Genomic DNA, 54,102 nt, shown 5'->3' with positions numbered 1-54,102 from the left:
GGTCATGTCCGGAGCGACGCGCCGAGCGTCCGTAAGCCTCCCGCCTTCGCGGCCGTCGGCGGGTCGCCGGGTAGTCGGGGCGACGGCGGCGCGGAGAGTAAGACACATCCCCGCGCCTCGGCAACGACGAGCGGAGATGATCGCGGGAGTCGCGCGCGACCTGCGCGCCGAGGCCGAGCGGGCGAACGAGCGGCGCGTCCTCGTGCTCGCGGGCGACCGGGACCGCGGGGTCGACGCGGCCTACGACGCGGTCGAGTCGCTCGGGGTCGACGACGGGGCGGTGACGATGGTCTCGACGCGCGAGGGGTTCCGGTTCGAGGAGACGCGCCCGCGGAACGCCGACGAGCTCCTCGGCCGCACCCGCGAGGCGGTCGTGCTCGACTGCCACGAGCGGTTCGTCCCGAACGCGCTCGGCCGGGCGGTCGGCGCGGTCGACGGCGGCGGCCTCCTTGTCCTCCTGACGCCTCCGCTCGACGACTGGCCCGGGATCCGCGACCGGTTCGACGACTCGCTGGCGGTGCCCCCGTTCGGGATCGGCGACGTGACGGGGCGGTTCCGCGAGCGCCTCGTCGCGACGCTCCGCGCGCACCCCGGGGTCGCGGTCGTCGCGCTCGGCGACTCCGCGGCCGACGACGCGGTGGAGCGCGACGGGCTGACGGGCGCCGACGGGAGCGGGGACGACGACGCGCCCGACGGCCCCGACGCCGTCGGCGGACCCGACGAGCGAAGCGCACCGCCGGGCGCGAGGTTTCCCGCGGCCGCGTACGAGGCGTGCCTCACGGCCGACCAGGCGCGGGCGCTGCGCGCGTTCGAGTCCCTCGCCGACCCAGGGGCCGCGGTCGTGGTCGAGTCGGACCGGGGGCGCGGGAAGTCGAGCGCGGCCGGGCTCGCGGCCGGCGCGCTCGCCACCGCGGGCCGCGACGTGCTCGTCACCGCGCCCGCGTTCCGGAACGCAGCCGAGGTGTTCGCGCGAGCCCGGGATCTGATCGGGGGCGAGGCCGACGGCGACGGCGACGAGGCCGACCCGGGGAGCCGCGAGGGCGGCGCGAACGAGCGCGAGATCCGAACGCCGGCCGGCGGTCGCGTCCGGTTCCTCCCGCCCGCGACCGCGGCAGACGTCGCCGGCGAGGCGGACGCGGCGGTCGTCGACGAGGCGGCCGCGCTCCCGGTGCGGCTGCTGGAAGGGCTCCTCGACGCGCCGGCGGTCGCGTTCTGTACGACGGTCCACGGGTACGAGGGCGCTGGCCGCGGGTTCGCGGTCCGGTTCCGCGAGCGGCTGCTCGACTCTCGGTTCGCGGTCCGCGACGTGCGGCTCGACGAGCCGATCCGGTACGCGCGGGACGACCCCGTCGAGGCGTGGGCGTCGCGCGCGCTCCTGCTCGACGCCCGGCCCGCGGTCGACGCGGCGGTCGGCGATGCGGCGGTCGGAGACGCGACCTATCGCGCGCTGGACCCGGACGACCTCTGCGCCGACGAGACGCTGCTCGGCGAGGCGTTCGGCCTGCTCGTCGCCGCCCACTACCGGACGGAGCCGAACGACCTCGCGCGGCTGCTCGACGCGCCGAACCTCGTCGCCCGGGCGCTCGTCGCGGACGGGCGCGTGGTCGCCGTCGCGCTGCTCGCGCGCGAGGGCGGGCTCGACGCCGCGACGCGCCGCGGGATGTACGAGGGCGAGCGCGTCCGCGGCAACATGGTGCCGGACGTGCTCACGAGCCAGCTACGCGACGAGGGCGCGGCCGCGCCGCGGGGCCTGCGGACGGTCCGGATCGCGACCCACCACGCGCTCCGGGACGCGGGGTTCGGGGCGCGGCTGCTCGACGAGGTCCACGCGGAGTTCGCGGGGGACCTCGACTACTTCTCGGTCGGCTACGGCGCGACGCCGCGGCTGCTTCGCTTCTGGCGCCGGGCGGGCTACCGGACCGTCCACCTCTCGACGAGCCGCAACGACGCATCGGGCGAGTACTCCGCGGTCATGCTGCGTCCGGAGACCGCGGCCGGCCGCGACCTGCTGGACCGGCACGCGGTCGCCTTCCGGGACCGGGAGCGCGACGGGCTCTCGGACGCGCACCGCGACGTGGACCCGGACGTGGTCCGCGGGGCGCTGCGGGCGTGTCCGGCCGCCGCGCCCGTCGATCTCACCGAAACCGAGTGGCGCTCCGTCGTCGGCGCCTCGGTCGGCCCGGGGATGTACGACACCGCGCCCGGCGCGTTCCGGGACCTCGCGCTCGCGGCGCTGATCGACGGGGAACCGGCGCTGGACGACCGAGAGGAGCGCCTGCTCGTCCGGAAGGTCCTCCAGGGCCGACCGTGGGAGGGGGTCGCCGACGAACTCGGCTACGTCTCCACGAGCGCGTGTATGCGCGCACTCGGCGACGCCTACGTCCCCGTCGTCGAGCGGTACGGGACCGAGTTCGCGCGGAAGGAGCGGGAGCGATTTACGAGCGAGTGAGCGGGCAGGGGCGGCTATTCATAGAGGGGTTTGCGGTGGCGCGTGCCGGCGAGCGGCCGGAGCGAAGCGACGACCGCGAGTCGCACGCGCGAGGTCGCCGGCGCGTAGCGCCGGCTGCCAGAGAATCTCCGATTCTCGCTGGAGTCGCGACCGAAGGGAGCGACGGGGCTGGGGAGGCGTGAGGTGCGGTCACGGTGCGGGGTGGGACTCAAAGGGGCAGCCGTGAGGCCGCCGTAGGCGTTCACGAGAGCAAAGCTCTCGTGAGCCAATCAGAACGCGAAGCGTTCTGATGACGACGCAAGCACTGAAACGAGGGAGCACGGAGTGAGCGACCGAGTGTAGCGCACAGCGAGCGTACGGCGGCCTCACGGCTGGGGCTTTGGCGGTGTTCGCCGTCGATCAGTATTCACCGACGTATGGCCGAGCGGCTGGGGCTTCGGCGGCGTTTGCCGTCGACCGGAGAGTAAGTGAGCGAGCGAGACGCGAGCAACTCACCGTGCCATCACCGCCGACACCGACCGATTAGATCCGGTTCTCGCGCCCGGGGTCGACGTCGATGGCGTCCACGGGACAGACGTCGACGCAGAGCATACAGTCGATACACTGGTCCTCGTCGGCGGGGTTCGCCTTCCGCTCGGACTCGGGGTGGCCGGGCGTGTCGACCCACTCGAACACGTCGACCGGGCAGTCCTCCAGACACGCGCCGTCCGCGAGACAGATGTCGAAGTCGACGGCGACGTGAGTGCCGCGGATCCCCTGCTTCTCCGGCGGTTCGACGGGGCCCCACACGGCGACGCCGTCCTCCTCGCCGACCCGCTCGCGGTTCACTTCGAAGTTCGAGTCGATGGCCATCGTTGCCCTCGCTTCGCCGCTCGCGGGTTTAAACTCCCCGACGAAGGGATTCGGGAGGCGGTCCCGCGGTCAGGGCTCCGCGACCTACGGGTGCGCGTAGTACGCCAGCGCGTCCTCGGTGCCGTCCGGGCCGTCGTCCTCGTCGGTCGCCGCGGGCTCGAACGCGTCGATCCGGGCGAAGCCGACGCGCACGAACTGGACGACTGTGTCGGGGTCGACGTCGGTGAGGGCGGGCTCTGCGACGCCTCGAACGTCGCCGTCGACCGTGCGGAGGAGCGTGTCGAGGCCCTCGTCGGCCGGCGCCCAGTGGATCACGTCCACGTCGCCCTCGCGGACGACGTCGATGTCGGCGTCGAGGAAGGCCAGTTCGTCGCCCTCGTAGCGGACGCAGCCGTACCCCTTCAGCCAGACGCGCTCGCCCTCGCTCGGGAGGTCCGGGGACTCGACGACGACCCGCCCGGCGGGCACCTCGCGGTCGCCGCGGTCCGGGTGGTCGGGGTGGAGCGGCGGGCGTCCGGCGTCGGGCGCGGGCGCGTCGCCGTCGACGACCGGGAGCTCGACCGCGGGCGCGTCCTCGCGGTCGCGGACGAAGAAGTAGCGGTTCGCCGCGTCGTCGACCAGGTCGCGGTTGTTCGCGTAGACGGAGGACATCGCGAGGTCGACGTCGGAGGTGGACATGCCGAGCTCCGTCATCGAGTCGACGAGCGCCTGGCCCTGGATCCCGCGGCGGCGCATCGACCGGATGGTCGGGGCGCGCGGGTCGTCCCAGCCCGTCAGTTCGCCGTCCGCGATGAGTTCTTTGATCGTCGACGTGGACAGCTTCACGTCGTACTCGTCGACCTGAACGTGGCCCCAGTGGAGCACCTCGGGGTACTCCCAGCCGAAGTAGTCGTAGACGAACCGCTGGCGCTTCGCGGAGTCTTGGAGGTCGATGCCGCGGATGATGTGGGTGACGCCCGTGAGGTGGTCGTCGACGCCGGACTGGAAGTCGAGCATGGGCCAGCAGCGGTACTCGCTGGCCGCCTCGCGCGGGTGCGGCGTGTCGATCATCCGGAAGGCGACCCAGTCGCGCAGGGCGGGGTTCTTGTGCTCGATGTCGGTCTTCACGCGGAGCACCATGTCGCCGGAGCCGTACTCGCCGTCGACCATGGCGTCGAACTCCTCGTGAACCGTCTCGGCGTCCTTCTCGCGGTGCGGACACGCCTCGCCGGCGTTCTTCAGTTCCGAGAAGTTGTCGCCGGAGCACGAGCAGGTGTAGGCGCCGCCGGCGTCGATCAGGTCGCGGGCGTGGTCGTAGTACGTCTTCAGCCGGTCGGACGCGCGGAGCACGCGGTCCGGCTCGAAGCCGAGGTACTCGATGTCGTCGAGGATGGCGTCGTACGCGTCGAGGTCGGGGCGCTTCGTCTCCGGGTCGGTGTCGTCGAACCGGCAGATGAAGTCGCCGTCGTAACGCTCCTTGTACGTCCCGATGACGGCGGGCATCCGCGCGTGACCGGCGTGCCACGGGCCGTTCGGGTTCGGCGCGGCGCGCATCACAACCTCGCCGTCCTCGGCGTTCGGGAGGTCGGGGAGGACGTGCTCGTCCTCCTCCTCGTCCGCCTCTAACTCCGCGAGCTTCTCGGGGGCGAGCTCGCCGAGCCGCTCCCGGCGCGCCGCCTCGTCCATCTCGCCGACCTCGTCGACGACCGGCGCGAGGACGCCCGGTATCTCGTCGCCGTGCGGGCGGAACTCGGGGTTCTCGCCCATGATCGGGCCCATGATCGCGCCCACGTCCGGGTCGCTGCCGTGCTTGAGCGCGTTGTAGAGCGCCGCGGCCTCGCCGGCCGCCGCGACGCGCTCGCGGAGTTCGTCGTCCATGGGCGTCGCTTGTCGGGGTCGGGTCAAAAACGCCGCGAAACGGCGGGGAGGGGCGGATCCCGAGTGACCGCCGGGGCGGCGGGCGCCGGTGGCGGCCCGGGAGCGGGTAGGGGCGCTCGACACCAGCGGTCGGACGGGCTTAAACGGTCCAGACCGTTCACGCCCGCGACGGTCCGCGACCGGCGTGAACGGTCGAGACGCTTTTTACCGATCGGGTCCGATCGGCGTGGTCGGTCGCCGCGTCGACCGGGCGTCGCGCCGACGGACCGAACGGGTTCGTCGCCTTGATAGTCGCCGGGAGCGTGGGTGGCGCATGAGCGTCGCGTCGGTCGCCGTCGGAACGCGGGGGGGATCGCGGTGGTAGGACCAATCTCCGAGGCGGAGCGAGACGCCGGCAACCGGAAGATCAGGCTCGTGCTGCTCGCGATCGTCACGGCCACGCCGCCGCTTATCGCCCTCCAGTTGGACCCGACGCCGGTCGAGCTGCTGGCGGCCGCCGGGGGCGGGTTCGGCCTCGGCCTCGTGGTCGTGTGGTACCTCGGGCGCCTCGCGGCGGAGTTCGCCGGCAGCGGGCGTCGGCGCCCGCGGCGCTGAGGTCGGGGAGTCGTCCGTTTCTGCCGCGTCGGCCTCTCGCCCGAGCGGCGCGACCGGTCAGTCGGCGCCCGTCTCGGCGCCCGGAGCGGGGTCGACGAGTTCTCCCGTCCGCTCGCCCGCGACGGACCGGGAGCTCGACAGCGGCGAGATGCTCACCTCGCCCTCGACGGCCGCGCGGCGGTCCGAACCGGGGTCGTCCGGGACGTTCCCCCGCAGGAACTCCCGCCAGAAGCGGTCGCGGAGCTCCATCCCCATCTCGCCGCGGCGCTCGCCGAACTCCCACCCTTCCGGGACGTCCTCCTCCTCGGGCCCCTCCTCGCCCGGACGGAACTCGATGACGTCGAAGCCGCGCGCGGGCTCGGTCAGCCGGTAGGTCGGGTTCTCCGCCGCCTCGTCGTCGGCGGCCGGGACGTTCACGTTCAGCACGTCGGCGCCGAACGGGAGTTCGAGACCCCCGTCGCTGCCGACCGCGGCGCGGTCGATCAGGTCGGCGACGACCGATCCGGCGACGGCGAAGTCGCCGTTGTCGAGCGTCGGCGGCACGGGGAGGTTGCCGCGGTCGTACAGCGAGACCGCGACGGCGGGCGTGCCGAGGAACGACGCCTCCATCGCGGCGCCGACCGTCCCGGACTGGCCGAGGATGTGCGCGCCGATGTTCGGCCCGTGGTTACAGCCGGAGACGACGACGTCGGGGTCGAGTTCGAGCGCCACGTCCGCGACCGCGACGCAGTCCGCGGGGGTCCCCTCGACCGCGTAGCCGCGGTCGGTCTCGGTGTAGTCGACCGTCGTGTCCCACCACGAGCGCGCGCCGCCGACGCCGGACTGGTTCGTCGCGGGCGCGACGACCGTCACGTCGTAGTCGCGGGAGAGCGCGTCCGCCAGCGCCCGGAGGCCGACGGCGTCGATCCCGTCGTCGTTGGTGAGCAGGATCTCGGTTGGCATACGACACCGTGCGCGGGCACGGGAGAAAACGTCGCCGGTCCGAGGCGAGGAGCGTGACGGGCGCGGGGCGTGGCGGGCGCGAGGAGCGTGACGGGCGCGAGGAGCGTGACGGGCGCGGAGGACGAGGCGAGAGGAAACGAGGAACGAGCGCGAGGGGAGAGCGGGCGCGAGGGGGACGAACGTCGCGGGCGTCGGCCGGGTGGTACTCCGTGTGGTCAGCGGAGGGCGTCGGGACCGCGGAGAACGGGGTCGGACCGCCGGGTCAGTCGGCCGCCACGCGACGCGACGAGGACGCGAGGTCCAGCACCTCGTCGAAGAAGCCGAGCGAGTCGTGCGGGCCGGGGTTCGCCTCGGGGTGGTACTGGCGGGTGATGACGTCGAGTTCCTCGCTGTCGAGCCCCTCGACGGTGTCGTCGTTGACGTTCACCTGCGTCACCTCCAGCGGGCCGGTGTCGTCGACCGTGTAGCCGTGGTTCTGCGTGGTCATCACGACCTTGTCGGTGCGGAGGTCCTTGACGGGCTGGTTGACGCCGCGGTGGCCGAACGCCATCTTCTCCGTCGAGCCGCCGAGCGCGCTCGTGATCACCTGCTGGCCGAGGCAGATGCCCGCGAGGGGGAGGTCGCCCGCGAACTCGTCGACCACGTCCTGCGCGGCGACGAAGTTCTCCGGGTCGCCCGGGCCGTTCGAGACGAAGAGCACGTCGGGCTCGACGGCGGCCACGTCCTCGGGGGTCGCGTCGTACGGGAGGACGTGGACGTCCGCGCCGCGGTCGGTGAGCGAGGAGATGATAGAGCCCTTCGCGCCGCAGTCGAGCATCGCGACGTCGACGTCGCCGCCGCCCTCGTGGACGGTCGGCTCGGTCACGGACACCTGCGCGCCGATGTCGACGTGATCGCTCATCGGCTCACACGCCTCCATCTCGTCGACCGCGTCCTCGGGGGTCGCGTCCGGGCCGGCGGCGATCCCGCAGGCCATCGCGCCCTCCTCGCGGACGGTGGTGACGACCTCGCGGGTGTCGACGTGGTCGACGGCCGGCACGCCCTCGTCGGCGAGCCAGTCGGCGACGTCGTCGGTCAGCTCGCGGGCGATCGCCGCGCGGGGCTGGACCGACTCGGACTCGAACCGCTCGGTTCGGACGCCGTAGTTGCCGATGAGGGGGTACGAGAAGGTGAGGATCTGTTCGGCGTAGGAGGGGTCGGTGAGCGACTCCTCGTAGCCGGTGTACGCGGTCGTGAACACCAGTTCGCCGCGAGTGCGCCCCGGCGCACGGGCGCGCGCTTCGAGCACGCGTCCGTCGGCCAGCGCGATGTAGGCGTCCGACATTACGAGAAACGTACGCGCAGTGGATAATAAATGCGTCGTTCGAAGGTTCGTTACGATATTCGTAACGGGTAAGGCGACGGGGAGAAAGGCAGTGGTATGGACGACCTCGACCGACGGATCCTCTCGATCCTGCGACGGGACGCGCGGACCCCGTACACGGAGATCGCGGACCGGGTGGGGACCTCCGAGGGCACCGTGCGAAACCGCGTCGACCGCATGACCGAGGAGGGCGTGATCGAGCGGTTCACCGTCACGACCCGCACCGGGAACGTGAAGGCGATGATCGAGATATCGGTGGAGATGAACGTCAACACCGACGCGATCGGCCAGCGGATGGTGGAGTGGGAGGAGGTCGACTTCGTCTGGCAGGTGTCGGGCGAGGAGGACGTCGTCCTCGTCGTCGACGCGGTCGACACGCGCGCGGTCAACGAACTGATCACGAAGGCCCGGGAGATGGACGAGGTCAAGTCGACGAAGACGCGGCTCATCCTCGACGAGCGGTTGGGGTAGGCGGGCGACGCGGCCGCGATTGATAGATGAATCCGCGGCGGCGCGCCTGCGAGCGGCCGCGAGCCCGCCCGCGAGGGAGTCGGTGGTCCGGAGCGGAGCGACGGACCACCGACGAGGCTGGGGAGGCCTGCGGTGCGGTGCTGTACAGGGTGGGACTCAAAGGGGCAGCCGGGAGGCGGGCGCAGGCGACGTAAGGACCGCAACGAGGGAGCACGCAGTGAGCGACCGAGTGAGGACCGCAGCGAGCGTGCGCCCGCCTCCCGGCTGGGGCTTTGGCGGTGTTCACCGTCGATCCATCGACAACAGTCGTTTATAAGTAAAGACGCCGCTCACGCTCGCGGGCAGAGAGAGATAGAAAACGGGAGTCGTCGGCCGCGAGGTCGACGACGCCGAACCGGCCTACGCCAGCTCGTCGATCTTGTCGACGACGGCGTCGGCGAACTCGCTGGTGGCGAGCTTCTCGCCGCCCTCGATCTGCCGGTGGAGGTCGTACGTGACCTTCCCGGAGGCGATGGTCTCCTCGACGGCGTCGCGGACGAGGTCGGCGGCGTCGGACCAGCCGAGGTAATCGAGCATCTCGCGGCCGGAGAGGATCATCGCGGTGGGGTTCACCTTGTCCTCGCCGGCGTACTTGGGCGCGGAGCCGTGGACGGGCTCGGCGAGACAGCGGCCGTGGCCGAAGTTGGCGCCGGGCGCGATGCCGAGGCCGCCGATCTGCGCGCCGGCGGCGTCGGACATGTAGTCGCCGTTGAGGTTCATCGTCGCGATGACCCCGTACTCCTCGGTGCGGGTCAGGAGCTGCTGGAGCATGTTGTCCGCGATGCGGTCCTTGACGACGAGGGTGCCCTCGGGCTGCTCGCCGTCGTGGTCCTCCCACAGCTCGTCCTCGGTGATCACGTCGTCGCCGTACTCCTCCTCGGCGACCTCGTAGCCCCAGTCGCGGAAGGCGCCCTCGGTGAACTTCATGATGTTCCCCTTGTGGACGAGGGTGACCGAGTCGCGGTCGTTGGCGAGCGCGTAGTCGATGGCCTCGCGGACGAGGCGCTTCGAGCCGAACTCGGAGATGGGCTTGACGCCGATGCCGACCGGGCCGTCGTGGATGACGTCCGCGATGTCCATGTCGTCTTCGAGGAAGTCGCGTACCTCCTCGACCTCGTCGGTGCCGGCCTCCCACTCGACGCCGGCGTACACGTCCTCGGTGTTCTCGCGGAACGTGACCATGTCCATCTTCTCGGGGCTCTTGACGGGCGACGGGACGCCTTCGAGGTGATAGGTGGGACGGACGTTCGCGTACAGGTCGAGCGTCTGGCGAAGCGCGACGTTCAGCGAGCGGAACCCGGCGCCGACGGGGGTCGTCAGCGGGCCCTTGATCGCGACGCGGTGGTCGCGGATGGCCGAGACGGTGTCCTCGGGGAGGTTCTCGTCGTACTTCTCGCGGGCGCTGGCGCCGGCGTAGACGCGCATCCAGGCGATGGAGCGGCCCGTCGCCTCGGCGGCGGCGTCGAGCACCTGCTGTGCGGCCGGCCCGACGTCGGTGCCGATCCCGTCACCGTGAATGATCGGGATGATCGGGTTCGAGGGAACGTTCAGCTCGCCGGTCTCCTCGTCGGCGAGCGTGATGGCTTCGCCGTCGTCGGGGACGTCGACCTTGTCGTAGCTCATGAACGTTCGAGGATTTTTGTGCCCCCCTAAAGTGCCTGCCGTTTTCGGCGTGAGCGTCGCGCTCGCAGCGTTTGCCGGTTTTCGCTCACGGCGCCGCGCGCGGCGTTCTGCCGGCGCCCCGCGGCCGTTCGGGGGTCAGACCGGCTCGACCTCGACGTCGAACAGCGACCGCCACCGGTAGCGGCGACCGCCCCATACGAAGGTCCGCCGGGCGAACGCGTACGCCATCAGCGGCAGCGCGATCAGCACGCCGGGCGCCGCGAGCAGGAACGTCGCGCGAGCGATTCCGAAGCGGGCGTACGCGGCCCCCGCGAGCGCGGTGACGACCCCTACCCCAATGAACGGCGCAAACAGGCAGAGCGCGGCCATCGCGACGCCGAAAGCCGCGTTGAACGCGGTCGCCCTCGGCGCGTGGTAGCGGGTGATCGTCAGGAAGCGGACGAACCGCTCCAGCGAGCCCCGGAGCGACCCGCCGGCGCGGACGTACCGCGTTCGGTCGACCGCCGACACGTCGAGGTGCGCCGTGAGCGTCCCGTCGTCGCTGACGGTCCGCCGGAGGTCTCGGAGGAACGCCGCCTCGCCGTCGCGAAGGTCGTCGCGCTCGAAGATCACCGCGCCGCCCCACGCGACGCCGGCCGCGAACACCGCGAGCGTTCCGCCGATGACGTACGCGGGCTCGAACAGCCGACCGAGCGGGTCATCGCCGACGAACACCGGCACCTCCGTGGTCGGTCCGCGCCGCTCGTAGTCGGCGTCGAGCGTCGCCAGCCAGTCCGGCGGGTGCCGGAAGTCGTCGTCGGTCCACGCGATCCGGTCGTTCGCCGCCGCCTCCATCCCGGCCGCGATGGCGTTCGCCTTCCCGGAGCACCCCTCCGGCTCGCCGGCGACGAGGGCCCGGACGCGGTCCGGGAGGTCGCCGCGGCGCGCCGCGACGGGGTCGTCCGGCGAGTCGCAGATCACGAGGAGCTCGTCGGCGGCGCAGTCGCCCCCGCGCCCGCCCCCGTCCCCGCCGGCGAACGCCGCCGGGCCGCGGAGCTGGTCCGCCACCTCGTCGCACGCCTCGGTCCAGCGGACGGTCGGGAGCAGGACCGACACCGGCGTCGGACGCTCCGGCCCCGCGGTCGGGTCCGAATCGGTCACGTCGGTCGCTTCGGGCGGCGGGGAGTAAACGCCGGCGGTCACGGGGTCGGGCGCGAGCGCGTCCCGCGCCCGTCGGCCTCGGCCTCCCGGTCCGCGGTGCGCGTGCGAACGCCCGAGCGGGCCGCCGCCTTCCGGGCGCTTATGTGGCCGCCGCGGGTGCCACCGGTATGCGAGTCATCGTTCACGGCGGCGCCGGCGGCGCCCCGGACGACCCGGAGCCCAGACAGGCGGTCCTCGACGAGGCGGCCGCGCGCGGCGCCGCGGGCGCGACGCCGCTCGACGCGGTCGAGTCGGCGGTCGGCGTCCTCGAATCGGACCCGCGGTTCAACGCCGGCGTCGGCGGCGCCGTCCAGTCCGACGGCGTCGTCCGCACCGACGCGGGCGTGATGACCGCGGACCGCGAGGTCGGCGCGGCCTGCTCGATGCCGGGCGTCGAGCACGCCGCGAGCGTCGCCCGCGTCGTCCACTCCGAGACGCCGCACGGCTTCGTCTCGGGCGAGCACGCCGTCGACCTCGCGGCCGACTTCGGGATCGAGACCGATGCCGACCTGCTCACCGACGAGACGCGCGAGCGGTACGAGGCCGAGGACCCGCCGCGGGGGTCGCCGCGCGACCACCTCGACTGGCTCGACTCGCGGTTCGGGTCGGGCGACGACCAGGCGGGCGGGGCGGGAGACGGCGAGGGCGACCGCGGGAAGGCGGCGGAGAGAGGCGGCGAGGAAGCGGGAGCGACCGAGTCGGGGCGCGCCCCCGATCACGACACCGTCGGCGCCGTCGCGACCGACGGCGAGCGCGTCGCCGCGGTCACCTCGACCGGCGGGCGGTCGTTCGCGCTCGCGGGGCGCGTCGGCGACGTGCCGCAGGTCGGCTCGGGCTTCTTCTGTACCGAGGCCGGCGGGGCGAGCGCGACCGGCGCCGGCGAGGACATCGCGCGCGTCACGCTCTCGCGGCACGCGGTCGACCTCCTCGACGAGGGGCTCGGCGCGCAGGCCGCCGCCGACCGCGCGATCGCGGAGTTCGAGGCGGTCACCGGCTCGGGCGCGGGCGTCATCGTCCTCGACCCGACGGCGACCGGCGCCGACGCCGCCGGGAGCGCGTTCAACACCGAAGGGATGCAGACGAGCGTCGCGCTCGGCGAGTGAGGCGGGCGGGTCGGTCGCCGCCCGGCGCGGCTCACCGGCTCGGCCCGCCGGCGCCTACCCGCGGAAGAGGTTCAGCACCTCGTCGACGACGGATGGCTCGACGGCGACGAGGTACGACTCCCCCGCGTGAAGCACCGTCTCCGGACCCGCGAGGGTGTCGCCGGCGGCGTCGGAGACGATCAGGCTCCCGCGGGGCAGCGCCACCTCGTCGAGCGAGCGCCCGGCGACGGGCGCGCCGTCGGCGACGTGGACCTCCAGGATGTCGAGCGTCCCGGTGACGTCTTCGAGCGTGCTCACGTCGGGTTCGATCGCGTTCACCGCGGCGCGCGCGCCGGCGCGCTCCGGGAATATCACCTCGTCGACGAACCGGTCGAACTCCGCGCCCGGCTCGCTCTCGGTGCGGACGACCGTCTGCGTGTCGGGGGCGAGTTCGCGGGTCAGCAGGCAGACCGCCAGGTTCGTCCCGGTCTGACTCGTCAGCGCGGCGACCACGTCGGCGCGCTCTAACCCCGCCTGTTCGAGGACGCCCGGGCGCGTGGCGTCGCCCTCGATCACCGTGGCGACGTAGTCGTCCGAGAGCGCCTCCGCCCGCTCTGGGTCCCGCTCGACGACGGTCACGTCGTGGCCCCTGTCGTCGAGGATGTGGGCGACCCGGTTCCCGACGCGGCCGCCGCCGGCGATCACGATCCGGAAGTTTCCGTCCATGGGTCAGCCGTCGCCGGCCTCCGCATTAGAACTGTCCGTGCTCGCCGGCGCCGCGCCCTCGCCGCGGCCGCGCAGGGCGTAGTACGCGGCGACGCCCGCGAGGATCCAGCCGACGCTCAGCGCCAGCGCGAGGGGGTCGGTCCGGACGAGGTACACCACGAGGACGCCGGTGAGCAGGAGGTTCAACGCGATCCCGAGCACCGCCGGGATGGGGTAGTACGGCATCTCGTACGGGCGGCGCATGTTCGGGCGGTCGCGGCGGAGCTTGATCACGGCCGCGTTGACGACGATGAACGAGAGCAGGAAGAAGAGGCTGGAGACGTTGCCGGCGCTCTCGGTCGGCAGGACGACGGACCCGAGCATCACGACCGCGCTGAGGAGGATCGCGAAGAACGGGGTTCCGTACCGGTGGTGGATGCGACCGATCCGCGGGAGCAGCTGCCCCTCCCGCCCCATCGAGAAGGCGACCCGCGAGGAGGCGATGACGACCGCGTTCAGCGCCGTCAGCGTCGAGAAGACCGCGCCGAAGACGATGAGCGCGCCGCCGTTCCGGATGATCGGGAGCCCCGTCGGCATGAACGAGGTGGCGGCCTGCGCGATCCCCGCCTCGCCGGCGTCGGCGAGCCCCTGTGCGCCGAGGGTGCCGATGGCGACGACGACCACCAGCGCGTAGACGAGCACGGTCGCCCCGAGGCTGTAGAAGATCGCTCGCGGGATGTTCTCGCGCGGGTTCTCGACCTCCTCGGTGACGGTCGTGATGAGGTCGTACCCCTCGAAGGCGATGAACGTCAGGCCCATCGCCGGGAGGATCGAGAACGCGGAGTTCCCGGCGGGGAACAGCGGGTCGAACTGCTGGAAGGTGAAGCTCGTCTCCCCGCCGCCGCCGGCCGAGAGGAATCCGAAGGCGACGAAGACCACGAGGATGGCGACCTTGACGGCCGTGAACAGCGTCTCCGCGCTGCCGCTCGCGGCCGTCGAGAGGGCGTTGACGGTCACGAGGAGCGCGACCGCGACGAGCGCGAGCCCGACCGCGGCCGGAACCGACACCGGGAGGAGCGGCACGGCGACCGCGCCGACCTGTCCCGGGGCGGCCGCGAACCCGTAGACGTGGAGCAGCTCCAGGAAGTTCGGCGCGAACCCGAGCGCGTAGAGTCCGCCCGCGATCATGTACGCGAACCAGAGCATCCACCCCATCAGGAACGAGGGGAGGTCGTCGAACGTCTCGCGGACGAAGGCGTACCCCCCGCCGGACTTCGGGATCGAGGCGGCGAGCTCGGCGTACGAGAGCCCCGTGAACGCCGTGACGATCCCGTTGAACACGAAGACGAGGATCGCGGCTGGCCCGGCGATCTCCGCCGCGAGCCCGGTCAACACGAATATCCCGGCGCCGATCATTGCCCCCATCCCGATCATCGTCGCGTCCAGCAGCCCGAGTTCGGCGGCTGGCGCGCGCTCACCGGCACTCATCGTCGTGTCCCACCGTCCCCACGCGAATAGTTGTTTGGCCGTCGGGGCCGCCGCGAGGCGAGGATACAAATCCGGGCGTCGCCTTGCGCCGGTATGGTAACCTTCCTCGCCGGGGGAACGGGCACGCCGAAGCTCCTCGACGGCGCGGCCCGGGTGTGGGAGCCCGCCGAGACGGCGGTCGTCGCCAACACCGGCGACGACGTCGAGCTGGGCGGCCACCTCGTCTGCCCGGACGTCGACACCGTGCTGTTCGCGGGCGGCGGCGTCCTCGACCGCGAGACGTGGTGGGGGATCGGCGGCGACACGACCGCGACCCACGCGGAGCTCGGCCGGCTCGCCGAGGCGGCCGGACTCGAAGCGGGCCCACGGTACCTCGACGCCGACGCGCAGACCGCGGGCCGGGAGATCGCCCGGTGGCGGCGGTTCTCGGCGGTCGCCGAGTTCATGGAGATCGGCGACCGCGACCGCGCGGTCCACCTCACGCGGACGGGCCTGCTCGACGAGGGGCACACGCTCACGGCCGCGGTCCGGACGCTCGCGGACGCCTTCGGCCTCGACGTCGACCTCCTCCCGATGTCCGACGACCCGGTCGCGACGCTGGTCCACACCGAGGCCGGCGAGACGCTCCACTTCCAGGAGTACTGGGTCGCGCGGCGCGGCGAGCCAGCGGTCGCCGACGTGGAGTTCCGGGGGGCGGACGACGCCGAGCCGACCGACGCCGTGCTGGCGGCGCTCGACGACCCGGTCGTGATCGGCCCATCGAACCCGGTGACGAGCATCGGGCCGATGCTGGCGCTGCCCGGGTTCGAGCGCGCGCTCCGGGAGACGCCCGTCGTCGCCGTCTCGCCGTTCGTCGGCGACGAGGTGTTCTCCGGGCCCGCGGCGGACCTGATGGCCGGCGTCGGCCGCGACCCCTCGACCGCGGGCGTGGCCGCTGCGTACCCGTTCGCGGACGCGTTCGTCCTCGACGACGCGGATCCGACCGAACTCGACCGGCATGTCGAGCGCACCGACACCGAAATCGACGACGCGGACGACGCCGAGCGCGTCGCCCGCGCCTGCGAGCGCGCGCTGGCGGCGGTCACCGGGGACGCGGCGGACGCGCGGCCGCCGCGGGAGGGCGCCGAGTGACCCGGAGCGGGAGCGAGCGGGAGGCGTCCCGCGAGGGCGACGACGGCGACGCGCCCGTCGGCGAGAGCGAGGCCCCGTTCCTCGTCGCCGCGAGCCTCAGCGGCGCCGCCGACGCCGCGTGGGCCCGGGCCGCGGCCGAGCACGTCGACGCCGCGCTCCTCGGCGGGGTCGCGCTCGACCCGGCCAGCCGGGCGGCCGCCCGCGACCTCGTCGCGCGCGGCCGCTCCGAGTTCCTCCCCGCCGACCCGGTCGCGTTCGTCGCCGACCAGCTCGACGCGGTCGCCGACGCGCCGGTCCGCCCCGGGATCAACGTCCGGAGCGCGTCGCCGGGGCCGGTCCGAGAGGTCGCGCGCGTCTGCGCCGACCGCGGCGCCATTTGCGAGGTCAACGCCCACTGCCGGCAGCCGGAGCTGCGCGCGGTCGGCTGCGGCGAGTCGCTGCTCCGCGAGCCGGACCGCCTCGCGCGGTACGTCGCCGCCGCGGCCGAGACGGGCGCGACGACGAGCGTGAAGGTCCGCGCCGAGGTGCCGGGGGTCGACCTCGTCGCCGTCGCGGAGCGGGTCGCGGCCGCCGGCGCGGACTGGCTCCACGTCGACGCGATGGACTCGGAGGCGGTGATCGCCGACCTCGCGGCGGCGGTCGACGCGGCGGCGGCGCGGAGTGAGAAGACCCCGCTCGCCGACCTGACGCTCGTCGCCAACAACGGCGTCCGGGGCCGCGAGACGGTCGCCGAGTACGCGGCGCACGGCGCCGACGCGGTGAGCGTCGGGCGGCCGACGGAGGAGCCGCCGGTCCTCTCGCGCGTGGCGGACGCCGTCGAGGCGTGGCGGAGCGGGGGGCTCCCGCGCGAGGCCCGCGGGCCTGAGCCCGGGCCGGAGGCGTCGCCGTGACCGACCCCGTCGACGACGCGACGCTCGCGCTCCTCGTCGAGGTGGCCGGCACGCCGAAGCCCGGGAACGTCGACCGGCGCCGCGACCTCGACGACCTGCGGTTCGAGGCGTTCCTCGGCGGCGCCGTCGGCGCGCGTCCGGGGCTCGAACGGGCCGCGAGGGGGACCGCCGGGGGCGCGGGCCCCGCGGTCGGCGACGCCTTCGAGCGCGCCGTCCGGGGGATGGCCGACCGCGCCGGGACGAACACCCAGTTCGGCTGTCTGCTGCTCCTGGTCCCGCTGGTTCGGGCGGCCGCCGACCCGGACCGGGACCTCTCGCCCGCCGGCCTCGACGCGCTCTGTCGGGCGACGACGGTCGAGGACGCGGTCGCCTTCTACCGCGCGTTCGAGGCCGTCGACGTCGCGGTCGACGACCCGCCGCCGGGCGCGGACGACCTCGACGTGCGCCGCGGGAGCGACGCGGAGCCCGCGATCCGCGACCGCGGCGCGACCCTGCGGGACGTGCTGGCGCTCTCGGCCGACCCGACGGGCGGCGCCGGCGAGGGCGATGGGGCCGCCGACCGCGTCCCCGACCGCAATGCCGCCGAGTGGGCCGAGGGGTTCCCCCGGACGTTCCGCGCGGCCGGGTGGATCCTGAGCGACGAGGGGCCGCTCGCGGACCGGGCGGCGCGGGCGTTCCTGGGGCTGCTCGCCGCCGAGCCGGACACGCTCGTCGCGTCGACGCAGGGGGCGGCGACGGCGCGCGAGGCGAGCGGGCGGGCGGCGGCGCTACTCGGCGTCGACTCGGCGGGGCCGAGAGGCGTCGGCGGCGTCGACGCGGTCCCGACCGACGCCGTCCACGGCGCCGACCTCGACGCCGCGGAGTCGCTGGCGGACGAGTTCGTCGCGGCGGGGATTAACCCCGGCACGACCGCCGACCTCACGTGCGCGGCGCTGTTCGTCGCGCTCCGGCGCGGCGCGGAGGTGGCGCCGTGAGCGACGCCGGTCGGCGGGGTCGGGACGGCGTCGCCCCCGACGGCTGGCCGGTCGCGCTCCGCGGCGTCACCGAGTCCGTGGTGACGACGCTGGGCCCGAACGACCGGTGGAACGTCGCGGCCCTGGGGCTCCACGCGCCGGACGAACCAGAGGATTCGGTCACCGCGCGCACATACGGGCGCACCCGCACGTGGCGGAACTTCAGCGAGCGCGGCGGCGGCGTGGTCCAGTTCACGGTCGACCCGCGGACGTTCGTCGACGCGGCGCTCACGGTCCGCGAGGCCGACGACCCGGTCCTCCCGAGCGCCGATGCGTGGGTCGAGGTCGAGGCCGAGGCGGTCGCGGCCGAGAGCGAGGGCGACACGACGATACGGACCTGGGAGCTGTCGCCGGTCGAGTCGGCGGTCGTGAGCGAGCGCGTGCCGACGGTGAACCGCGGGTTCGGCGCGGTCGTCGACGCCACGGTGGCCGCCTCGCGGCTCGACGTGCCGGCGTTCGACACCGACGAACTGCTCGACAGGCTCCGGTACTTCGCCGACGTGGTCGAGCGCTGCGGCGGTCCCGCCGAGCGCGAAGCGTTCGCGCGGATCGACGAGGCGACCGGGTGGCGCGAGCGCGCGGGCGACGAGTGACCCGGAGGGGGCGCGACGAGACGAACCCCGCCGCGACTCCGGCTCGCGGCCGCTCGCGGCGGAACGAACCCTTTTAGTTCGCCCCTCCGGTACCGCTCGGTATGGCCATCAAACCCAAGTACATCAAACAGCTCGGGAACGCCCTCCTGGAGCGGTATCCCGACTCGTTCAACACGGACTTCGAGACGAACAAGGAGAGCGTCACGGCGCTGACGACCGTCGAGTCGAAGGGCGTCCGCAACCGGATCGCCGGCTACGTCACCCAGAAGAAGTCGCAGGCCGCGCAGAACGCGTAAGCGTTCGGTTCGAGTCGTCGCTGGTTCTCCCGACGGGCGCGACCGCCCCACAGCTTAAGCCCGGAGCCGCGGCCATCCCGCCTCGATGGACGCGCTCGTGCGGCCGGTGGTCGACCCGACGTTCGCGGCGGGTGCGCTCGCGTTCCTGCTCGGCGGCGTCGCGCTCGGGACCGCGAGCGGGCTGGTGCCGGGGCTCCACGCCAACAACTTCGCGCTGCTCCTCGCCGGCCTCGCCCCGTCGGTGCCGGCCGACCCCCTGTTCGTCGGCGTGGCGATGCTCGGCGCCGGCGTCGTCCACTCGTTCCTCGACATCGTCCCCGCGCTCGCGCTCGGCGTGCCCGACGCCGCGACCGCGGTGGCGGCGCTACCGGGTCACCGACTGGTGATCGCGGGGCGCGGCCGGGAGGCGGTCCGGCTCTCCGCGCTCGGCTCCGGGCTGGCGGTCGCGCTCGCGGTGCCGCTGGCGGTCCCGGTCACGTGGCTGATGGTGCGGTGGTACCCGGCGCTGCGCGCGCACCTGCCGCTGCTGCTCGGGGGCGTCGTCGCGCTGCTCGTCCTCACCGAGTCGTCGCGGCGGGCGGCGGTCGGCGGGCTCGTCGCCTTCCTCGCGAGCGCCGCGCTCGGGTTCGCGACGCTCGACGCCGACCCCGCCGCGCCGCTGTCGACCGGCGGGGTCCTCGCGCCGCTTTTCGCCGGACTCTTCGGCGTCCCGGTCCTCGTGGAGGCGCTCGGCGGCGAGGGGGTCCCGCCGCAGGCGGACCCGCGGATCGCGATGCGAGCGCGCGACCTCGGCACGAGCGCGGGGGCGGGGTCGCTCGCCGGCGCGGTGGTGGGGTACGTCCCGGGCGTGTCGGCCGCCATCGCCGCCGTGGCCGCGATGCCCGCGGTGCCGCGCGCGTCGGCGGACCGCGGGTTCGTCGTGGCGACGAGCGGCGCGAACACGGCGAACACGATCTTCGCGCTGTTCGCGCTGGTAGCGCTCGGGACGCCGCGCACGGGCGTGACCGTCGCCATCGATCGGGCCGGCGTGCCGTTCGCGCTGCCGATGCTGCTCGTCGCCGCCGCGACCGCCGCGTGCTTCGGGTTCGCGCTCGTCGTACTCGTCAGCGACCCGTACCTCCGGATCGTCGGCAACGCCGACTACACCCGGCTCTCGATCGGCGTGTTGGGACTCCTCGCCGTCGTCTCGTACGCGTTCGCCGGGGCGTACGGCGTCGGCGTTCTCCTCGTCGCCGGCGCGCTCGGACTTGTCCCGCCGCGGGTCGGCGCCCGGCGTGTCCACCTGATGGGCGTCCTCATCGGCCCGCTGATCGTCGGGTGACGGCCGGGTTCGGTCCCCGCGACCCGCCGCCCCCGCGCTCCGTCGAGCGGGACGGTACCGGTCCGCACGGTCCGTTCCGGCGAAAAGAACAACGGTTAAAAGTCGCCGTCGGTAGGTACGTGTATGAGCCAGAGCGACTCTCAATCGACTCCGCAGTGCGTCTCCTGTGGAATTCAGGTGTCCGGCATGAACGCCGCGCAGTTCTCCTGTCCGGACTGCGGCGCCACCATCTACCGGTGCGCCAAGTGCCGGAAGCAGAGCAACCTCTACGAGTGCCACGACTGCGGGTTCCGGGGGCCGTAAGATGGGCGACGTCGCCGCCAAGATCAAGGTCATGCCGAACAGCCCCGAAGTCGACCTCGACGACCTCCAGGACCGGCTGGAGGAGGAGCTCCCCGAGGGCGCGAAGATCCGCGGCTTCGAGCGCGACGACGTCGCGTTCGGGCTGGTCGCGCTCCTCCCGACCGTCATCGTCCCCGACGGCGCGGGCGGCACCGAGGCCGTCGAAGAGGCGTTCTCGCAGGTCGAGGACGTCGAGTCCGTCACGGTCGAGAACGTCGGTCGCCTGTAAGGCGCCGACCCGTCCGCCGCGATCGCCGACACCGGCGCTCGCGGTTCGATTCTGCGGCTCCGCTCGTCTCGGAGAGCGGCCGCTCCGCGGTTCGCGACCGGCGTGTCGGCACCCGCCGCCGCGGTCGGCCTATCGGCCCGACTCGTAGAACTCCTCGCGATACACCCGCCCGAAGGCGTTGCGTCGGAGGGTGCTGGCGGCCGCGTCCGGCTCCTCCTGGTACGTCGCCGCGATCACCGCGTCCGCGAAGGGGATCGGGTGCCAGACGACGTTGTCGACGTTGTCGGAGCCGATCTGCGTCACGGCCGCGTCGTCGAACTCGCTGTCCGCGAGCCACGCGTCGAACTCGTCGCGGTCGCCGACGTGGACCGCGAGCAGCTCGGCGAACGTCGCGTCGCGGGCGGTCCGGATCACCTCGGGCGTGACGCGCTCGTCGTACTCGTCGGCGTCGAACGACATCGCCTTGGTCGCCTCGCGGACGACGACCTGCGCGACGGGGCCGGCCTCCTCGTACCGTTCGAGCGCCTCGGCGCGCGTCTCGGGGGCGAACGTGCCTCTGGTCTCCATACGCGCGGTTGGCCGGGGGCGGGGAAGGGCGTTCCGCTACGCGTCGCTTTCGTCGTCGGTCGAGGGGTGGTCGTCCTCGTCGGCGTCGGCCGCGGCCTTCCGGGTCATCTCGCGCGCCTCGCGCAGCGCCTCGGCGACCTCGGGGTCGTCGACCTGCTCGGGGGCGGGCGCGCCAGCGTCCGCGGGAGCGCCGTGTTCGTGGCCGGACGCGCTCCCGCCCGATCCCATCCCGACGTCCGGGCGTCCGCGGGGGACCGTGTCCTCGAACACCTCGTCGTACTCGGCGTCCTCGGCGTGCGGGGTCACCTCGGCGGCGAGTTCGGCCGGTTTCCGGTCGCTCCAGTCGTCGACGCGCTCGTCGAGCCACGACTCGTGGTCGCCGCCGTGGAGCATCGCCGTGAACGCGAGGTGGTGCGCGAGGTGTTCGCCGTCGCGCTGCGGCGTGTCGCAGACGGGGCACGCGTATCCCATTACACGTCCGCGTTACCGCGTGAGGCGTAAATCGGCGTCGAAGGACGCCGACGGCGCCCGTTCGCGACCCGGGTGTCGGGTCGCGTGGTGAGCGACGAGGCCGCGACCGCCGCGGCCCCGAACCGGACGGAGTCGGACGGTCGCCGTCGGCTCGCCCGCGGGCGTCTCTCGCACCTATAACAGCAACTTTATCACTCGCACGGGGCGAAATCCGCATAAGACTACTCCGTTAGGAGGTCCAACAGTGACTGAAGCCAACACACAACCGGAGGTGAACATCGGTCTCGTCGGTCACGTCGACCACGGGAAGACGACGCTGGTACAGGCGTTGTCCGGCTCGTGGACCGACCAGCACAGCGAGGAGATGAAACGCGGTATCTCGATCCGGCTGGGGTACGCGGACGCGACGTTCCGACGCTGCCCCGGTGTCGACGAGCCCGAGTGTTACACCGTCGACGAGGAGTGCGAGGACGGCTCCGAGAGCGAGCCGATCCGGACGGTGTCGTTCGTCGACGCCCCGGGCCACGAGACGCTGATGGCGACGATGCTCTCCGGCGCCTCGATCATGGACGGGGCGGTCCTCGTCGTGAGCGCGACGGAGGACGTCCCGCAGGCCCAGACGGAAGAGCACCTGATGGCGCTCGATCTCATCGGGATCGAGAACATCGTCATCGCGCAGAACAAGGTCGACCTGGTCGGCCGCGACCGCGCCGTCGACAACTACGAGCAGATCCGGGAGTTCGTCGAGGGAACCGTCGCGGAGGACGCGCCGATCGTCCCCGTCTCGGCCCAGCAGGAGGTCAACCTCGACCTCCTGATCGACGCCATCGAGTCCGAGATCCCGACGCCGGAGCGTGACCCCGCCGAGCACGCCCGGATGTACGCGGCCCGCTCGTTCGACATCAACCGACCGGGGGCGAGCGCCGGGGACCTCAAGGGCGGCGTCGTCGGCGGCTCGCTCGTCAGCGGCGAGCTGTCCGTCGGCGACGGCCTGGAGATCCGCCCGGGACGCGAGGTCGACGAGGAGGGCCAGACCGAGTGGCGACCGCTGGAGACGACCGTCCGGTCGCTTCAGGCCGGCAACCGCGACGTCGAGACCGCCCGGCCCGGCGGTCTCCTCGGCGTCGGCACCGGGCTCGACCCGAGCCTCACGAAGGGCGACGCCCTCGCCGGGCAGGTCGCCGGCGAGCCGGGGACGCTCCCGCCGACCCGCGAGGAGTTCGAGATGACGGTCGACCTCCTCGACCGCGTCGTCGGCAAGGAGGACGACGAGAGCGGTGAGAGCGACATCGAGGAGATCAGCACCGGCGAGCCGCTGATGCTCACGGTCGGCACGGCGACGACGGTCGGCGCCGTGACGAGCGCGCGCGACGGCGAGTGCGAGGTGAGCCTCAAGCGGCCCGTCTGCGCCGAGGAGGGCGCCCAGATCGCGATCAACCGGCGCGTCGGCGCGCGCTGGCGGCTCATCGGCGTCGGGACGCTGGCGTAGCGTGGCCGACGACGCCCGCGCGGACGGTCCGGAGACCCCGGCCGCGGGCGACGCCCGAACCGAGGCCCTCGGCGGCGCGCCCGTCGTCGCGCTCGACACGAGCGCGCTGATGGCGCCGGTCGAGGCCGACCTCCGGCTGTTCGAGGAGCTGGACCGGATCCTCGGCGGCTACGAGGCCGTGGTGCCGACGGCGGTGCTCGCGGAGCTCGACGGCCTCCAGGGCGGCAACGGCGCGGAGGCGACCGCCGCGAGCGTCGGGGCGGACCTCGCGGAGCGGGCGGAGGCGGTGGAGACTGACGAATCGTACGCCGACGACGCGCTCGTCGCCCTGGCCGCGGCCGGCCGGGTCGACGCCGTCGTCACGGTCGACGGGCCCCTCGCGAACCGGGTGCTGGCCGCGGACGCACCAGTAATCGGTTTAAGGGGTCGGAACACACTGGCGATAACGGAACCCTAGCGGCCGCGGACAACCAACAACATGTACAAACGAGTTCGACTCAAGGACACGGTCGAGGTCCCGCCGAAGCACCTGGCGGACGTCACCGACGAGCGGGTGAAGGCCTTGCTCCAGGACAAGCTGGAAGGACGGATGGACGAGGACGTCGGCAGCGTCGTGAGCGTCATCGAGGTTCACGACATCGGCGAGGGCGCGGTGTTACACAACCGCCCCGGCGTCTACTACGAGGCGGAGTTCGACGCGCTCACCTACGACCCCGACATGCAGGAGGTCGCCGACGGCACCGTCGTGGAGACGGTCGAGTTCGGCGCCTTCGTCGGGATCGGCCCGGTGGACGGGCTGCTCCACGTCTCGCAGATCACCGACGAGTACCTCACGTTCGACGGCGCGAACCAGCAGCTCGCCTCGTCGGACTCCGACAAGACGCTCGGCGTCGACGACGCCGTCCGCGTCCGCGTCGTGACGAAGAGCATCGACGAGCGCAACCCCCGCGACTCGAAGATCGGGCTCACCGCGAAACAGCCCGGCCTCGGCAAACACGAGTGGCTGGAGGGCCGGCGGAAACACCGCGAACAGACCGGTGAGGAGGCCGACTGATGGCCGAGGACCGCCTGGCGTGCCGAGAGTGCCACCACGTCAACGACCCGGACGCCCAGACCTGCGCGCTCTGCGGGTCCTCGTCGCTGACGGAGGACTGGGCGGGCTACGTCATCGTCACCGACCCCGCGGACAGCCAGATCGCGGAGGAGATGAACGTCTCCGACGCGGGCGCGTACGCGCTAAAGGTCCGGTGACCACCCGATCCGAGGCCGAAGGCCGATGAGCGACGCATCCGACCCGCTTCTCACGCTGCCCGAATCGCTGCGCGACGCGTTCAAGGAGCCGCTGGGCCCGGTGACGACGGACGCGGACGCCCTGATCGAGGCCGCCGACGAGACCCGCGAGCGACACGCGTCGCCAGCCGAGGGTCCCCCGCGGCTGATCGCGGTCGGCGACGTGGTCACCTATCACCTCCGCGAGGCGGGCCGCGTCCCGGACGCCGCGCTTGTCGACGGGAAGACGGAGCGGGAGGCCGTCCGCGAGGAGATAGCGGCCGCGCTCGCGGCCACGGACGAGCGGCGCGTGCCCGTCGAGAACCCGGCCGCGACGCTGTCGGCGGCGCTACTCGACGCGCTCGCCGAGGCGCTCGCGGCGGAGGAACCGGTGACGATCGAGGTGACCGGCGAGGAGGACCTGGCGGCGCTGCCGGCGATGCTCGCGGCGCCGCTCGGGTCGACCGTCGTCTACGGCCAGCCCGGCGAGGGGATGGTCCGCGTCGCGGTCACGCCCGAGGCGCGGCGGCGGGCCCGGGGGCTGTTCGAGAGCCTGAGCGGCGATGTCGCGACCGCGTACGAGATTCTCGGCGTCGACCCGGACGAGGCCCGCGAGTTCGACGCGGAGTGAGTCTGCGCCGTTCGATCTCGGCGTCACTCGGAGTCGACGGCGACGGTGGCCGCGAGGACGGCGAGACCGACCGCCAGCGCGACGGCGGTCACCAGTCGCGGCGTGACCGGGACCGTCGAGAGCCGGAGGTACGGCTCGACGCCGTTGCGTCGGAGCCCGGCGAGCGCCTCGACGCCCCAGTGACCGCTCGCCAGCAGCGAGAGGCCCACGCCGACACCGAGCCCGCCGGTGACGAACCCGACCCCGGTGAGTGCGTCCTCGAACGCGAGGAACGACCAGACCGCGTCGTCCGTGGGTTCGGGACCGCGAGCGAGGCGCCGCTGGAGCGCGACCAGGCCGAGGCCGGCCCCGCCGGCGGCGATGGTACCGGCCAGCGCGACGGCCGCGACGCCGAGGGAGGTCGCGGCTGGCGGACCCGCGAAGTTCGCCTCCCGAACGGCCGCGGGGAGGGTCGCGACGAGGGGGGCGGCGAGCGAGCCGAGGAGCGCCAGCGCGCCGCAGATCCGGGCCTTTCGAAGGGGCGGCATCGGGACGATGATGTTGGCCGATCTGGTGAGTTCGTACTCGGAGCGCTCGGTCGGGTCGAATCCGTCGTCGTTGGGCATTCGAGTGGTAACGATATCCACGGCCTGCAGGACTGAAACCTTGACGCCGAACGGGGCGCTCGGTCGACGGTCGGCGGGGAGTTCGGCGGCGACACCCCCGCTTCGAAATCCTTTTACAGCTTTCGAGGGGATATACGCCCAACTGAACCATGGACGTCGATATCATCTCCGAGGAGGAGAACCCGATGCTGCACCGCACGGACATCCGTTTCGAGACGACCCACGAGGAGGCCACTCCCTCGCGGCTGTCGGTCCGCGACTCGCTGGCCGCCAAGCTCGACAAGGACTCCGAGGAGGTCGTCGTCCACGAACTCGACACCAAGTTCGGCATGCGCAAGACGATCGGCTACGCGAAGGTGTACGACTCCGCGGCCGACGCCCTGGAGGTCGAACAGGACCACATGCTCGAGCGCAACAAGATCGGCGGCGACGAGGCGGACGCCGAGGAAGCGTAACCCCGCCGGATGCGCGTTCTCGGCATCGAGGGTACCGCGTGGTGCGCGAGCGCCGCGCTGTACGACGCCGAGACCGACTCAGTTCTCATCGAGTCCGACCCCTACGAGCCCGACAGCGGCGGCATTCACCCGCGCGAGGCCGCCGAACACATGTCGGAGGCGATCCCCGAGGTCGTCGACCGGGTGTTGACCGCGGCCGAGGCGGAGTACGGTCCTGACGCGGTCGACGCCGTCGCCTTCTCTCGCGGGCCCGGGCTCGGTCCCTGCCTCCGGATCGTCGGGACCGCCGCGCGGTCGCTCGCCGGGACGCTCGGCGTGCCCCTCGTCGGCGCCAACCACATGGTGGCGCACCTGGAGATCGGTCGGCACCGCTCCGGGTTCGACAACCCCGTCTGTCTGAACGCCTCGGGCGCGAACGCGCACCTGCTCGGCTACCACGACGGGCGGTACCGGGTGCTCGGCGAGACGATGGACGCCGGCGTCGGCAACGCGATCGACAAGTTCACGCGCCACGTCGGCTGGAGCCATCCCGGCGGTCCGAAGGTGGAGGCGGCGGCCGCCGAGTTCGCGGCGGGCGCGGCGGGTGCGGGCGACGGAGAAGGGTCCGCGGGCGGCGAAGCGGCCGCCTCGGCCGCCGACCTCCTCGACCTGCCGTACGTCGTCAAGGGGATGGACTTCTCGTTTTCCGGGATCAGCTCGGCCGCCAACGACGCCGCCGACGGCGGGGTCCCGGTCGAGGAGATCTGCTTTTCGCTCCAGGAGCACGTGTTCGCGATGCTCACCGAGGTCTCCGAGCGCGCGCTGTCGCTGACCGGCGCCGACGAGCTCGTGCTGGGCGGCGGGGTCGCCCAGAACGACCGCCTCCGCGAGATGCTGGCCGCGATGTGCGAGGCGCGCGGCGCCGACTTCCACGCGCCCGAGCCCCGCTTCCTCCGCGACAACGCGGGGATGATCGCCGTGTTGGGCGCGAAGATGGCGGCCGCGGGTGACGCGATTCCCGTCCCGGAGTCCGCGGTCGACCCGAACTTCCGACCGGACCAGGTGCCGGTGACGTGGCGGGAGGGGGAGTCGGTCGCGCGGGGAGCCGCGGGCGGCGCGTCGGCCGAGACGGCGCGCGACCCGGACGCGGACCGCCGCGGCGCGGAGGCGACCGTCGCGGTCACCGGCGCGGGCGACGATCGTCGGGTCGTCAAGCGGCGGGTCGAGAAGTCGTACCGGCACCCCGACCTCGACCGGACGCTCAGGCGCGACCGGACCGTCGCGGAGGCGCGGCTGACGAGCGAGGCCCGCCGCGCGGGCGTCCCGACGCCGCTCGTGTACGACGTCGACCTCGCGGACGCGACGCTGACGCTCCAGTACGTCGGCGAGCGCGACCTCGCGACCGCCCTCGACGAGCGCTCGACAGAGGCGGTCGGGCGCCACCTCGCCCGGCTTCACGGTGCGGGGATCGTTCACGGCGACCCGACGACGCGGAACGTGCGCGTGTCGCCCGACGAGGCGGAGAGCGCGGCCGCGGACGACGAGCCCGCCCCGGCGCCGGCGACGTACCTCATCGACTTCGGGCTCGGCTTCCACACCGGCCACGTCGAGGACCACGCGATGGACCTCCACGTGTTCGAGGGGTCGATCCGGGCGACCGCGACCGATCCCGATCCGCTGATAGCGGCGTTCGAGGCGGGGTACGAGGCGGTCGGCGAGGGCGAGGTCCTCGACCGGCTCCGGGACGTGGCGGACCGCGGCCGTTACCGCTGAGCGTCGGGGCGCCGCCGCGGCGCCGCCGGCCGGCCCGCCGACCGATGGCGCCACGATTTATAGTGCCAGCGGACAGACGGACTGGTATGGGAGACAAACCGTCGTCGGGAGAGATTCTCGGGATTCCGTACAACTTCGAGCGTCCGAGCCTCGGACGCCTGCTGTCGTCGTACTGGCAACCGGAGAAGGGGATGCTCGTCGAGAAGCCGTTCGGCATCGGTTACACCCTGAACCTCGCCAACTGGCGGTCGTGGATCGTCCTCGCGGTCGCCGGCGGGCTCTACTACCAGCAGCAGCAGTCGGCCGGCGTCGACGCGTCCGGCGGGTCCGACGAGGACGCCGCGGACGACGGCGACGGACCGGTCGAAGTGATCGTCGACGACGACTGAGGCCGACCGCCGTCCCCGCCCGTGCGGCGTGGTACCGCGATCGGTGATTTTCACCGTTGATTCCGCATCGGTTTCATTTAAATATCAGAAGGACAGTGATACGGTAATGAAAGTCCAGTTCGAGTGCTCGTGTTCGGAGGAGATCTCCGAGTTCACCCGCGGCGAGGCCAGCCGCGGCGTCCACGTCGAGTGCGGGAACTGCGGCGCCGTCTACGCCGTGACGATCACCGAACTGGAGTAGGGGGCGTCGCCGCGGACTCGAACCGGAGCCGGACCGTGGTCCCGTCGTCCGTCGCGTCGAACCGGACGGTGCCGCCCTGCGTCTCGCACATCCACTTGACGAGCCACAGCCCGATGCTGCTCGCGTGCGAGAGCGGCGTCTCCTCTTCGGCCTGTAACACCGCCCGCTCTTCGGGAGGGATCCCCGGGCCGTTGTCGGTGACCTCCAGACAGGTTGTCGTTCCGTTCTCGCGGATCGTGGCCGCGACGCGGCGCGTGGCCCCGTCGTTGTGGGTGACCGCGTTCTCGAACACCTCGCGGATCGGGAACGCGACCGAGTCGTCGGCGCGGATCCACGCCTCGGAGGGCGTCTCGACGGTGACGGCGGCGCCGTCGGCGTCGACGACCTCGACCGCCTCGTGGACCGCGTCGACGAGGTCGACGCGACCGTCCGACGGCTCGGCGGACGCGTCCTCGACCACGCGGAGCTTCTCGCTGATGTCGACGACGTCGTCGGTCGTCTGTCGGATCGTCTCCAGGCACTCCCGGCTCCGCTCGTCGTCGATCCGGTCGGCGAGCAGGTCGGTGTACCCCTGGATCACGTTGAGGTCGTTGCGCACGTTGTGTCGGAACACGCGGCTCAGCACCTGTAGCTGCTGGTTGGAGGTTTCGAGGTCCCGGCGGGCGGTCTCCGCCCGGCGGCGGTGGTGCGTGACCGCGCCGTACAGGAGGCCGCCGGACCCGACGACGAGCAACAGGTCGCCGACGAGGTGCGCCGGCGTCCAGTCGGCGACGGATCCGACCGCGGACGCGGTCGCGAGGTCGACCGCGACCGCGAACGCCGCCGCGACGCAGAGGTACGCCGCCGTGAGCGCCGTCGCCGACCGCCCGTAGAGTAGTTCCGGATTATATTTCATTTATATTTAATTTTACTCTCAGTGAATTTTCCTCGCACGAGAGAACTCAACGGCCGGCGTCTTAAGCTTTGACGGCCCGGTAATCCCGTCACCAGGAGGCGCAGTCGGCACAGACGTAGGCGTCCGCTTCGCGCCACCGGCGTTCGACCCGCTCGCCGCACCGGTCGCACGCCGCGCCGTCGGCGTGCCACGTCGACGTGGCGACGGCGGGGTCGGCGTCGGTCGAGTCGGGCGCGTCGTCGGCGTCGGACGTGTCAGCGGAATCTGACACGTCGCCGGCGTCGGCGTCCGTATCGGCGAAGTCGTCGAGCGAGCGGTCCTCGGCCATCTACGCCTCCCGTCGGAGTCGGTCGACGACGTAGTCGCGCTCCAGTTCGCCGAGGAACTCGCCGAGCCGCGGCCCCTGCGTGTCGTCGAAGAAGAGGCGGTAGCCCGCCGCGAAGAACTCGCTGACCTCGACGCCGTGGTCGCGTGCGGTCTCGTACATCGCCCCCTGGATCGCCTCGCCGTCGTGGCCGGCGGCGACGAAGTCGGCGAGGTCGTCGAGCGCGGCCGCCACGTCCTCGTCGAACTCGACCGCGGGGAGGTCTGTCTGGAGCCGGTAGTCGTACTCGTTTCCGGTCCGTTCGGCCCAGTTCCGCGCCTGCTCCACGCGGGCGAGCGCGGCGTCGACCGCGTCGTCGTCGGCGTCGTCCGGGATGTGCCCCTCGTCGCGGGCGAGGCGCTCGCGGAAGTCCGGGTCGTCGACCATCCCGAGGACGGCCGCGAAGGTGTAGGGGAGCCGGAGCGGCCGCTCCGCCGGCGGGTCGTCGGGTCGCCCGACGACGAACGGGTAGGCGCGCTCGGCGAAGGCGGTGAGGTCCTCGTCGTCCACCTCGCCGAAGTAGGCGCGCTCGAACCGGTCGAAGCGGTCGACCAGCTGGTCGAGCCGCTCGACGTCGAGGTCGCGGGCCTTCTTCGGGTGGAGCGCGAAGAAGAACCGGAGCACCTCGGGCTCGATCAGGTCGAGCAGCTCCTGGACCGTGACGACGTTCCCCTCCGAGGAGGAGAACGCCTCGCCGTTGAGCGTGAACCACTCGTACACCATCGGGACGGGCGGCTCCTCGCCGAAGACGTTCCGCGCGACGTCGACGCCGGAGGGCCACGACCCCTCCGCGTGGTCCTTCCCGAACGGCTCGAAGTCGGCGCCGAGGACGCCCCACTGGGCGGGCCACTCCAGCCGCCACGGGAGCTTCCCCTCGCGGAACGTCGCGGTGCCCTCGTGGCCGCACCCCTCGATGGTGTTGCCCCCGGCGTCCATGTCGGTACAGGCGTACTCGACGGTCTCCGCTTCGAGGTCGATTCCCGTCACCGTCTCCGTGACCTTCCCGCACGCCTCGCAGACGGGGTTGAACGGGACGTACTCGTCGTCGACCTTGTCCTGGTACGGCGAGAGCACCTCGCGGACGCGCTCGACGTCGCCGAGGACCGTCCGGACCGCGTCGTCGAACGTCCCGTCGGCGTACAGGTCGGTGTTCGACAGCATCTCGACGGGGACGTTCAGCCGGTCGGCGTCGGCCTTCAGCAGGCCTGCGAAGTGGGCCGCGTACGACTCGGCCTCCCCGAACGGGTCGGGGATCGAGGTGTACGGCTTCCCGAGGTTGCGGCCGAGCGCGCCCGCGTCGACCTCGCCGAGCCCGACGATGTCGCCGTCCGCGTTCGCCAGCTTGCGCGGCACCTTCCGCAGCGGGTCCTTGTCGTCGGACGTGAACACCTGCCGGACCTCGTGGCCGCGGTCGCGCAGCACCTCGGCGACGAAGTAGCCGCGCATGATCTCGTTGAAGTTGCCGAGGTGCGCGACGCCCGACGGCGAGACGCCGCCCTTGATCACGATGGGCTCGTCGGGGTCGCGCGCCTCGACCTCGTCCGCGACCACGTCGGCCCAGAACGCGTGGAAGGCCTCGCCGTCCCCCTCCGCCGCGCCGTCCCCCTCGTCGAGCGCGGCCCGCTCCGAGAGGATGTGCGGGGAGTCGTCGGGCGCGGCGCGTTCGGCGTCCGCCGCTCCGTCCGCTGCGTCGTCCCCGCTCATCGCTCCTCCGTCCAGGAGCTCGGTTCCTCGCCGCCGACGGGGACCACGTCGGTCCCGGTGTGGTCGCCGTACAGCGCGGCGTCGACGACGGCGCTCGGGTCGGTGCCGTCGAGCACGATCGACCGGATGCCGGCCCGGTCGATCAGCTTCGCGGCGAGCAGGTCGACGGGCGCGGAGGCGCCGGCGTCTCGGCTCATCGGGAGGACGACCTCCACGAGCTCCGCGGGCGACAGCTCCGCGAACTGGGCCGCGTCGGGGTCGGCGTTGGGGTCGGCGTCGTACACGCCGTCGGCGCTCGTGGCGTACACGAGCAGGTCGGCGTCGACCGACTCGGCGAAGGCGGCGGCGACCGCGTCGGTGGTCTGTCCCGGGGTGACGCCGCCTATCACCGCGACCTCGTCGCGGCGGAGGGCCGCGCCCGCCTCCTCGTAGTCGGTCGCGGGCGCGAGGCTCGCGCGGTCGCCGAGCGCGGCGATCAGCAGCCGGGCGTTGAGCCGGGTCGTCCCGATCCCGAGCCGGTCGAGCTCGACCTCGTTGGCCCCGATATCGCGGGCCGTCTCGATGTACTCGCGGGCGACGCCGCCTCCGCCGACGACGACCCCGACCTCGCAGCCGTCGGCCACCAGCCGTTCGATCGCCTCGGCGTACGCGGCGACGCGCTCGGGGTCGAGGTCCGGCGCGAGCACGCTCCCGCCGACAGAAACGACGACTCTCATTGGCGACGAGTATCCCTGTCGCGGTCTTAAGGATTGCCAAGCCCGGACGCGTCGGAGGCGCCCCGCGGTCGGGGCTCCGGGCCGCCCGGGAAACGCCTAAGCCGGTCGCGGCCCGCTCTCGGGTATGCGACCGATATCGATCGTCGGCAACGGGGCCCCGGCGCTGGCGCGGCGGCTCGCGGCGCGGCTCGACGGACGGGTGGCCCTCGTGGAGCGCGACGACCCCGACGGAGACCGGCCGCACGAACCGGGCCCGAGCGACCGGGCGGCCGACGGCGGAGCGGTCGAGGGCGAGGTCGTCGACCCCGCCGGGCGCCCCGACGCCGACACCGAGATCGCGCTCGACGCGGACGGGAACTGGAGCGGCCGGGGGCGCGTCGAGGGGTTCGACGACCTGCTCGACGGGCTCGCCCCCGACCACGACTACCTCGTGGCGGTCGGCGAGTCGCGGCTGCGCGTGCCCGCGGTCCTGCTCGGCGCCGACGCCGACCCCGAGGGCGTGCCGGGGACGGTCCTCGCGACCGCGGCGACGGCCGAGGGCGTCGACCTCGACGGGCTCGTGGCCGCCCTCGACGAGGCCGAGCCGTGGATCACCCGCGAGACGCTGGTGGACCGCGTCGAGGCGTCCGCGGACGCCGAGCTGTCGGGCGCGATCGCCACGTTCACCGGCCGCGTGCGGGCCCGCGACGCCCCGGGCGACGACCGGACGACGCACCTCGCGTTCGAGAAGTACGAGGGGGTCGCCGCGGAGCGGATGGACGCCATCGCGGCGGAGCTCGCGGAGCGGGACGGGGTCTTCGACGTGCGGGTGCACCACCGAACCGGAGTGATCGAGGCGGGCGAGGACATCGTGTTCGTCGTCGTCCTCGCCGGGCACCGCCGGGAGGCGTTCCGGACGGTCGAGGACGGGATCGACCGCCTGAAAGACGAGGTGCCGATATTCAAGAAGGAGGCGACGGAGGCGGAGACATTCTGGGTCCACCGGCGGGACTGAACGGCCCGCGAAGGGAGTTCGAGTCGGCGCGCCGAGGAGATCCGGGCCCGGATCGCGGCCGCGGACGGCCCGAGCGAGGGGCGCGCAGAGGACGCACGGAGGGCGCGCGAGGGTCGCGTCCGTGCTCCGAGGCGGCGTTAATCGGCCCATTTTGCCGCTTATTCGTCCGACGAACGCGGAGGCAGAGGAGAATCGCTTACCGAGCGGCCGGCGGCCGAAACGCCCTCAAAATCGATTATAAAATTTCTACTGCGTTCTGGAACCGTTGTAAAGAGTCCGTCAGACACGTTTTACCTCGGGGCGAGGGGTGAAACGCCCTGAAACCCCCTGAACGTCGCCCAACGGTGTCACCTTTATAACACCCTCCGGCGGCAAGCGTGGGATGTACCATGAGCGCGACAGCGAACCCCTCCACGAACGCGAGCGCAGACGACGACCGCAGCAAGGAAGAGCGGCTGAAACAGTACCTGCTCGACCGCGCCCAGGACGGCGAGATGTACTTCAAGGGGAAGTTCATCTCCGAGGACGTCGACCTCTCCCCGAAGGAGATCGGCGCCCTGATGGTGAAGCTCCGCGACTCGGCGACAGAGCTCACCGTCGAGAAGTGGTCGTACACGGGCGCGACGACCTGGCGCGTCGAGCCCGCCTGACGCCCCCGGTCCGCCGACCGACGCTCGCAGCACCGCCTCTGACGCACACCGCCGCACCGGATCCCGCGGCTCGGTCCCCGACTCGCGCTTTCTGACCCCGCACGCGTCCGCCGCCCCGGCGAGCGGACGACCGGCCCCGCTTCCGACTCGTTCGCCGACGCGGGGTTTATACTCGCAGACCAGTTACGACGTGACGATGCCAGAACACGAGGACGCGGCGGCGACCGGCGACGGCGCCCCGCGTCCGGAGCCCCTCCGGACGTTCTTTCGGATCGACGAGGTCCGCCGCGAGGACGGCCGCGTGCGGTACCGCGGCGAGTCGTACGTCCCGGAGCGGACGCTGTTGCGGAAGCTGACTCCCCACTTCCGGGAGGCGGGCTACGAGGTCGACGTGGAGGCCGTCGACGACGGGCATGTCGTCGTGGCGACCCCGTTCGACCGCGGCCGCGACGGGATACCCTGGGTGAACGTCGCCATGTTCGCGGCCACCGTGCTGTCGACGCTGTTCGTCGGCGCCTACGGCTGGTACTACGTCCCGCTCGCCGAGATACAGTCGAACCCCCTCACCCTGCTCCAGGCGTGGCCGTTCACCGCCGCCGTCCTCGGCGTCCTGATGACCCACGAGCTCGGCCACTACGCCGCCGGCCGATACCACGGCGTCCCCGTCTCGCTTCCGTACGTGATCCCCTTCATCTTCCCCTTCGGGACCCTCGGCGCGGTGATCCGGATCCGCGGGCGGATGCCCTCGCGGAAGGTCCTCTTCGACATCGGCGCCGCCGGACCGATCGCGGGGCTGGTCGCGACGGTCGCCGTGACCGCCGTCGGGCTCTCGCTCGACCCGATCGGGGTGCCGGCGGAGCTCGCGAACTCCTCGGGGCCGGTGATCCGATTCAACAACCCGCCGCTTCTGGACCTCATCGCCGGCGTCCTCGGCCAGCCGACGAGCTACGGCGATCCGCGGCTGAGCGCCCACCCGGTCGTGATCGGCGGCTGGGTCGGGATGTTCTTCACGCTCCTGAACCTCCTCCCGGTGGGCCAGCTCGACGGCGGCCACATGGTCCGAGCGATGCTCGGGCCGCGACAGGAGACGGTGGCGGCGCTCGTCCCCGGCGCGCTGTTCGCCGTCGCCGCCTACCTCCACTTCTGGCGTGGCCTCGGACTGAACGAGTCGGTCGGGCTCTGGGCGTTCTGGGGAGTGTTCGCGGCCGTGATCGCGTTCAACGGTCCGGCAAACCCGGCCGACGAGGACGGCGTGGGACTGCCGCGGCTCGCGGTCGGCCTCGCCACGTTCGCCGTCGGCGCGCTCTGTTTCCTCCTCGTCCCGATCCAGGTCGTCGGGGCGTGACGCCGCGATGAGCCGGCCCCTCTCGTCGCTGCGCGCCCGGGTCGAGCGGCGCGGCTTCCGGACGCTGTACCGCCTCGCGGACCTCACCTACGCGCTCGGCGTCGCGACGCCGAAGCGCACGGTCGCGGGGCGGTACTGGAGCTACGAGCCGACGAACCCCCACGGCGACGACCCCGGGCTCGACGCGCTCGACCGACTGCCCGACGACGCGGTGGTCCTCGACGTGGGCGCGCACGTCGGCGAGCACGCCGTCCCGCTGGCGCTGGGCACCGACCGCCGGGTGGTCGCGTTCGAACCGAACGGCGAGAGCGCGGACCGGCTGGCGCGGAACGCCGACCGGAACGGGCTGGGCGGCGGAGGCGGGGCCGGCGGCGTGATCGACCTCAGACGCGCCGGCCTCGGCGACGCGAACGCGACGCTCACCTTCTACCGCTCGACGTACTCGAAGTGTTCCGCGTTCGACCGCGAGTCGGCGACCAGGTGGGGCGCGAGCGTCGCGGGCACGGAGTCGGTCCCCGTCCGCCGGCTCGACGACCTCGTCGACGGCGTCGGCGGCGAGGGGACGGACGGGGTCGGCACCGTCCCTCCGCCGGACGCGATCAAGGTCGACGTCGAGGGGCACGAGGCCGCGGTCCTCCGGGGCGCGACGGCGACGCTCGCGACCCACCGCCCGCTGCTCGTCGTGGAGGTCCACGAGGCCGCCGAGGCGGCGGCCGAGGACGCGAAGGGGGGTTCGGAGGAGACCGCGGCCGGATCCGGCTCCGCCGCCCTCCGCGAGTGGCTGGCGGCGCGAGACTACGCGGTCGAGGAAGCGGAAGACGTGTGGATCTGTCGGCCGGAAGAGGCCTGAAGCGGCCCGTTTCCGGGAGGGAACGGGTCAGTCGTCGCGCCGCTGCTTCATCCCTTGACGGGTGAACTGCGGGGTGGCACGGAGCCCGCGCTGCTTGCGGAACGAGCGGTACAGGGCGATCGCGAGCGGCGCCGCCAGCGCGAGGACGACGGCGGCGAGCCGCCAGTTCTCGGCGAACGAGTAGAGGATCGTCGCGGAGAGGACGCCGACGGCGAGCAGCACGGAGTAGGCGATCCGCATCGCCAGCTTCTCTAACACCTTCGTGTCGTCCTCCAACACGACGTTAACAGTCAGGTCGTCGCGGTTGGCGCGGTCGAGGAACTCGTCGGCCTTCGGGGGCACCGTGAACAGCGCCTCGGTGGTGCGCTGGACCTGCCGCCCGGCGTCCTCGGCGAGGTCGCGGGCGGTCTGCTCGTAGTACCCCTCCTCGCGGAGGTAGTCGGTCGCCGTCGAGATGAAGTCGAACTCGGGGTCGAGCGTGACGCAGACGCCCTCGACGACGGTGGCGACCCGGAGGACCAAAGCGAGGTTCGGCGGGAGCCGCAGCGGGAACTCGTAGATGGTCGACTCCACCTGCTCGATGATCTGGTTCACCTGGTACTGCTCGATGTCCTCGCCGCTGGCGTCCGCGATGGCTAACTCCATCACGTTGCCCATCACCTCGCGGTCGGCCTCCGGCGAGAGCGTCCCCATCGAGATGAGCGTGTCGAGGATGGCGTCGATGTCCTGTCGCGCGACCGCGACGTAGAAATCGACGATCTTCTCCTGGATGAACGGGTCGACCCGGCCGGCCATTCCGAAGTCGTAGAAGATCACGGCGCCGTCGTCCGCGACCGCGAGGTTCCCAGGGTGCGGGTCGGCGTGGAACACCCCGTCCTCGATGATCATCTGGAGGTACACCTCCTGAAGCGTCTCCGCGACCTCCGTCCGGTCGTGTCCCGCCTCGTCGAGCGCGTCGATGTCGCTGATCTTCGTGCCCGGGACGTACTCCATCGTGAGCACGCGCGGGCCGGAGACCGGCTCGTACGTCTCCGGGATCCGGATCCGGTCCTCGTCGGCGAAGTTGCTCCGGATCTCTTCGAGCATCGTCCGCTCGCGGGCGTAGTCCATCTCCTCGCGGATCGTCTTGGCGAACTCGTCGGCGAGGTTCTCCAAGGAGAACGCCCGGCCGGCGCCGGTGAACCGCTTGATCAGGGGGATCGACCAGCGGATCGTCCGGAGGTCGGCCTCGACGAGGGACTCGATACCCGGTCGGCGGACCTTCACGGCGACGTCGTCGCCGTCGTAGGTGGCGGTGTACACCTGTCCGAGGCTGGCGCCGCTTATCGGGTCGCGGTCGAACTCGTCGAAGACGTCGTCGACCGGGCCGAACTCGTCTTCGAGGACGACCTTCGACTCCTCCCACGGCGCGGGCGGCACGTCGTCCTGGAGCCCCTCCAGCACCTCGATGTACGCCGGCGGGAGGATGTCCGGCCGCGTCGAGAGGATCTGGCCGAGCTTGATGAACGTCGGGCCGAGGGTGAGCAGGATGTCGAGCAGCACCGCGGCGCGCTCGCGCTGGATCTCGGCGTCGACCTCGCGGCTCCCGCCGAACAGGAAGTACCGGCGGCGGTCACGCCAGTAGGCGATGATGAGCGGCGAGAACTGCCGCAGAACGACGACGAACCGCCAGTAGGCGCGAAGGTTGACCAGCGTGACCACCCGTCAGGCGTCGCCCTCGTCGTCGGCGTCGTCGACGGGGATGGTCCGGGAGACGTCCCGCTCCCGCTTGGGGACCGATATTTCGAGGACGCCGCGGTCGATCTCGGCGTCGGCGCCGGCGCCGTCGGCGTCGGTCGGGAGGGGGAGTTCCGCGTCGAGGAACAGCGGGCGGTCCTCGCGGACGTACTCGAACCCGTCGGGGACGGTCTTCTCGCGCCGGCCCTCGATCTCGATGCGCCCGTCCTCGACGAGCACCTCTGTCGTCTCGGCGGCCGCGCCTGGGAGGTCGACGACGAGGACGTACCCGTCGTCCGACTCGAGTAGGTCCGCAAACACCGCGTCCGGGAGGTCCCGGAGCGCGTCGCGTAGCGCTGACATGAACGCGGGTAGGGTCGCCGCGGCGAAAAAGCTGTGGAAAACCGGGAGTCCCCGGACCGGATCGGGCAGACTGCTCGGATCGCGTGCGGCGACCGCGGACCGCTCCGGCGCGATCGACCGCGTCGAGTCACTCGGTGTCGCCGATGTCGAGGTCGAACTTCCCGAGGTCCTCGCCGTGGGACTCGCCGGGGAGGATGTCGCCGAGCCCCGCGCCGAACGCGGCGGCGGCCCAGACGACGGCGATCCGCCCGGCCCGTTCGAGCGCGGTCGGGTCGCCCTCGTGGAGCCGGCCCCAGAACAGCAGCATGCTGGCCGACGTGGCCAGCGAGACGACGAGGACGCCGGCGTACCGGCGGGGGACGAGTCCGAAGATCGGGTGCCGGATCGCGATCTGCCGGAAGTCGGCGAAGTAGAGGAGGCCGGCGACCGCGACGAGGATGAACCCCACGTGACCGATCAGGAGGACCGGGACGCCCGCGACGGTCGTCGCCGCGAACCAGGCCGCGATCTCGAAGACGCCGCCCTCGACGAGCAGGGGGAGCGCGAAGAGCACCGCGCCGACGAACGACTCGGCGAGGTCGCGGGAGGTGTACTTGGTGATCCGCCCGGCGAGCGCGCCGGTCCCGGGCATCCGCTCGACGAGCGAGATGGTCTGCCTGACCTTCTCGCGCTCGTGGCCCTCGTCGACGGTGTCGCTCAGGGCGTCGAGCTTCGCGAGCAGGTCCTCGATGTCGGGCTCGGCGGGGGCGCCCGCGGCGTCCGCCCGGTCCCCGGATCCGTCCGCGCGACCCGTGTCCGGCTCCCGTTCGTCGCTGTCGACCATGTGGCCCCGCGACGCGCGGGCGACCTAAAAGGGTGCCTCCGAGCCTCGGGCGTGGAGGGTGCCTCCGAGCTACGGACGGCGCGCGGTGACCGGTGACTGCGGTCCGCACGGCCGCGGCAACTACAGTCGGCCGAGGAACTCCGCGAGCGCGTCGTTGAACGCCGTCGGCCGTTCGAGCATCGCGAGGTGGGCGGCGTCGGGAATCTCGGTCCGCTCCCCCTCGGGGAGCTCCGCCGCGAGGTACTCGTGGTACGCCGGCGGGGTGAGCCCGTCGTGCGCGCCGACGACCGCGAGCGCCGGGACCGCGACCTCGCCGAGCCGGTCCCGAACGTCGAACCGGTGGCACGTCAGGAAGTCGCGTTCGGTGACGGCGCGCCCGCAGGCGCGCATGGCCGCCTCGGAGAGCTCGACGTACTCCGCGGGCGCGTCGTGGAAGAGCCGGTCCGGCTCGTGGAGCAGCGAGACCGCCCGCTCGAAGTCGTCGGCGAGCGCGTCGCGGAGCGGTTCGGCCACCGCGAGCTTCGCGCCCGTGCCGGCGAGCACGAGGCCGTCGAGCGCGAGGTCCCGCTCTAAGGCGACCCACAGCGCGACCGCGCCCCCGAGCGAGTTCCCGCAGAGGACCGTCGCGTCCGTCGCCTCGGCGACCGCGACGACGTCGTCCGCGTACGCCTCGAGCGCCTCGCGGCCGGCGGACGCCGTCGCGTCGCCGCTGTCGCCGTGGCCGGAGAGGTCGACCGCGACCGCGGGGAAGCGGTCCGCGAGCCGCGCCTGCGACTTCCAGACGTCCTTCGTGCCGCCGCTGCCGTGGACGAGACAGACCGTCGGTCCGTCGCCGCCGCGGTCGAACCGGCGGTACGCAGTCTCGCGGCCGTCGTGGGTGACCCGTTCCATGTCCGGGCGGTTCGGCGCCGAGCGGGATAAACGCCGGAGGGATCCGGCCCGCGGACCGGCGATCCGCACCGGCCCCGAATCCGATCGCTCGACGGCGCCCGATCGCCGGGTGATCTAGTCCGAACCGCTACACTACCGATGCGATCGAAAACACTCACGTCATGCGATTTTGAGCGACAAGTTTATATGTCTTTGCGACTAACTCGTAGTTAGGATGAATCACATACAGACCCGATCGACCGGCGAGGGCGCGCTGCTGCGCCGGTACGAGTACGACGACCGGTGGATCGTCGCCGCCGACCTCGGGGCCGACGACGATTCGGTCACCGTCGACACCGTCGGCGAGACGGCGATCGTCGTCGTGGAGGGACCGGACGGTCCGGTCGAATCGGAGTTCGAGCTGCCGGGGACGGCCGTCGACGCGGCCGTGAACAACGGCGTGCTCACCGTGGAGGGCGAGCGATGAAGCTGACCGTCAAGCCGCTGAAACAGAAGGACGCCGGTCGCCGCCTCGCGGCGATCGACCGCGTCGCGGCCGAGGAGCTCGGGCTCTCCGGCGGGGACATCGTCCGCGTCGAGGGCGGCGACGGGGCCGCGATCGCCCGCGTCTGGCCCGGCTACCCCGAGGACGACGGCACCGGCGTGATCCGCATCGACGGCCGCCTCCGCCAGGAGGCCGACGTGGGGATCGACGACCGCGTCACCGTCGAGGACGTCGACGTCTCGCGGGCGGACGCGGTGACGATCGCCTTCCCGAGCCAGCTGCGGGTGCGGGGACAGATCGCCCCGTTCATCCGCGACAAGCTCTCCGGACAGCCCGTCACCGAGGGACAGACGATCCGGACCTCCCTCGGCTTCGGGCTGATGGGCGGCCAGTCGCAGGCGGTCCCGATGAAGATCGCCGAGACGAGCCCCGGCGGCACGGTCGTCATCACCGACGAGACCGACATCTCGATCTCGGAGATATCCGCCGAGGAGATCGCCGACCGCGGCGACACCGCCGGCGGCACCGGCGAGGGCCCCGACGTCACCTACGAGGACATCGGCGGGCTCGACGACGAGCTCGAACAGGTCCGCGAGATGATCGAGCTGCCCATGCGGCACCCGGAGCTGTTCAAGCGCCTCGGCATCGACCCGCCGAAGGGCGTCCTGCTCCACGGCCCGCCGGGCACGGGGAAGACGCTGATCGCGAAGGCGGTCGCCAACGAGATCGACGCGGACTTCCACACGATCTCCGGCCCGGAGATCATGTCGAAGTACTACGGCGAGAGCGAAGAGCAGCTCCGCGAGGTGTTCGAGGAGGCGTCCGAGGAGTCGCCGGCGATCATCTTCATGGACGAGCTCGACTCCATCGCGCCCAAGCGCGAGGAGGCCGGCGGCGACGTGGAGCGCCGCGTCGTGGCCCAGCTGCTGTCGCTGATGGACGGGCTCGAGGAGCGCGGCGAGGTCGTCGTCATCGGGGCGACGAACCGCGTCGACGCCATCGACCAGGCGCTCCGCCGGGGCGGCCGCTTCGACCGCGAGATCGAGGTCGGCGTCCCCGACCGCGACGGCCGCAAGGAGATCCTCCAGGTCCACACGCGGAACATGCCGCTGACCGACGGGGTCGACCTAGACGAGTACGCCGAGAACACCCACGGGTTCGTCGGGGCCGACCTGGAGTCGCTCGCGAAGGAGTCCGCGATGCACGCGCTGCGGCGCATCCGCCCGGAGATCGACCTCGAGAGCGACGAGATCGACGCCGACGTGCTGAACAGCATCCAGGTGACCGAGGCGGACTTCAAGGAGGCGATGAAGGGCATCGAGCCCTCCGCGCTCCGCGAGGTGTTCGTCGAGGTCCCGGACGTCAGCTGGGACCAGGTCGGCGGCCTCGAAGACACCAAAGAGCGGCTCCGCGAGACGATCCAGTGGCCGCTCGAGTACCCCGAAGTGTTCGAGGAGCTGGACATGGAGGCCGCCAAGGGCGTCCTGATGTACGGCCCGCCGGGCACGGGGAAGACCCTGCTCGCGAAGGCGGTCGCCAACGAGAGCGAGTCGAACTTCATCTCGATCAAGGGGCCGGAGCTGCTGAACAAGTACGTGGGCGAGTCCGAGAAGGGCGTCCGCGAGGTGTTCAGCAAGGCCCGCGAGAACGCGCCGACGATCGTGTTCTTCGACGAGATCGACTCGATCGCCACCGAGCGCGGGCAGAACTCCGGCGACTCCGGCGTGGGCGAGCGCGTCGTCTCCCAGCTGCTGACGGAGCTCGACGGGCTCGAATCGCTGGAGGACGTGGTCGTCATCGCGACGACGAACCGCCCGGACCTCATCGACTCGGCGCTGCTGCGCCCCGGACGGCTGGACCGGCACGTCCACGTGCCCGTCCCCGACGAGGCGGCGCGCCGCCGGATCTTCGAGGTCCACACGCGGGACAAGCCGCTGGCGGACGACGTCGACCTCGACGCGCTGGCGCGCAAGACCGAGGGGTACGTGGGCGCCGACATCGAGGCGGTCGCCCGCGAGGCGTCGATGAACGCCTCACGGGAGTTCATCGGCAGCGTCACCCCGGAGGAGGTCGGCGAGTCCGTCGGTAACGTCCGCGTGACGATGGCCCACTTCGAGGACGCGCTGCGCGAGGTGAACCCGAGCGTCACCCCCGAGACGCGCGAGCGCTACGAGGAGATAGAACAGCGGTTCAAGCGGTCGGAGGTCGACCGCGACGAGGCCGAGCCGGGCGCCGCGTTCCAGTAAGCCGAGCGCCCGTCCCGTTGGCGGGGCGGCTCCCCCGTCGATTCGTTATACGACGCCCAGCGTCGACAGCAGGTAGAACGCGGCCACGACGACGATACCGATCGTGACGAGCCGCCACGCGAGCTTCAGCACGAACTTGCCGACGACGATGATCAGCGCGACGGCGACCAGAGCGACCAGCAGCTGGCCGATCTGACTGCCGAGCAGCGCGGCCTGTGCCGGCGCGACGAGTCCCGCGAACGCGAACGACGGTGCGGTCATGTCCGGGGTCACGGCGAGGCCGGGCATAAGCTTGTGGGACGAGGGCGGACCCAGTTGTCGATCGTTGATATATCGGCGGCGAGAACTGCGTCGAGCCCGCCGCGCGCTCCGCCCGAGGACGGACACAGAGAGACGAGCGGCCGTCGTTACCGGGGAAATCGCCGGCCGACAACCCCCCTTTTGTTCCGGTGGGAGGCCGCTTCCGTCGCACGGTTTGGTCGTTCGACGACCAGTTTCACTCCGGTCTACCCATGCTTATGTGTACGGAGTCCGTCCCTTACCGACGTACCGTAGTCAGCGTCAGACGCGCCGGACCGACGTTACATACCGAATCGGACATGTAGATGCCGGGCAGGTCCGAACATCCGAACCTACAAGGGCCCGCCTCGCCAGTACACCAACACTACAGATGACCCATATCCCACGCCAAGCCAGCGGGGTGGCCGCCGAATGAGCAGCGACGGCGTCACCGCGGACGGAGTCGAGCTACCGATCAAACGCACCACGGGCGACACCATGGAGGAGCGGCTCACGGGCAACGCCTACCACAACATCCTGCCCGCGCGCTACCTCCGGAAGAACGCGGACGGCGAGCCGGCGGAGGACCAGGAGGAGCTGTTCGACCGCGTCGCGCGCAACGTCGCGCTCGCGGAGGCCGTCTTCGAGGCCGAGAAGCAGGGCGTCGAGGTCACCGTCACGCCCGACCAGCTGAAGCCCGACCACCCGCGACGCGACGAGCTCGCCGAGGAGGTCTTCGGCGCGGGCACGACCGCGGCGGACGACGCGGAGACGACGCTCACCGCCCACAACGTCAACAAGTTCGCGTACGAGACGGTCGTCCCCGAGCTGCCCGAGAGCGTGCGCGACCACGTCGAGGCGACGGCGGAGACGTTCCGGCAGGGGATGGAGTCGCTCTCGTTCATGCCGAACTCCCCCACCCTGATGAACGCGGGCGACGAGCTCCAGCAGCTCTCCGCCTGCTTCGTCGACTCGCCCGGCGACGACATCACCGACATCCACCAGACCGCCAAGGAGGCGGCCGAGGTGTTCCAGTCCGGCGGCGGCATGGGGTACGCGTTCTGGCAGCTCCGCCCGTACGGCGACTCGGTCGGCTCCACCGGCGGCATCGCGTCCGGTCCGATCACGTTCATGCGGACGTTCGACCAGATGTGCGAGACCATCGCGCAGGGCGGCGCGCGCCGCGGCGCCCAGATGGGCGTCATGCGGGTCTCGCACCCCGACGTCATCCAGTTCATCCACGCGAAGAACAAGGACGTCTCCCTGGCCCACTCGCTGCGCCTGAACGACCCCGACGACTTCACGCACAACTCCTTCGCGGACGCCCTGGAGGAGGCCCGCGACCTCATCGACGAGGACGGGAAGGTGCCCGAGCACCTCCGGAACGCCGTCGAGGGACACCTCTCGAACTTCAACATCAGCGTCGGCGTCACGGACGACTTCATGGAGGCGCTGGAGAACGACGAGGAGTTCACCTTCACCAACCCGCGCACGGAGGAGCCCCACGTCGCGACGCCGGAGACGAAGGAGCTGTACGACATGTTCGGCCTCGGCGAGCACGTCGAGGTCGGCGAGGAGCTCTCCGTCCCGGCGGCCGAGATCTGGGACCACATGATCGAGGGCGCCCACGAGAACGGGGAGCCGGGCGTCGTCTACCTCGAGCGGATCAACAAGGAGCACTCCTTCGACGTCGAGGAGCATCCGGAACACCGGATCCTCGCGACGAACCCCTGCGGCGAGCAGCCCCTCGAGGAGTACGAGGCCTGTAACCTCGGCCACATCAACCTCTCGACGCTCGCCGACCTCGACGCGCCGGACTGGCGCGTCTGGTCCGACGAGCACGCCGACGAGTACGACTCCGAGGCGGCCGCCGTCGAGGCGTTCCTAGACGAGGCGATCGACTTCGAGGCGTTCGACGAGCGGATCGCGTACGGCACCCGCTTCCTCGAGAACGTCGTCACGATGTCCGACTTCCCCGTCCCGGAGATCGAACAGAAGGTCCGGGACATGCGGAAGATCGGGCTGGGGATCATGGGGCTCGCGCAGCTGTACGTCCAGCTCGGCGTCCGCTACGGCTCCGAGTCGGGCAACGAGATCGCCCGCCAGCTGATGACCCACATCAACCACGAGTCGAAGCTCGCCTCCCACGAGCTCGCCGAGGAGCGCGGGACGTTCAACGACTGGGCGGACTCGAAGTACGCGAACCCGACCGAACACCGCGACTGGTTCGAGCACTACACCGGGCTCGACGCCGACGAGTGGGCGGACGGCTTCCCGATCCGCAACCACAACACGACGACGATCGCCCCGACGGGCACGACGTCGATGATCGGCAACACGACCGGCGGCTGCGAGCCCATCTACAACGTCGCCTACTACAAGAACGTCTCCGACGACGTCCAGGGCGACGAGATGCTCGTCGAGTTCGACGACTACTTCCTGCGCACCCTGGAGGCCAACGACGTCGACGTCGACGCGGTCAAACAGGAGGCCCAAGAGCAGATGGCCGAGAACGCGTTCGACGGCGTCGAGGGGTTAGAGACGGTGCCGGACGCGATCGGCGAGCTGTTCGTCGTCACCGGCGACCTCTCCGCGAAGGACCACGCCGGCGTCCAGGTCGCCTGTCAGAAGGGCGTCGACTCCGCCATCTCGAAGACGGTGAACGCGCCGAACGACTCCACGCTCGACGACGCCAAGGAGGTCTTCGAGTACATCTACGAGAACGGCGGGAAGGGCGTCACCTACTACCGCGACGGCACCCGCTCGAAGCAGGTGCTCACGACCCGCGCGCAGAACACCGAGTTCGCCGACGAGACCGAGGCCGCCGAGACCATCGTCGAGCAGATCAACGACGTGTTCGGCGGCGTCGAGGCGTTCCTCGACAACGAGGACGTCCGCGCGGCGATCGACGCCGAGGTCGCGGACCTCCTCGAAGCGACGGAGCAGCCCCGGATCGACTACAGCGAGCGCAGCCCGCGCCCCGACTCCCTGAACGGCGTCACGCAGCGCGTCGAGACGGGCTACGGCAAGCTGTACGTCACCATCAACGAGGACGAGAACGGGCTGCCGTTCGAGCTGTTCGCGAACATCGGCCACTCCGGCGGCTACACCAACTCCTTCACGGAGGCGCTGGCGAAGGTCATCTCGACGGCGCTGCGCTCCGGCGTCGACCCCGAAGAGATCGTCGACGAGCTTCAGGGCACCCGGAGCCCGAAGGTCGCCTGGGACAAAGGCGAGCAGATCCAGTCGATCCCGGACGCCATCGGCACCGCACTGCGGCGCTACCTCGACGACGACGTCGACAAGGGAATCCCCCAGCAACAGAGCCTCGACGACGTCGAGGAGGCCGCCTCCGGCGCGGGTCGTCCGAGCCAGACCGACGGCGGCGCGGTCGACGCCGGCACGGCGACCGACGCTCCGAGCGGGCCCGGGCCGGCGGCGGACGACGACGACGCGGGCGCGGACGACTCGACGCAGGAGCTCATCGCGGCGGGCGAGTCGCCCGAGTGCCCCGAGTGCGGCGGCATGAATCTTTACTACTCCGAGGGCTGCAAGACGTGCGAGTCGTGCGGCTGGTCGGAGTGTTAAGCTAACACACCTCTTCTCTCGTGTTTTATGACGAATAGTTCGACGCCCGAACACCGGCACGCTCATCCAGACGCCGATTACTCGGTTCCGGTAAAGTACGGACGCTCCCGAGTCAACGTGGAGATAGGTATTACTGACGGGAGCGTCGACTGGTTTCTCGTTCAACTGGAAGAGAACATCGGGGAACAGTACGGAGAGCGTGACTGGCGACAGGTCGCTCGGTTCGACCACCACCCTGATTCAGCGTGGGGGCACGACGTCGAGTCGGAACGTCTCCACCTTGACCTATATCGAGGCGGCAAGAAAGTTGACGTTCAGCGCGGGTTCCCGGCAGTAACGGCGGAGAACGCGCCAGCGTACTGTGAGCGATTCCTCACAGAACGTGCTGACGACCTTCTCGAAAGATACGGTCCGCAAAACGGCTAATACCTACCGCTCTTCTTCTGGGACCGATTCCAAGTCGTCGAGTTCTGGAATCGGTTTGTCGTCCGCGGAGAACGTATCCACTGGTTCATCCGTTTTTTCGGATAAAACTGCCTCCGCGGATTTTGTTTCGTGTGTAGGCATGTTTTCGTACGCTGGAATTGTTTCCCTTAGACAAATAGCTTGTTACTGATTTTCGTGGAGCTCGATCTAAACACTGTATCGTACTGAGTGGAATAAAAGAGGCGACGGCTCGCGTTTAGTCGTCTTCGAGCGCCTGCGCGATGCGCTGGAGCTGGCGGGTCGCGTCGCGGACCTCGTCGCGGAGCTGGCGCACCTCGCGGACGAGCTCCTCGTTGCCGCCGTCGTCGCCGCGGGGGCCCTGCTCGCCCTGCGCGCCGGGGCCGCCGCCCATGCCGGGCGGGCCGCCCGCGCCGCCGGGACCGCCGCCGCCCATCATGCCGGACATCATCTGCGCGAAGGGGTTCCCGCCGCCGCCACCGCCCATCCCCGGCGGGCCGCCGCCGCCCATCATCTCCTCGGGGTCGGGGCGGTCGCCCTCCTCCCGCTCCTGCTCGCGTCGCTCGCGGATCTCCTCGACGCGCTCGCGGAAGGACTTCTCCTCGCCGTCGTCGCCGTCGGCGGCGTCGCCCTGTTCGCCGGCCTCGCCGTTCTCGGGGTCGGTGGCGTCGTCGTCTGCCATGCGCCACGGTTCGGCGGCGCCGCCGAAAAGGGTTGCCGTGGCGTCCGCGACGGTGCGTTTATAACCCGGGGCGGCCGGTCGGCCCCTCACTCGTGGCCGGAGACGCGGACCGGCTCGTACGGCGCTTCGAGCCAGTCGAGGTCGGAGTCGGAGAGGTCGACGTCGAGCGCCTCGACCGCGTCTTCGAGGTGTTCGACGCTGGTCGTTCCGACGATGGGCGTGTCGACCCACTCCTTGTGGAACAGCCACGCCAGGGCGATCTGCGCCATCTTCACGCCCTTCTCGGCCGCGAGCTCCTCGACGCGCTCGTTGACCTCGCGGCCGCCGCCCTCGCGGTACGGGTGCGCGTAGAGGTGCTCTTCGGTCTCGCCGCGGAGGGTGGCGTCCACCTCCTCGTGGGGGCGCGCCAGGTAGCCGCGCGCGAGCGGGCTCCACGGCATCACGCCGACGCTCTCCTTCTCGCAGAGCGGGAGCATCTCGCGTTCCTCCTCCCGGTACGCGAGGTTGTAGTGGTTCTGCATCGTGGCGAACCGCTCGTACCCCTCGCGCTCGCTGACGCGGAGCGACTCCGCGAACTGGTGGGCCCACATCGAGGAGGCCCCGACGTACCGCACGTCGCCGCGCCGCACCGCGTCGTCGAGCGCGGCCAGCGTCTCCTCGATCGGGGTGTCGTCGTCCCAGCGATGGATCTGATAGAGGTCGATCGTGTCGGTGTCGAGCCGGTCGAGGGAGTTCGACAGCTCCTGTTCGATCGCCTTCCGCGAGAGCCCGCCCGAGTTCGGGTTCGACTCGTCCATCTGGAAGTACCCCTTCGTCGCCACGACGAACTCGTCGCGGTCGTGGCCGTCGAGCGCCTCGCCGAGGACGCGCTCGCTCGCGCCGTTCGAGTACATGTTGGCGGTGTCGAAGAAGTTCACGCCGAGCTCGATCGCGCGTTCGACCAGCTCTTTCCCGTCTTCCTCGTCGAGGACCCACTCGCGCCAGTCGGGGTCGCCGAAGCTCATACAGCCGAGACAGATCTTCGAGACGGTCGCCCCCGTGTTCCCGAGCGTCGTGTATTCCATGCCTCGATCAGTGCGAGGCGCGGCAAAAAGCTACGCGCGGCGGCGGAGGGGGCCGGGAACCGATCGGATCGCCGGCGGGCGTCGGCGCGTCAGTTACGGAACGACGCGGTGTACACGAGGAACGCGCCGGTGAGGATGACGAAGGCGAGGAACGTCACGAGCGCGAGCACGTTCGCGATCGGCGAGAGGGGGTCGAGGAACGACTGGCCGGTCGAGTCGAGTACCAGGACGGCGAGGAGGGCGGCGATCAGACCGAGCAGCCAGTTCGTGAGGATCTCGTCCATGAACCGCCCGACACGCGGGGGCGACAAAAAGCCGCGGATGCCGCGACGGTGCGGGACGCTCGGCGATCGGGGAAATCCGCGGCGCCGCCGGAGCTATGTCGGTGGCGCCCGTGGATCGGGTACCGTGAGCGACCGGACGACCTGCTGGCTGCTCGGCGACCAGCTCAACCCCGACCTCGACGTCCTCGACGCCGCCGACGACGTGCTGCTGATCGAGGCACACGGCTTCGCCGACCGGAAGCCGTACCACGCCCACAAGCTGACGCTCGTGTTCTCGGCGATGCGGCACTTCCGCGACGAGCTCCGCGAGCGCGGCCACGACGTGACCTACGTGCGGGCCGAGTCGTTCGGCGAGGGGCTCGACGAGTTCTTCGCGGAGCGGGACGCGAACGGAGGAGACGGCCCGCGCCTGCGGCTCATGCGCCCCGCGAGCCACGGCGCCGGCGAGCGGCTCCGCGGGCTGGTCGCCGAGCGCGGCGGGACCCTCGACCTCGTCGACAACGAGCTGTTCTGGACGACGCCGGCCGACTGGCGCGAGTGGGCGGGCGACGGCGACGGACCGCTCGTCGGCGACGACGGCGCCGCCGAGCGCACCTTCCGGCAGGAGAACTGGTACCGGCACGTCCGCCGCGAGACGGGGGTGTTGATGGACGACAGCGACCCGGTCGGCGGGGAGTGGAACTACGACGACCTGAACCAGGAGACGCCGCCCGACGGCTGGGAGCCGCCGGCGCGACCGGCGTTCGAGCCGGACGGGCTGACCCGCGAGACCCACGCGTGGGTGTGCGAGCGGTTCGACACGTGGGGGAACGACTCGCTCGACGAGTTCGCGTGGCCGGTGACGCGCGACGGGGCGCGCGAGGCGCTCGACCGCTTCGTCAGCGACGGGCTCCCCGCGTTCGGTCGGTATCAGGACGCTATGGTCGGCGGCGAGCCGTTCTGCTCGCACTCGCTGCTCTCGCCGGCGATCAACCTCGGCCTGCTCGACCCGCGCGAGCCGGTCCGGGCGGTCGAGCGCGCCTACGCGGAGCGCGGCGTCGACCCGGGCGGGTACGACCCGACGGAGCACGGCGCGTCGGGCGGGGCGACGGCGTCGCTCGACGACTTCGGCGACGGCGCGGAGTCGGCGGAGCCAACGGAGCCGGCGCCCGTCCCGCTCAACGCCGCGGAGGGGTTCGTCAGGCAGGTGATCGGCTGGCGAGAGTTCGTGCGTCACGTCTACCGCGAGGCGATGCCGGAACTGGCCGACGCGAATCAGTTGGGACAGGACCGGGACCTCCCGCCCGCCTACTGGGACGGCGACACCGACATGCGGTGTCTCTCCGAGGCGGTCGACCACGTCCGCGAGTACGGCTACGCCCACCACATCGAGCGCCTGATGGTGCTGTCGAACTTCGCGCTGGTGTACGGCGCCGACCCGGCCGAACTGAACGAGTGGTTCCACCTCGGGTTCGTCGACGCGTACCACTGGGTGACGACGCCGAACGTCGTCGCGATGGGGTCGTTCGGCACGGACGTGCTCTCCTCGAAGCCGTACGCCTCCTCCGGGAGCTACGTCAACCGCATGAGCGACCACTGCGCGGACTGCCCGTACGCCGTCTCGCGGACCACCGGCGAGGGCGCCTGCCCGTTCAACGCGCTCTACTGGGACTTCCTGAAGGAGAACGAGGATGCGCTGCGCGGCACCGGGCGGATGGGGCTGATGTACTCGCACGTCGACGGCAAGGACGACGCCGAGTGGGAGTCGATCCGCGAGCGCGCGGCCCGGGTGCGCGAGCTGGCGGCCGACGGAGAGCTGTGAGCGTTCGGGGAGCGTGCGGGACCGAGGGGAGAAGTAGGTCCTACTCGCCGCTCGCGAGCCGGCGCAGCCGCGGGAGCGCCTGCTCGTAGCCGAGGCCGACGAGTCCGACGTACAGCGCGATCAGTCCCATGCCGACGGCCCACGCGCCGAGCACGAGGTCGCCGCCAGAGACAGCGGAGAGCCCGAACCGTTCGAGCACGACGCCGACCGCGGCGGCCGCGCCGGCGCCGACGGTGACGGCGAGGAGTTCGACGAGTTCGACCGCGACGGCGGGTACTTCGACCATACCGGAGGGGAACGGTCGGTGATTATGACTCTTTCGAGACGCCGGGATTCCGCGCTCGGGGCGACCGCGGCGGCGTCACTTCAGTCCGAACGACCGCATGGCGGTGTCGACGAGCCCCTTCGCGATCAGCGCGAGGCCGGCGAGCAGCACCATCACGGCGCCGGCGATGACCGGGTCGCGGACGGCGATGATCCCGACGGCGGCGACGACGACGACGAGGCCGGCGATGCCTTCGAGTCCGAGCGTGTCACGCATATCGTCGGGTGGTCGTCAGTCGTGCTTAAAAGGGGCGGATGCGCGCTCCGGCGGAGAGCGGCCCTTTTATTTCGACGAGCGCGTATCACCGCGTACGCATGAGCAACGGAGACGGCGGCGGTCGGAACGACCTCCGGATGCCCGACGACGACGAGGTGTTCGCGGAGGTCGTCGAGATGCTCGGCGCGAACCGGGTCAAGGTGCGCTGCGCGGACGGGAAACAGCGAACCGCCCGCATCCCCGGTCGCATGCAGAAGCGCGTGTGGATCCGCGAAGACGACATCGTCCTCGTCGAGCCGTGGGACTGGCAGGACGAGAAGGCCGACATCTCGTGGCGCTACGAGAAGAGCGAGGCGGAACAGCTCCGCGAGGAAGGCCACTTACAGTGAGTCGTCGAGGGTGAGTTGGCGATTGAATCCTTCGGGTGTCGGACCATTTATAAATAAATAACTGGCCGCGGATCGGCGGCGAACAACGCCGAAGCCCCAGCCGGGAGGCGGCCGTACGCTCGCTGCGCTCCTCGGTCGCTCACTTCGTTCGCTCCCTGTGGTGCTTACGTCGCCTACGGCCGCCTCCCGGCTGCCCCTTCGAGTCCCGCCCCGCACAGCACCGCACCTCACGCCTCCCCAGCCTCGTCGCTTCCTCCGGTCGCGACTCCCTCGCGCGTGCTCCTCGCGCCCGAGGGGCGCTCGGAGGCACGCGCCACCGCGAAATGTTGTCGCCGTCGTCGCGCTCGCACCGCGCTTAAGTCCGAACGGACCCCAGCGAGCGTATGCTCCGGCTCGCGATGACCACCGACGCGGAGACGTTCGAGCGCGTGCGCGGGCCGCTCGCGGACCGCGGCATCGACGTGGGCCACGTTCAGGCGAAAGAGCGGACGCTGCGGGTCTCGGAGGGCGAGGCCGGCGAGGGAGTCCCGGCCGACCCCGACGAGTTCGAGGGGTTCGACGTGGGACTCGTCTACCCCACCCGCCTGATGGAGGGCGCGGTCGTCGACGAGCGCCTCGGCGTCCCGTGGGTGAACGGCCGGGACGCGGTGGTGACCTCGCGGAACAAGGCGGGCGTGCTGGCCGCGCTGTCGGCCGCGGGGCTGCCCACGCCGAAGACGACGCTCGTGTCGAACCCCGTCGACGAGTCGGCCGTCGTCGACGCCGCCGCGGAGTTCTCCTATCCCGTCGTCGTGAAGCCGAACTCCGCGACCCGGGGCGTCGGCGTCGCGACCGCGACCGACCTCGACTCCCTGCTCGGCGTCGTCGACTACCTGAACCTGATCCACGACTACCGCGCCACCGGCGACAAGTCGTTCCTGATCCAAGAGTACCTCCCCGACGCGCGCGACTACCGCGCGATGGTCGTCGACGGCGCGTACGCCGGGGCGGTCGAGCGCGTCCTCGACGACGACGCGCTCGCGGCCGGCCGGTGGAAGCACAACGTCCACCGCGGCGCGACCGCCCGCGGCGTCGACCTCGACCCCGAGGCGCGCGACCTCGCCGAGCGCGCGGCCGCGGCGCTCGGGATCGACTACCTCGGCGTCGACCTGCTCGCGACGGGCGACCGGCTCGTGGTCAACGAGACGAACGCGCGGCCGACCGTCGACGCCGCGACGAAGTACGAGGACGGCTTCTACGACCGGTTCGCGGCGCTGATCCGACGGACCGCCGAGGACGGGTGAAGAGCGGGGGCGCCGGGCGATCGGGGGCCCGACCGACTCAGGCCAGGTCGATCGACGCGCTGTCGTCGTCGCGGTCGAACGAGACCTCGAGGACGCCGTTGTTGAACGTCGCGTCCGCGGAGTGCTCGTCGACGGGGGCGGGGAGCTCGACCGTCTCGTCGTACTCGCGCCGGTCGGAGACCGCGGAGATGGTGAGCGCCTCGCCGTCGCAGCGCAGCGAGAGGTCGTCCTTCGAGACGGCTGGGAGGTCGGCGACGAGACGCACCGACTCCTCGGTGGTGTACGCGTCGACGTGGGTGTCGGAGCCGAACCCGGCGTCGTCAGCCGACGGGGCGTCCGCGTTGGCCATCTCGTTCATCATCCGCTCGATCTCCTCGAAGAAGTCTCCGAACGGATCGTCGCGGTCGTCTCTGTCCATACCTTCCGTGAAGTCGGTGACCCCGATAAGCCTTCTGTCGGTCGCCGTATCGGCCCCTATCCGCCTCGCGCCGGGGGTCGACGGCCGACGTCGGGCGACGGCGCTCGGTCGACCGCGCCGGCGATAGGCGATACCGGGCGTAACAAATTCTAACGATTATGACGGTCTCGGCGCGACTGGGCCGGATTTAAGTAGTTGCGTCTCGGCTTTTTCGAACATGAGTAAATCGTATCTGTCTGCCGGTGACGACGTGAGCGACGACGAGGTCGTGCGGGTGGGGCTCAACGGCTTCGGTCGCATCGGGCGCAACGTGTTCCGCGCGGTGGTGGAACACCCGCGGATCGAGCTCGTCGGGATCAACGACGTGATGGACTTCGACGACATGGGGTACCTCGCGAAGTACGACACCGTCATGGGCCGGCTCGACGGCGTCGAGCGCGACGGCGACGAGCTGACCGTCGGCGGCACGTCGGTCCCGCTGTTCAACGTCCAGGACCCCGCGGACCTCCCCTGGGACGAGCTCGACGTCGATGTCGCCTTAGAGTGTACGGGGGTCTTCCGTACCCGCGACGACGCGAGCGCGCACCTCGACGGCGGCGCGGACACCGTGATCATCTCGGCGCCCCCGAAGGGCGAGAAGCCGGTCAAACAGCTCGTCTACGGCGTCAACCACGACGAGTACGACGGCGACGACGTGATCTCGAACGCCTCCTGTACCACGAACTCCATCACGCCGGTCGCGAAGGTGCTCGACGCGGAGTTCGGCATCGACGCCGGCACCCTCACCACCGTCCACGCCTACACCGGCTCCCAGAGCCTCATCGACGGCCCGATGAGCAAGCGGCGCCGCGGGCGCGCCGCCGCGGAGAACATCGTCCCAACGTCGACGGGCGCCGCGGGCGCCGCCCAGAAGGTCCTCCCGCAGTTGGAGGGGAAGATCGACGGGATGGCGATGCGCGT

The 54,102-nt window shown here is 71.5% G+C and carries 60 protein-coding genes (2 of these 60 only partly in view); 33 read left to right on the top strand and 27 right to left on the bottom strand.

Features of this window, described 5'->3' with window-relative positions; genetic code table 11:
• Positions 1-6: the beginning of a UPF0179 family protein gene (locus EXE48_RS06640; RefSeq protein WP_053770592.1), read on the bottom strand. The gene continues 441 nt to the left of window position 1, outside the view; only the first 6 of its 447 coding nucleotides appear in the window; the start codon lies at positions 4-6; the stop codon falls past the left edge of the window.
• A 130-nt stretch (positions 7-136) separates the two neighbouring features.
• On the opposite strand from EXE48_RS06640, the gene tmcA reads away from it, so the two are divergent.
• A complete protein-coding gene (gene tmcA, locus EXE48_RS06635) occupies positions 137-2,449 on the top strand; it encodes a tRNA(Met) cytidine acetyltransferase TmcA (RefSeq protein ID WP_137711023.1) in 2,313 nt (770 codons plus the stop codon).
• A gap of 522 nt (positions 2,450-2,971) precedes the next feature.
• On the opposite strand, the gene EXE48_RS06630 is transcribed toward tmcA, so the two are convergent.
• Together EXE48_RS06630 and EXE48_RS06625 are read right to left on the bottom strand one after the other, a co-directional pair.
• A complete protein-coding gene (locus EXE48_RS06630) occupies positions 2,972-3,301 on the bottom strand; it encodes a 4Fe-4S dicluster domain-containing protein (protein ID WP_053770590.1) in 330 nt (109 codons plus the stop codon).
• Positions 3,302-3,385: 84 nt separating this feature from the next.
• A complete protein-coding gene (locus EXE48_RS06625) occupies positions 3,386-5,158 on the bottom strand; it encodes a glutamate--tRNA ligase (RefSeq protein WP_137711022.1) in 1,773 nt (590 codons plus the stop codon).
• 357 nt (positions 5,159-5,515) lie between these two features.
• Here EXE48_RS06625 and EXE48_RS06620 point away from each other — a divergent pair, with 357 nt between their 5' ends.
• Positions 5,516-5,752: a DUF8527 family protein gene (locus EXE48_RS06620; RefSeq protein WP_082356852.1), complete on the top strand. Its 237-nt coding sequence runs from the start codon at positions 5,516-5,518 to the stop codon at positions 5,750-5,752.
• Between the two features lie 57 nt (positions 5,753-5,809).
• Here the strand turns inward: EXE48_RS06620 and surE are convergent, their stop codons facing one another.
• On the bottom strand, positions 5,810-6,694 hold the full coding sequence (gene surE / locus EXE48_RS06615; protein WP_053770588.1) for a 5'/3'-nucleotidase SurE: 885 nt from the start codon (positions 6,692-6,694) through the stop codon (positions 5,810-5,812).
• Positions 6,695-6,956: 262 nt separating this feature from the next.
• Complete coding sequence (gene carA / locus EXE48_RS06610; protein ID WP_121600089.1) at positions 6,957-8,018, bottom strand: glutamine-hydrolyzing carbamoyl-phosphate synthase small subunit; 1,062 nt, start codon at positions 8,016-8,018, stop codon at positions 6,957-6,959.
• Positions 8,019-8,114: 96 nt separating this feature from the next.
• Here carA and EXE48_RS06605 point away from each other — a divergent pair, with 96 nt between their 5' ends.
• Positions 8,115-8,528: an Lrp/AsnC family transcriptional regulator gene (locus EXE48_RS06605; RefSeq protein WP_137711021.1), complete on the top strand. Its 414-nt coding sequence runs from the start codon at positions 8,115-8,117 to the stop codon at positions 8,526-8,528.
• 399 nt (positions 8,529-8,927) lie between these two features.
• On the opposite strand, the gene icd is transcribed toward EXE48_RS06605, so the two are convergent.
• Positions 8,928-10,190, bottom strand: a complete 1,263-nt coding sequence (icd, locus tag EXE48_RS06600) for an isocitrate dehydrogenase (NADP(+)) (RefSeq protein ID WP_053770585.1) — start codon at positions 10,188-10,190, stop codon at positions 8,928-8,930.
• 135 nt (positions 10,191-10,325) lie between these two features.
• The gene (locus EXE48_RS06595) at positions 10,326-11,330 is read right to left on the bottom strand and encodes a glycosyltransferase (protein ID WP_137711020.1); all 1,005 of its coding nucleotides are present in this window, start codon (positions 11,328-11,330) and stop codon (positions 10,326-10,328) included.
• 167 nt (positions 11,331-11,497) lie between these two features.
• Here EXE48_RS06595 and EXE48_RS06590 point away from each other — a divergent pair, with 167 nt between their 5' ends.
• Positions 11,498-12,472 carry an isoaspartyl peptidase/L-asparaginase gene (locus EXE48_RS06590; protein ID WP_137711019.1) on the top strand — a complete coding sequence of 325 codons (975 nt, stop codon included), beginning with the start codon at positions 11,498-11,500 and terminating at the stop codon, positions 12,470-12,472.
• A gap of 54 nt (positions 12,473-12,526) precedes the next feature.
• On the opposite strand, the gene EXE48_RS06585 is transcribed toward EXE48_RS06590, so the two are convergent.
• Both EXE48_RS06585 and EXE48_RS06580 read right to left on the bottom strand, forming a co-directional pair.
• Complete coding sequence (locus EXE48_RS06585; RefSeq protein ID WP_053770582.1) at positions 12,527-13,177, bottom strand: potassium channel family protein; 651 nt, start codon at positions 13,175-13,177, stop codon at positions 12,527-12,529.
• A gap of 3 nt (positions 13,178-13,180) precedes the next feature.
• The gene (locus EXE48_RS06580) at positions 13,181-14,644 is read right to left on the bottom strand and encodes an APC family permease (protein WP_053770581.1); all 1,464 of its coding nucleotides are present in this window, start codon (positions 14,642-14,644) and stop codon (positions 13,181-13,183) included.
• A 93-nt stretch (positions 14,645-14,737) separates the two neighbouring features.
• Between EXE48_RS06580 and cofD the strand changes: the two genes are divergently transcribed.
• From cofD to EXE48_RS06540, 8 genes are all read left to right on the top strand, one after another.
• Positions 14,738-15,775 (top strand): 2-phospho-L-lactate transferase, encoded by a 1,038-nt coding sequence (gene cofD, locus EXE48_RS06575; protein ID WP_137711018.1) that lies wholly within the window; start codon positions 14,738-14,740, stop codon positions 15,773-15,775.
• A complete protein-coding gene (locus EXE48_RS06570) occupies positions 15,772-16,665 on the top strand; it encodes a tRNA-dihydrouridine synthase (RefSeq protein ID WP_137711017.1) in 894 nt (297 codons plus the stop codon). Before cofD ends, EXE48_RS06570 begins: the two co-directional genes overlap by 4 nt.
• A complete protein-coding gene (locus EXE48_RS06565) occupies positions 16,662-17,639 on the top strand; it encodes a triphosphoribosyl-dephospho-CoA synthase (protein ID WP_137711016.1) in 978 nt (325 codons plus the stop codon). Before EXE48_RS06570 ends, EXE48_RS06565 begins: the two co-directional genes overlap by 4 nt.
• Positions 17,636-18,271: a DUF447 domain-containing protein gene (locus EXE48_RS06560; protein ID WP_137711015.1), complete on the top strand. Its 636-nt coding sequence runs from the start codon at positions 17,636-17,638 to the stop codon at positions 18,269-18,271. The genes EXE48_RS06565 and EXE48_RS06560 overlap by 4 nt, the downstream gene beginning before the upstream one ends.
• 101 nt (positions 18,272-18,372) lie before the next feature.
• Positions 18,373-18,567: a 30S ribosomal protein S17e gene (locus tag EXE48_RS06555; protein WP_053770576.1), complete on the top strand. Its 195-nt coding sequence runs from the start codon at positions 18,373-18,375 to the stop codon at positions 18,565-18,567.
• Positions 18,568-18,652: 85 nt separating this feature from the next.
• Entirely contained in the window at positions 18,653-19,888 is a 1,236-nt protein-coding gene (locus EXE48_RS06550; RefSeq protein ID WP_137711014.1) for a tripartite tricarboxylate transporter permease, read from the top strand.
• 123 nt (positions 19,889-20,011) lie between these two features.
• Complete coding sequence (locus EXE48_RS06545) at positions 20,012-20,191, top strand: HVO_2753 family zinc finger protein (protein WP_053770574.1); 180 nt, start codon at positions 20,012-20,014, stop codon at positions 20,189-20,191.
• Between the two features lies 1 nt (position 20,192).
• Positions 20,193-20,459: an elongation factor 1-beta gene (locus EXE48_RS06540; protein ID WP_053770573.1), complete on the top strand. Its 267-nt coding sequence runs from the start codon at positions 20,193-20,195 to the stop codon at positions 20,457-20,459.
• A 129-nt stretch (positions 20,460-20,588) separates the two neighbouring features.
• Here the strand turns inward: EXE48_RS06540 and EXE48_RS06535 are convergent, their stop codons facing one another.
• Complete coding sequence (locus tag EXE48_RS06535; protein WP_053770572.1) at positions 20,589-21,026, bottom strand: DUF5809 family protein; 438 nt, start codon at positions 21,024-21,026, stop codon at positions 20,589-20,591.
• 36 nt (positions 21,027-21,062) lie between these two features.
• The gene (locus tag EXE48_RS06530) at positions 21,063-21,497 is read right to left on the bottom strand and encodes a DUF5810 domain-containing protein (protein ID WP_137711013.1); all 435 of its coding nucleotides are present in this window, start codon (positions 21,495-21,497) and stop codon (positions 21,063-21,065) included.
• Between the two features lie 244 nt (positions 21,498-21,741).
• Here EXE48_RS06530 and EXE48_RS06525 point away from each other — a divergent pair, with 244 nt between their 5' ends.
• Genes EXE48_RS06525 through EXE48_RS06505 form a run of 5 tightly spaced genes read left to right on the top strand, consistent with a single transcriptional unit; the run spans position 21,742 to position 24,886 of the window.
• The gene (locus EXE48_RS06525; RefSeq protein WP_121600080.1) at positions 21,742-22,986 is read left to right on the top strand and encodes a translation initiation factor IF-2 subunit gamma; all 1,245 of its coding nucleotides are present in this window, start codon (positions 21,742-21,744) and stop codon (positions 22,984-22,986) included.
• 1 nt (position 22,987) lies between these two features.
• Positions 22,988-23,443, top strand: a complete 456-nt coding sequence (locus tag EXE48_RS06520) for a type II toxin-antitoxin system VapC family toxin (protein WP_053770569.1) — start codon at positions 22,988-22,990, stop codon at positions 23,441-23,443.
• Between the two features lie 21 nt (positions 23,444-23,464).
• Complete coding sequence (locus EXE48_RS06515; RefSeq protein WP_121600078.1) at positions 23,465-24,040, top strand: DNA-directed RNA polymerase; 576 nt, start codon at positions 23,465-23,467, stop codon at positions 24,038-24,040.
• Positions 24,040-24,237, top strand: a complete 198-nt coding sequence (gene spt4 / locus EXE48_RS06510) for a transcription elongation factor subunit Spt4 (RefSeq protein WP_053770568.1) — start codon at positions 24,040-24,042, stop codon at positions 24,235-24,237. Before EXE48_RS06515 ends, spt4 begins: the two co-directional genes overlap by 1 nt.
• Before the next feature lie 25 nt (positions 24,238-24,262).
• Entirely contained in the window at positions 24,263-24,886 is a 624-nt protein-coding gene (locus tag EXE48_RS06505) for a GTP-dependent dephospho-CoA kinase family protein (protein ID WP_137711012.1), read from the top strand.
• 23 nt (positions 24,887-24,909) lie between these two features.
• Here EXE48_RS06505 and EXE48_RS06500 read toward each other — a convergent pair whose 3' ends face one another.
• On the bottom strand, positions 24,910-25,491 hold the full coding sequence (locus EXE48_RS06500; RefSeq protein ID WP_121600076.1) for a hypothetical protein: 582 nt from the start codon (positions 25,489-25,491) through the stop codon (positions 24,910-24,912).
• Positions 25,492-25,640: 149 nt separating this feature from the next.
• On the opposite strand from EXE48_RS06500, the gene EXE48_RS06495 reads away from it, so the two are divergent.
• From EXE48_RS06495 to EXE48_RS19245, 4 genes are all read left to right on the top strand, one after another.
• Positions 25,641-25,946 carry a 30S ribosomal protein S24e gene (locus EXE48_RS06495; RefSeq protein ID WP_004597313.1) on the top strand — a complete coding sequence of 102 codons (306 nt, stop codon included), beginning with the start codon at positions 25,641-25,643 and terminating at the stop codon, positions 25,944-25,946.
• A gap of 9 nt (positions 25,947-25,955) precedes the next feature.
• On the top strand, positions 25,956-27,698 hold the full coding sequence (locus tag EXE48_RS06490; RefSeq protein ID WP_137705181.1) for a bifunctional N(6)-L-threonylcarbamoyladenine synthase/serine/threonine protein kinase: 1,743 nt from the start codon (positions 25,956-25,958) through the stop codon (positions 27,696-27,698).
• 86 nt (positions 27,699-27,784) lie between these two features.
• Positions 27,785-28,087: a DUF5808 domain-containing protein gene (locus tag EXE48_RS06485; RefSeq protein ID WP_053770564.1), complete on the top strand. Its 303-nt coding sequence runs from the start codon at positions 27,785-27,787 to the stop codon at positions 28,085-28,087.
• Between the two features lie 106 nt (positions 28,088-28,193).
• On the top strand, positions 28,194-28,328 hold the full coding sequence (locus EXE48_RS19245) for a hypothetical protein (RefSeq protein ID WP_017343858.1): 135 nt from the start codon (positions 28,194-28,196) through the stop codon (positions 28,326-28,328).
• On the opposite strand, the gene EXE48_RS06480 is transcribed toward EXE48_RS19245, so the two are convergent.
• From EXE48_RS06480 to pyrH, 4 genes are all read right to left on the bottom strand, one after another.
• A complete protein-coding gene (locus EXE48_RS06480) occupies positions 28,312-29,223 on the bottom strand; it encodes a sensor histidine kinase (RefSeq protein WP_053770563.1) in 912 nt (303 codons plus the stop codon). The two genes, EXE48_RS19245 and EXE48_RS06480, sit on opposite strands and share 17 nt — an antisense overlap.
• 88 nt (positions 29,224-29,311) lie before the next feature.
• Positions 29,312-29,551 carry a DUF7573 domain-containing protein gene (locus tag EXE48_RS06475; protein ID WP_053770562.1) on the bottom strand — a complete coding sequence of 80 codons (240 nt, stop codon included), beginning with the start codon at positions 29,549-29,551 and terminating at the stop codon, positions 29,312-29,314.
• Entirely contained in the window at positions 29,552-31,291 is a 1,740-nt protein-coding gene (lysS, locus tag EXE48_RS06470; RefSeq protein ID WP_137711011.1) for a lysine--tRNA ligase, read from the bottom strand.
• Positions 31,288-32,007 (bottom strand): UMP kinase, encoded by a 720-nt coding sequence (pyrH, locus tag EXE48_RS06465; RefSeq protein ID WP_137711010.1) that lies wholly within the window; start codon positions 32,005-32,007, stop codon positions 31,288-31,290. Before pyrH ends, lysS begins: the two co-directional genes overlap by 4 nt.
• Before the next feature lie 124 nt (positions 32,008-32,131).
• Here pyrH and EXE48_RS06460 point away from each other — a divergent pair, with 124 nt between their 5' ends.
• From EXE48_RS06460 to EXE48_RS06445, 4 genes are all read left to right on the top strand, one after another.
• Positions 32,132-33,001, top strand: coding sequence for a molybdopterin synthase (locus EXE48_RS06460; protein WP_137707286.1), 870 nt, complete (start codon positions 32,132-32,134; stop codon positions 32,999-33,001).
• A gap of 389 nt (positions 33,002-33,390) precedes the next feature.
• On the top strand, positions 33,391-33,651 hold the full coding sequence (locus tag EXE48_RS06455) for a DUF7123 family protein (protein ID WP_053770558.1): 261 nt from the start codon (positions 33,391-33,393) through the stop codon (positions 33,649-33,651).
• 196 nt (positions 33,652-33,847) lie between these two features.
• Positions 33,848-34,996, top strand: a complete 1,149-nt coding sequence (locus EXE48_RS06450) for a site-2 protease family protein (protein ID WP_053770557.1) — start codon at positions 33,848-33,850, stop codon at positions 34,994-34,996.
• 7 nt (positions 34,997-35,003) lie between these two features.
• The gene (locus tag EXE48_RS06445; protein ID WP_053770556.1) at positions 35,004-35,846 is read left to right on the top strand and encodes an FkbM family methyltransferase; all 843 of its coding nucleotides are present in this window, start codon (positions 35,004-35,006) and stop codon (positions 35,844-35,846) included.
• Between the two features lie 27 nt (positions 35,847-35,873).
• Here EXE48_RS06445 and EXE48_RS06440 read toward each other — a convergent pair whose 3' ends face one another.
• From EXE48_RS06440 to EXE48_RS06425, 4 genes are all read right to left on the bottom strand, one after another.
• Positions 35,874-37,547: an ABC1 kinase family protein gene (locus tag EXE48_RS06440; RefSeq protein WP_053770555.1), complete on the bottom strand. Its 1,674-nt coding sequence runs from the start codon at positions 37,545-37,547 to the stop codon at positions 35,874-35,876.
• A 3-nt stretch (positions 37,548-37,550) separates the two neighbouring features.
• On the bottom strand, positions 37,551-37,925 hold the full coding sequence (locus EXE48_RS06435) for an Hsp20/alpha crystallin family protein (protein ID WP_053770554.1): 375 nt from the start codon (positions 37,923-37,925) through the stop codon (positions 37,551-37,553).
• Between the two features lie 127 nt (positions 37,926-38,052).
• The gene (locus EXE48_RS06430; RefSeq protein ID WP_053770553.1) at positions 38,053-38,748 is read right to left on the bottom strand and encodes a hypothetical protein; all 696 of its coding nucleotides are present in this window, start codon (positions 38,746-38,748) and stop codon (positions 38,053-38,055) included.
• Between the two features lie 120 nt (positions 38,749-38,868).
• Complete coding sequence (locus EXE48_RS06425) at positions 38,869-39,639, bottom strand: alpha/beta fold hydrolase (RefSeq protein ID WP_137705186.1); 771 nt, start codon at positions 39,637-39,639, stop codon at positions 38,869-38,871.
• A gap of 214 nt (positions 39,640-39,853) precedes the next feature.
• On the opposite strand from EXE48_RS06425, the gene EXE48_RS06420 reads away from it, so the two are divergent.
• Complete coding sequence (locus tag EXE48_RS06420; RefSeq protein WP_053770551.1) at positions 39,854-40,105, top strand: Hsp20/alpha crystallin family protein; 252 nt, start codon at positions 39,854-39,856, stop codon at positions 40,103-40,105.
• Entirely contained in the window at positions 40,102-42,369 is a 2,268-nt protein-coding gene (locus tag EXE48_RS06415) for a CDC48 family AAA ATPase (protein ID WP_121600067.1), read from the top strand. Before EXE48_RS06420 ends, EXE48_RS06415 begins: the two co-directional genes overlap by 4 nt.
• 45 nt (positions 42,370-42,414) lie before the next feature.
• Here the strand turns inward: EXE48_RS06415 and EXE48_RS06410 are convergent, their stop codons facing one another.
• A complete protein-coding gene (locus tag EXE48_RS06410; protein ID WP_137705187.1) occupies positions 42,415-42,657 on the bottom strand; it encodes a DUF8029 family protein in 243 nt (80 codons plus the stop codon).
• Between the two features lie 423 nt (positions 42,658-43,080).
• On the opposite strand from EXE48_RS06410, the gene EXE48_RS06405 reads away from it, so the two are divergent.
• Both EXE48_RS06405 and EXE48_RS06400 read left to right on the top strand, forming a co-directional pair.
• Positions 43,081-46,236 carry an adenosylcobalamin-dependent ribonucleoside-diphosphate reductase gene (locus EXE48_RS06405; protein WP_121600066.1) on the top strand — a complete coding sequence of 1,052 codons (3,156 nt, stop codon included), beginning with the start codon at positions 43,081-43,083 and terminating at the stop codon, positions 46,234-46,236.
• A gap of 27 nt (positions 46,237-46,263) precedes the next feature.
• Positions 46,264-46,662, top strand: a complete 399-nt coding sequence (locus tag EXE48_RS06400; RefSeq protein ID WP_137705189.1) for a DUF7718 family protein — start codon at positions 46,264-46,266, stop codon at positions 46,660-46,662.
• 256 nt (positions 46,663-46,918) lie between these two features.
• On the opposite strand, the gene EXE48_RS06395 is transcribed toward EXE48_RS06400, so the two are convergent.
• The 3 genes from EXE48_RS06395 to EXE48_RS06385 all read right to left on the bottom strand — a co-directional run bounded on the left by EXE48_RS06395 (position 46,919) and on the right by EXE48_RS06385 (position 48,710).
• The gene (locus EXE48_RS06395; protein WP_053770547.1) at positions 46,919-47,362 is read right to left on the bottom strand and encodes a hypothetical protein; all 444 of its coding nucleotides are present in this window, start codon (positions 47,360-47,362) and stop codon (positions 46,919-46,921) included.
• Between the two features lie 86 nt (positions 47,363-47,448).
• Positions 47,449-48,426, bottom strand: coding sequence for an aldo/keto reductase (locus tag EXE48_RS06390; protein WP_137711009.1), 978 nt, complete (start codon positions 48,424-48,426; stop codon positions 47,449-47,451).
• An 89-nt stretch (positions 48,427-48,515) separates the two neighbouring features.
• Positions 48,516-48,710, bottom strand: a complete 195-nt coding sequence (locus EXE48_RS06385; RefSeq protein ID WP_053770545.1) for a hypothetical protein — start codon at positions 48,708-48,710, stop codon at positions 48,516-48,518.
• A gap of 124 nt (positions 48,711-48,834) precedes the next feature.
• Here EXE48_RS06385 and EXE48_RS06380 point away from each other — a divergent pair, with 124 nt between their 5' ends.
• Entirely contained in the window at positions 48,835-50,511 is a 1,677-nt protein-coding gene (locus EXE48_RS06380) for a cryptochrome/photolyase family protein (protein ID WP_137711008.1), read from the top strand.
• 40 nt (positions 50,512-50,551) lie between these two features.
• Here EXE48_RS06380 and EXE48_RS06375 read toward each other — a convergent pair whose 3' ends face one another.
• Together EXE48_RS06375 and EXE48_RS06370 are read right to left on the bottom strand one after the other, a co-directional pair.
• Positions 50,552-50,797, bottom strand: a complete 246-nt coding sequence (locus EXE48_RS06375; protein WP_053770543.1) for a DUF8151 family protein — start codon at positions 50,795-50,797, stop codon at positions 50,552-50,554.
• A gap of 75 nt (positions 50,798-50,872) precedes the next feature.
• Positions 50,873-51,052 carry a DUF7470 family protein gene (locus EXE48_RS06370; protein ID WP_053770542.1) on the bottom strand — a complete coding sequence of 60 codons (180 nt, stop codon included), beginning with the start codon at positions 51,050-51,052 and terminating at the stop codon, positions 50,873-50,875.
• 98 nt (positions 51,053-51,150) lie between these two features.
• Between EXE48_RS06370 and eif1A the strand changes: the two genes are divergently transcribed.
• The gene (eif1A, locus tag EXE48_RS06365; protein WP_004597376.1) at positions 51,151-51,441 is read left to right on the top strand and encodes a translation initiation factor eIF-1A; all 291 of its coding nucleotides are present in this window, start codon (positions 51,151-51,153) and stop codon (positions 51,439-51,441) included.
• A gap of 383 nt (positions 51,442-51,824) precedes the next feature.
• Positions 51,825-52,724 (top strand): ATP-grasp domain-containing protein, encoded by a 900-nt coding sequence (locus EXE48_RS06360; RefSeq protein ID WP_137707294.1) that lies wholly within the window; start codon positions 51,825-51,827, stop codon positions 52,722-52,724.
• Positions 52,725-52,761: 37 nt separating this feature from the next.
• Here the strand turns inward: EXE48_RS06360 and EXE48_RS06355 are convergent, their stop codons facing one another.
• Positions 52,762-53,142: an Hsp20/alpha crystallin family protein gene (locus EXE48_RS06355; RefSeq protein ID WP_053770540.1), complete on the bottom strand. Its 381-nt coding sequence runs from the start codon at positions 53,140-53,142 to the stop codon at positions 52,762-52,764.
• 217 nt (positions 53,143-53,359) lie between these two features.
• Here EXE48_RS06355 and gap point away from each other — a divergent pair, with 217 nt between their 5' ends.
• A protein-coding gene (gene gap, locus EXE48_RS06350) for a type I glyceraldehyde-3-phosphate dehydrogenase (protein WP_137711007.1) crosses the window boundary here: on the top strand, positions 53,360-54,102 show its 5' portion. It continues 310 nt past the right edge of the window; the window shows 743 of its 1,053 coding nt (coding positions 1-743); its start codon is at positions 53,360-53,362; its stop codon lies beyond the right edge, outside the window.

The sequence above is a fragment of the Halorubrum sp. ASP1 genome (assembly GCF_005435135.1).
Lineage (GTDB): Archaea > Halobacteriota > Halobacteria > Halobacteriales > Haloferacaceae > Halorubrum > Halorubrum tropicale.
This window is presented reverse-complemented; position numbering and strand designations above follow the sequence as displayed.

Coding starts and splice junctions, on each gene's coding strand:
- tmcA (WP_137711023.1), top strand. CDS start 137: ATGATCGCGGGAGTCGCGCGCGACCTGCGCGCCGAGGCCGAGCGGGCG.
- EXE48_RS06630 (WP_053770590.1), bottom strand. CDS start 3,301: ATGGCCATCGACTCGAACTTCGAAGTGAACCGCGAGCGGGTCGGCGAG.
- EXE48_RS06625 (WP_137711022.1), bottom strand. CDS start 5,158: ATGGACGACGAACTCCGCGAGCGCGTCGCGGCGGCCGGCGAGGCCGCG.
- surE (WP_053770588.1), bottom strand. CDS start 6,694: ATGCCAACCGAGATCCTGCTCACCAACGACGACGGGATCGACGCCGTC.
- carA (WP_121600089.1), bottom strand. CDS start 8,018: ATGTCGGACGCCTACATCGCGCTGGCCGACGGACGCGTGCTCGAAGCG.
- EXE48_RS06605 (WP_137711021.1), top strand. CDS start 8,115: ATGGACGACCTCGACCGACGGATCCTCTCGATCCTGCGACGGGACGCG.
- icd (WP_053770585.1), bottom strand. CDS start 10,190: ATGAGCTACGACAAGGTCGACGTCCCCGACGACGGCGAAGCCATCACG.
- EXE48_RS06590 (WP_137711019.1), top strand. CDS start 11,498: ATGCGAGTCATCGTTCACGGCGGCGCCGGCGGCGCCCCGGACGACCCG.
- EXE48_RS06585 (WP_053770582.1), bottom strand. CDS start 13,177: ATGGACGGAAACTTCCGGATCGTGATCGCCGGCGGCGGCCGCGTCGGG.
- EXE48_RS06580 (WP_053770581.1), bottom strand. CDS start 14,644: ATGAGTGCCGGTGAGCGCGCGCCAGCCGCCGAACTCGGGCTGCTGGAC.
- cofD (WP_137711018.1), top strand. CDS start 14,738: ATGGTAACCTTCCTCGCCGGGGGAACGGGCACGCCGAAGCTCCTCGAC.
- EXE48_RS06555 (WP_053770576.1), top strand. CDS start 18,373: ATGGCCATCAAACCCAAGTACATCAAACAGCTCGGGAACGCCCTCCTG.
- EXE48_RS06550 (WP_137711014.1), top strand. CDS start 18,653: ATGGACGCGCTCGTGCGGCCGGTGGTCGACCCGACGTTCGCGGCGGGT.
- EXE48_RS06545 (WP_053770574.1), top strand. CDS start 20,012: ATGAGCCAGAGCGACTCTCAATCGACTCCGCAGTGCGTCTCCTGTGGA.
- EXE48_RS06540 (WP_053770573.1), top strand. CDS start 20,193: ATGGGCGACGTCGCCGCCAAGATCAAGGTCATGCCGAACAGCCCCGAA.
- EXE48_RS06535 (WP_053770572.1), bottom strand. CDS start 21,026: ATGGAGACCAGAGGCACGTTCGCCCCCGAGACGCGCGCCGAGGCGCTC.
- EXE48_RS06530 (WP_137711013.1), bottom strand. CDS start 21,497: ATGGGATACGCGTGCCCCGTCTGCGACACGCCGCAGCGCGACGGCGAA.
- EXE48_RS06515 (WP_121600078.1), top strand. CDS start 23,465: ATGTACAAACGAGTTCGACTCAAGGACACGGTCGAGGTCCCGCCGAAG.
- spt4 (WP_053770568.1), top strand. CDS start 24,040: ATGGCCGAGGACCGCCTGGCGTGCCGAGAGTGCCACCACGTCAACGAC.
- EXE48_RS06505 (WP_137711012.1), top strand. CDS start 24,263: ATGAGCGACGCATCCGACCCGCTTCTCACGCTGCCCGAATCGCTGCGC.
- EXE48_RS06500 (WP_121600076.1), bottom strand. CDS start 25,491: ATGCCCAACGACGACGGATTCGACCCGACCGAGCGCTCCGAGTACGAA.
- EXE48_RS06495 (WP_004597313.1), top strand. CDS start 25,641: ATGGACGTCGATATCATCTCCGAGGAGGAGAACCCGATGCTGCACCGC.
- EXE48_RS06490 (WP_137705181.1), top strand. CDS start 25,956: ATGCGCGTTCTCGGCATCGAGGGTACCGCGTGGTGCGCGAGCGCCGCG.
- EXE48_RS06485 (WP_053770564.1), top strand. CDS start 27,785: ATGGGAGACAAACCGTCGTCGGGAGAGATTCTCGGGATTCCGTACAAC.
- EXE48_RS19245 (WP_017343858.1), top strand. CDS start 28,194: ATGAAAGTCCAGTTCGAGTGCTCGTGTTCGGAGGAGATCTCCGAGTTC.
- EXE48_RS06480 (WP_053770563.1), bottom strand. CDS start 29,223: ATGAAATATAATCCGGAACTACTCTACGGGCGGTCGGCGACGGCGCTC.
- EXE48_RS06475 (WP_053770562.1), bottom strand. CDS start 29,551: ATGGCCGAGGACCGCTCGCTCGACGACTTCGCCGATACGGACGCCGAC.
- lysS (WP_137711011.1), bottom strand. CDS start 31,291: ATGAGCGGGGACGACGCAGCGGACGGAGCGGCGGACGCCGAACGCGCC.
- pyrH (WP_137711010.1), bottom strand. CDS start 32,007: ATGAGAGTCGTCGTTTCTGTCGGCGGGAGCGTGCTCGCGCCGGACCTC.
- EXE48_RS06460 (WP_137707286.1), top strand. CDS start 32,132: ATGCGACCGATATCGATCGTCGGCAACGGGGCCCCGGCGCTGGCGCGG.
- EXE48_RS06455 (WP_053770558.1), top strand. CDS start 33,391: ATGAGCGCGACAGCGAACCCCTCCACGAACGCGAGCGCAGACGACGAC.
- EXE48_RS06450 (WP_053770557.1), top strand. CDS start 33,848: ATGCCAGAACACGAGGACGCGGCGGCGACCGGCGACGGCGCCCCGCGT.
- EXE48_RS06445 (WP_053770556.1), top strand. CDS start 35,004: ATGAGCCGGCCCCTCTCGTCGCTGCGCGCCCGGGTCGAGCGGCGCGGC.
- EXE48_RS06435 (WP_053770554.1), bottom strand. CDS start 37,925: ATGTCAGCGCTACGCGACGCGCTCCGGGACCTCCCGGACGCGGTGTTT.
- EXE48_RS06430 (WP_053770553.1), bottom strand. CDS start 38,748: ATGGTCGACAGCGACGAACGGGAGCCGGACACGGGTCGCGCGGACGGA.
- EXE48_RS06425 (WP_137705186.1), bottom strand. CDS start 39,639: ATGGAACGGGTCACCCACGACGGCCGCGAGACTGCGTACCGCCGGTTC.
- EXE48_RS06420 (WP_053770551.1), top strand. CDS start 39,854: ATGAATCACATACAGACCCGATCGACCGGCGAGGGCGCGCTGCTGCGC.
- EXE48_RS06415 (WP_121600067.1), top strand. CDS start 40,102: ATGAAGCTGACCGTCAAGCCGCTGAAACAGAAGGACGCCGGTCGCCGC.
- EXE48_RS06410 (WP_137705187.1), bottom strand. CDS start 42,657: ATGCCCGGCCTCGCCGTGACCCCGGACATGACCGCACCGTCGTTCGCG.
- EXE48_RS06405 (WP_121600066.1), top strand. CDS start 43,081: ATGAGCAGCGACGGCGTCACCGCGGACGGAGTCGAGCTACCGATCAAA.
- EXE48_RS06400 (WP_137705189.1), top strand. CDS start 46,264: ATGACGAATAGTTCGACGCCCGAACACCGGCACGCTCATCCAGACGCC.
- EXE48_RS06395 (WP_053770547.1), bottom strand. CDS start 47,362: ATGGCAGACGACGACGCCACCGACCCCGAGAACGGCGAGGCCGGCGAA.
- EXE48_RS06390 (WP_137711009.1), bottom strand. CDS start 48,426: ATGGAATACACGACGCTCGGGAACACGGGGGCGACCGTCTCGAAGATC.
- EXE48_RS06385 (WP_053770545.1), bottom strand. CDS start 48,710: ATGGACGAGATCCTCACGAACTGGCTGCTCGGTCTGATCGCCGCCCTC.
- EXE48_RS06375 (WP_053770543.1), bottom strand. CDS start 50,797: ATGGTCGAAGTACCCGCCGTCGCGGTCGAACTCGTCGAACTCCTCGCC.
- EXE48_RS06370 (WP_053770542.1), bottom strand. CDS start 51,052: ATGCGTGACACGCTCGGACTCGAAGGCATCGCCGGCCTCGTCGTCGTC.
- eif1A (WP_004597376.1), top strand. CDS start 51,151: ATGAGCAACGGAGACGGCGGCGGTCGGAACGACCTCCGGATGCCCGAC.
- EXE48_RS06360 (WP_137707294.1), top strand. CDS start 51,825: ATGCTCCGGCTCGCGATGACCACCGACGCGGAGACGTTCGAGCGCGTG.
- EXE48_RS06355 (WP_053770540.1), bottom strand. CDS start 53,142: ATGGACAGAGACGACCGCGACGATCCGTTCGGAGACTTCTTCGAGGAG.